General features: G+C 68.6%; 50 protein-coding genes (2 of these 50 only partly in view). 27 read left to right on the forward strand and 23 right to left on the reverse strand.

What is annotated here, in order from left to right:
* A protein-coding gene (gene argS / locus BM345_RS16885; RefSeq protein ID WP_093381308.1) for an arginine--tRNA ligase crosses the window boundary here: on the reverse strand, positions 1-815 show its 5' portion. It extends 868 nt beyond the left edge of the window; 815 of the gene's 1,683 nt are visible here — the first part of the coding sequence; the start codon lies at positions 813-815; the stop codon falls past the left edge of the window.
* A gap of 133 nt (positions 816-948) precedes the next feature.
* On the opposite strand from argS, the gene BM345_RS16890 reads away from it, so the two are divergent.
* Entirely contained in the window at positions 949-1,215 is a 267-nt protein-coding gene (locus BM345_RS16890) for a hypothetical protein (RefSeq protein ID WP_093381310.1), read from the forward strand.
* A 57-nt stretch (positions 1,216-1,272) separates the two neighbouring features.
* Here BM345_RS16890 and BM345_RS16895 read toward each other — a convergent pair whose 3' ends face one another.
* The 4 genes from BM345_RS16895 to BM345_RS16910 are packed head-to-tail and all read right to left on the reverse strand — an operon-like array spanning position 1,273 to position 4,992.
* Positions 1,273-1,725, reverse strand: coding sequence for a DUF2214 family protein (locus BM345_RS16895; protein WP_093381311.1), 453 nt, complete (start codon positions 1,723-1,725; stop codon positions 1,273-1,275).
* A complete protein-coding gene (locus tag BM345_RS16900; RefSeq protein ID WP_093381313.1) occupies positions 1,722-2,816 on the reverse strand; it encodes a LysR family transcriptional regulator in 1,095 nt (364 codons plus the stop codon). The genes BM345_RS16895 and BM345_RS16900 overlap by 4 nt, the downstream gene beginning before the upstream one ends.
* 41 nt (positions 2,817-2,857) lie before the next feature.
* Positions 2,858-4,060 (reverse strand): CaiB/BaiF CoA transferase family protein, encoded by a 1,203-nt coding sequence (locus BM345_RS16905; RefSeq protein WP_093381315.1) that lies wholly within the window; start codon positions 4,058-4,060, stop codon positions 2,858-2,860.
* On the reverse strand, positions 4,057-4,992 hold the full coding sequence (locus BM345_RS16910; protein ID WP_093381316.1) for a hydroxymethylglutaryl-CoA lyase: 936 nt from the start codon (positions 4,990-4,992) through the stop codon (positions 4,057-4,059). Before BM345_RS16910 ends, BM345_RS16905 begins: the two co-directional genes overlap by 4 nt.
* Before the next feature lie 118 nt (positions 4,993-5,110).
* Here BM345_RS16910 and BM345_RS16915 point away from each other — a divergent pair, with 118 nt between their 5' ends.
* The 3 genes from BM345_RS16915 to BM345_RS16925 all read left to right on the forward strand — a co-directional run bounded on the left by BM345_RS16915 (position 5,111) and on the right by BM345_RS16925 (position 11,771).
* Positions 5,111-5,863 (forward strand): IclR family transcriptional regulator, encoded by a 753-nt coding sequence (locus BM345_RS16915; protein ID WP_093381318.1) that lies wholly within the window; start codon positions 5,111-5,113, stop codon positions 5,861-5,863.
* A 175-nt stretch (positions 5,864-6,038) separates the two neighbouring features.
* Entirely contained in the window at positions 6,039-8,237 is a 2,199-nt protein-coding gene (locus BM345_RS16920) for a malate synthase G (RefSeq protein ID WP_093381320.1), read from the forward strand.
* A 192-nt stretch (positions 8,238-8,429) separates the two neighbouring features.
* The gene (locus BM345_RS16925; RefSeq protein WP_093381321.1) at positions 8,430-11,771 is read left to right on the forward strand and encodes an AAA family ATPase; all 3,342 of its coding nucleotides are present in this window, start codon (positions 8,430-8,432) and stop codon (positions 11,769-11,771) included.
* On the opposite strand, the gene BM345_RS16930 is transcribed toward BM345_RS16925, so the two are convergent.
* A complete protein-coding gene (locus BM345_RS16930; protein ID WP_139237540.1) occupies positions 11,693-12,217 on the reverse strand; it encodes a hypothetical protein in 525 nt (174 codons plus the stop codon). The genes BM345_RS16925 and BM345_RS16930 overlap by 79 nt on opposite strands.
* Positions 12,218-12,313: 96 nt before the next feature.
* Between BM345_RS16930 and BM345_RS16935 the strand changes: the two genes are divergently transcribed.
* From BM345_RS16935 to BM345_RS16965, 7 genes are all read left to right on the forward strand, one after another.
* Positions 12,314-13,492 (forward strand): patatin-like phospholipase family protein, encoded by a 1,179-nt coding sequence (locus BM345_RS16935; protein ID WP_093381324.1) that lies wholly within the window; start codon positions 12,314-12,316, stop codon positions 13,490-13,492.
* 191 nt (positions 13,493-13,683) lie between these two features.
* Positions 13,684-15,381, forward strand: a complete 1,698-nt coding sequence (locus BM345_RS16940) for a DUF1302 domain-containing protein (RefSeq protein WP_254789777.1) — start codon at positions 13,684-13,686, stop codon at positions 15,379-15,381.
* 9 nt (positions 15,382-15,390) lie between these two features.
* Complete coding sequence (locus BM345_RS16945; protein ID WP_093381326.1) at positions 15,391-16,749, forward strand: DUF1329 domain-containing protein; 1,359 nt, start codon at positions 15,391-15,393, stop codon at positions 16,747-16,749.
* 32 nt (positions 16,750-16,781) lie between these two features.
* The gene (locus BM345_RS16950; protein WP_254789778.1) at positions 16,782-17,876 is read left to right on the forward strand and encodes a WD40/YVTN/BNR-like repeat-containing protein; all 1,095 of its coding nucleotides are present in this window, start codon (positions 16,782-16,784) and stop codon (positions 17,874-17,876) included.
* A gap of 23 nt (positions 17,877-17,899) precedes the next feature.
* On the forward strand, positions 17,900-20,386 hold the full coding sequence (locus tag BM345_RS16955) for an efflux RND transporter permease subunit (protein ID WP_093381327.1): 2,487 nt from the start codon (positions 17,900-17,902) through the stop codon (positions 20,384-20,386).
* A 279-nt stretch (positions 20,387-20,665) separates the two neighbouring features.
* The gene (locus BM345_RS16960; protein WP_254789787.1) at positions 20,666-22,111 is read left to right on the forward strand and encodes a DUF3300 domain-containing protein; all 1,446 of its coding nucleotides are present in this window, start codon (positions 20,666-20,668) and stop codon (positions 22,109-22,111) included.
* Between the two features lie 63 nt (positions 22,112-22,174).
* Positions 22,175-23,071: a DUF2950 domain-containing protein gene (locus BM345_RS16965; protein WP_093381330.1), complete on the forward strand. Its 897-nt coding sequence runs from the start codon at positions 22,175-22,177 to the stop codon at positions 23,069-23,071.
* 18 nt (positions 23,072-23,089) lie between these two features.
* Here the strand turns inward: BM345_RS16965 and BM345_RS16970 are convergent, their stop codons facing one another.
* From BM345_RS16970 to BM345_RS17005, 8 genes are all read right to left on the reverse strand, one after another.
* The gene (locus tag BM345_RS16970; protein ID WP_093381332.1) at positions 23,090-24,091 is read right to left on the reverse strand and encodes a Bug family tripartite tricarboxylate transporter substrate binding protein; all 1,002 of its coding nucleotides are present in this window, start codon (positions 24,089-24,091) and stop codon (positions 23,090-23,092) included.
* Between the two features lie 23 nt (positions 24,092-24,114).
* A complete protein-coding gene (locus BM345_RS16975; protein ID WP_217653997.1) occupies positions 24,115-25,128 on the reverse strand; it encodes a YeiH family protein in 1,014 nt (337 codons plus the stop codon).
* 4 nt (positions 25,129-25,132) lie between these two features.
* A complete protein-coding gene (locus BM345_RS16980) occupies positions 25,133-26,761 on the reverse strand; it encodes a 3-(methylthio)propionyl-CoA ligase (RefSeq protein WP_093381333.1) in 1,629 nt (542 codons plus the stop codon).
* 47 nt (positions 26,762-26,808) lie between these two features.
* Positions 26,809-28,170 (reverse strand): MFS transporter, encoded by a 1,362-nt coding sequence (locus BM345_RS16985; protein ID WP_093381335.1) that lies wholly within the window; start codon positions 28,168-28,170, stop codon positions 26,809-26,811.
* Between the two features lie 18 nt (positions 28,171-28,188).
* Positions 28,189-29,160, reverse strand: a complete 972-nt coding sequence (locus tag BM345_RS16990) for a quinone oxidoreductase family protein (RefSeq protein ID WP_093381337.1) — start codon at positions 29,158-29,160, stop codon at positions 28,189-28,191.
* A gap of 75 nt (positions 29,161-29,235) precedes the next feature.
* Positions 29,236-29,790, reverse strand: coding sequence for an RBBP9/YdeN family alpha/beta hydrolase (locus tag BM345_RS16995; protein WP_093381465.1), 555 nt, complete (start codon positions 29,788-29,790; stop codon positions 29,236-29,238).
* A gap of 13 nt (positions 29,791-29,803) precedes the next feature.
* Positions 29,804-30,862, reverse strand: a complete 1,059-nt coding sequence (locus BM345_RS17000) for a beta-keto acid cleavage family enzyme (RefSeq protein WP_093381338.1) — start codon at positions 30,860-30,862, stop codon at positions 29,804-29,806.
* Positions 30,863-30,902: 40 nt separating this feature from the next.
* Complete coding sequence (locus tag BM345_RS17005; RefSeq protein WP_093381467.1) at positions 30,903-31,751, reverse strand: TauD/TfdA dioxygenase family protein; 849 nt, start codon at positions 31,749-31,751, stop codon at positions 30,903-30,905.
* Positions 31,752-32,122: 371 nt separating this feature from the next.
* Here BM345_RS17005 and BM345_RS17010 point away from each other — a divergent pair, with 371 nt between their 5' ends.
* Together BM345_RS17010 and BM345_RS17015 are read left to right on the forward strand one after the other, a co-directional pair.
* The gene (locus tag BM345_RS17010) at positions 32,123-32,587 is read left to right on the forward strand and encodes a mobile mystery protein A (protein ID WP_093381340.1); all 465 of its coding nucleotides are present in this window, start codon (positions 32,123-32,125) and stop codon (positions 32,585-32,587) included.
* On the forward strand, positions 32,575-33,168 hold the full coding sequence (locus BM345_RS17015) for a mobile mystery protein B (RefSeq protein ID WP_093381342.1): 594 nt from the start codon (positions 32,575-32,577) through the stop codon (positions 33,166-33,168). The genes BM345_RS17010 and BM345_RS17015 overlap by 13 nt, the downstream gene beginning before the upstream one ends.
* Positions 33,169-33,210: 42 nt before the next feature.
* Here the strand turns inward: BM345_RS17015 and BM345_RS17020 are convergent, their stop codons facing one another.
* A complete protein-coding gene (locus BM345_RS17020; protein WP_254789779.1) occupies positions 33,211-35,817 on the reverse strand; it encodes a winged helix-turn-helix domain-containing protein in 2,607 nt (868 codons plus the stop codon).
* A gap of 237 nt (positions 35,818-36,054) precedes the next feature.
* Between BM345_RS17020 and ppk2 the strand changes: the two genes are divergently transcribed.
* From ppk2 to BM345_RS17040, 4 genes are read left to right on the forward strand one after another with little or no spacing between them, the layout of a single operon-like run.
* On the forward strand, positions 36,055-36,927 hold the full coding sequence (ppk2, locus tag BM345_RS17025) for a polyphosphate kinase 2 (RefSeq protein ID WP_093381345.1): 873 nt from the start codon (positions 36,055-36,057) through the stop codon (positions 36,925-36,927).
* Between the two features lie 55 nt (positions 36,928-36,982).
* The gene (locus BM345_RS17030) at positions 36,983-38,674 is read left to right on the forward strand and encodes a SulP family inorganic anion transporter (RefSeq protein WP_093381469.1); all 1,692 of its coding nucleotides are present in this window, start codon (positions 36,983-36,985) and stop codon (positions 38,672-38,674) included.
* 56 nt (positions 38,675-38,730) lie between these two features.
* Positions 38,731-38,985, forward strand: a complete 255-nt coding sequence (locus BM345_RS17035; RefSeq protein WP_093381346.1) for an RNA recognition motif domain-containing protein — start codon at positions 38,731-38,733, stop codon at positions 38,983-38,985.
* A gap of 13 nt (positions 38,986-38,998) precedes the next feature.
* Positions 38,999-40,027 (forward strand): hypothetical protein, encoded by a 1,029-nt coding sequence (locus BM345_RS17040; RefSeq protein ID WP_093381348.1) that lies wholly within the window; start codon positions 38,999-39,001, stop codon positions 40,025-40,027.
* Positions 40,028-40,039: 12 nt separating this feature from the next.
* On the opposite strand, the gene BM345_RS17045 is transcribed toward BM345_RS17040, so the two are convergent.
* Positions 40,040-40,561, reverse strand: coding sequence for a GNAT family N-acetyltransferase (locus BM345_RS17045; protein ID WP_093381350.1), 522 nt, complete (start codon positions 40,559-40,561; stop codon positions 40,040-40,042).
* 40 nt (positions 40,562-40,601) lie between these two features.
* Entirely contained in the window at positions 40,602-41,537 is a 936-nt protein-coding gene (locus BM345_RS17050; RefSeq protein ID WP_093381352.1) for a LysR substrate-binding domain-containing protein, read from the reverse strand.
* 85 nt (positions 41,538-41,622) lie between these two features.
* Between BM345_RS17050 and BM345_RS17055 the strand changes: the two genes are divergently transcribed.
* From BM345_RS17055 to BM345_RS17085, 7 genes are all read left to right on the forward strand, one after another.
* Positions 41,623-41,946, forward strand: a complete 324-nt coding sequence (locus BM345_RS17055) for a DUF2917 domain-containing protein (RefSeq protein ID WP_093381354.1) — start codon at positions 41,623-41,625, stop codon at positions 41,944-41,946.
* A gap of 88 nt (positions 41,947-42,034) precedes the next feature.
* A complete protein-coding gene (locus BM345_RS17060; protein ID WP_093381356.1) occupies positions 42,035-43,213 on the forward strand; it encodes an acetyl-CoA C-acetyltransferase in 1,179 nt (392 codons plus the stop codon).
* A gap of 69 nt (positions 43,214-43,282) precedes the next feature.
* Positions 43,283-44,074, forward strand: coding sequence for an enoyl-CoA hydratase-related protein (locus BM345_RS17065; RefSeq protein WP_093381358.1), 792 nt, complete (start codon positions 43,283-43,285; stop codon positions 44,072-44,074).
* 6 nt (positions 44,075-44,080) lie between these two features.
* Positions 44,081-45,250, forward strand: coding sequence for an acyl-CoA dehydrogenase family protein (locus BM345_RS17070; protein ID WP_093381360.1), 1,170 nt, complete (start codon positions 44,081-44,083; stop codon positions 45,248-45,250).
* 39 nt (positions 45,251-45,289) lie between these two features.
* Positions 45,290-45,895, forward strand: a complete 606-nt coding sequence (locus BM345_RS17075) for a class I SAM-dependent methyltransferase (protein WP_093381362.1) — start codon at positions 45,290-45,292, stop codon at positions 45,893-45,895.
* Between the two features lie 72 nt (positions 45,896-45,967).
* The gene (locus BM345_RS17080) at positions 45,968-46,216 is read left to right on the forward strand and encodes a cysteine-rich CWC family protein (RefSeq protein WP_093381364.1); all 249 of its coding nucleotides are present in this window, start codon (positions 45,968-45,970) and stop codon (positions 46,214-46,216) included.
* On the forward strand, positions 46,213-47,469 hold the full coding sequence (locus tag BM345_RS17085; RefSeq protein ID WP_093381366.1) for a 6-phosphofructokinase: 1,257 nt from the start codon (positions 46,213-46,215) through the stop codon (positions 47,467-47,469). The genes BM345_RS17080 and BM345_RS17085 overlap by 4 nt, the downstream gene beginning before the upstream one ends.
* Before the next feature lie 342 nt (positions 47,470-47,811).
* On the opposite strand, the gene BM345_RS17090 is transcribed toward BM345_RS17085, so the two are convergent.
* From BM345_RS17090 to BM345_RS17105, 4 genes are all read right to left on the reverse strand, one after another.
* Positions 47,812-48,282 carry a hypothetical protein gene (locus tag BM345_RS17090; protein ID WP_254789780.1) on the reverse strand — a complete coding sequence of 157 codons (471 nt, stop codon included), beginning with the start codon at positions 48,280-48,282 and terminating at the stop codon, positions 47,812-47,814.
* Between the two features lie 91 nt (positions 48,283-48,373).
* Complete coding sequence (locus BM345_RS17095) at positions 48,374-48,937, reverse strand: PAAR domain-containing protein (RefSeq protein ID WP_093381368.1); 564 nt, start codon at positions 48,935-48,937, stop codon at positions 48,374-48,376.
* Positions 48,938-48,947: 10 nt separating this feature from the next.
* Entirely contained in the window at positions 48,948-49,307 is a 360-nt protein-coding gene (locus BM345_RS30860) for a PAAR domain-containing protein (RefSeq protein ID WP_368086485.1), read from the reverse strand.
* A 350-nt stretch (positions 49,308-49,657) separates the two neighbouring features.
* On the reverse strand, positions 49,658-50,851 hold the full coding sequence (locus BM345_RS17105; RefSeq protein WP_093381372.1) for a zinc-binding metallopeptidase family protein: 1,194 nt from the start codon (positions 50,849-50,851) through the stop codon (positions 49,658-49,660).
* Between the two features lie 112 nt (positions 50,852-50,963).
* Here BM345_RS17105 and BM345_RS17110 point away from each other — a divergent pair, with 112 nt between their 5' ends.
* The 3 genes from BM345_RS17110 to BM345_RS17120 all read left to right on the forward strand — a co-directional run bounded on the left by BM345_RS17110 (position 50,964) and on the right by BM345_RS17120 (position 55,649).
* On the forward strand, positions 50,964-52,460 hold the full coding sequence (locus tag BM345_RS17110) for an MFS transporter (protein ID WP_093381374.1): 1,497 nt from the start codon (positions 50,964-50,966) through the stop codon (positions 52,458-52,460).
* A gap of 36 nt (positions 52,461-52,496) precedes the next feature.
* Entirely contained in the window at positions 52,497-53,264 is a 768-nt protein-coding gene (locus BM345_RS17115) for a class II glutamine amidotransferase (RefSeq protein WP_093381376.1), read from the forward strand.
* 147 nt (positions 53,265-53,411) lie between these two features.
* Positions 53,412-55,649 carry a TonB-dependent receptor gene (locus BM345_RS17120; RefSeq protein ID WP_254789781.1) on the forward strand — a complete coding sequence of 746 codons (2,238 nt, stop codon included), beginning with the start codon at positions 53,412-53,414 and terminating at the stop codon, positions 55,647-55,649.
* A gap of 84 nt (positions 55,650-55,733) precedes the next feature.
* Here BM345_RS17120 and gshB read toward each other — a convergent pair whose 3' ends face one another.
* A complete protein-coding gene (gshB, locus tag BM345_RS17125) occupies positions 55,734-56,687 on the reverse strand; it encodes a glutathione synthase (RefSeq protein WP_093381380.1) in 954 nt (317 codons plus the stop codon).
* Positions 56,684-57,671: the 3' portion of a benzoate/H(+) symporter BenE family transporter gene (locus tag BM345_RS17130; protein ID WP_093381382.1), read on the reverse strand. 251 nt of this gene lie beyond the right edge of the window; only the last 988 of its 1,239 coding nucleotides appear in the window; its start codon lies beyond the right edge, outside the window; the stop codon is at positions 56,684-56,686. Before BM345_RS17130 ends, gshB begins: the two co-directional genes overlap by 4 nt.

A 57,671-nucleotide genomic window follows, 5' to 3' on the forward strand; every position in this document is an offset into this window, starting at 1 on the left:
GTGTAGAGGCTGGACTCGAGGTAGTAGTTGTCGAAGCGGACGTTGAAGGCCTTGAGGTCCAGGTCCTGCTCGTGGCGCAGATAGGCCACGGCGAACTGGCGGATGGAATCCAGGTCCTCGATGTCGCCGCTGGCGGTGTACTCGCGGTCGTCCGAACTCACGGTGGCCTTGACCACGAAGTCCTTGGCGATGTCGTCGATGTAGTCGCCGTTGTAGGCCTGCTCGGGCCAGCCGGCGTCGCCAGGCTTGAGGCCCTTGGCGCGCAGCTGCGTGCTGTTGGCCAGGGTCTGGATCTGCACGCCCGCGTCGTTGTAATAGAACTCGCGATACACCGACTTGCCCTGCGTCTCCAGCAGGTTGCAGATGGCGTCCCCCAGCGCTGCCTGGCGGCCGTGGCCCACGTGCAGCGGGCCGGTGGGGTTGGCCGAGACGAACTCGACCAGCACGCGCTCGGCGCCTTCGGCCGGAGCGCCCTGGCGCCCGAAGGCCGCGCCGGCCTGCAGCACCTCGCGCACCACCTGCTGCTTGGCGGCGGTCTTCAGGCGGATGTTGAGAAAGCCCGGGCCGGCGATCTCGATGGCGTCGACCCACTGGCGGTAGGCCGGCGTCTGCATCAGGGCATCGCTGATGTCCTGGGCCAGCTCGCGCGGCTTGCGCCCCAGCGGCTTGGCCAGTTGCATGGCAGCCGTGCTGGCGTAGTCGCCATGTGCGGCCACCTTGGGCGATTCGAAGGCCGCCTTGGCGCCGGCGCCAGGCGAGAGGGATTCGAGCGTGTCCGCCAGTGCGGCGAGCAGCTCCTGTTTGACCAATAGCATCCGCCGATTTTATCGGGGGGTGGGTCTGGGCATCCATCCGGGCGTCATCCGGGTGCGCCCCTGCCCCGTTAGGATGGGCAGCCCCTGCCCGGGGGCCGGCTTTTTTCCAACCCACCCTTCGAGGACACAACTGATGAAAAAGCTTCTCCCCCTCTTCGCGATGGCGGCCTTCCTGGCCATGGGCAGCGCCCACGCCGCCGACAGTTGCGACACCAAGGCGATCGACAAGAACGGCAAGCCGCTGGCCGGCGCCGCCAAGACCAGCTTCATGAAGAAATGCCAGAAGGAAACGGCCGCCGCAGCCTGCGAGCCCAAGGCCGTGGACAAGAACGGCAAGGCCCTGGCCGGCGCGGCCAAGAACAGCTTCATGAAGAAGTGCGAGGCCGACACCAAGGGCTGATCGGCCTTCCGCCGCAGATCAAGAACGAGGCCCGCCCAGTGCGGGCCCTTTTTTTGCCTACTTGCCGAAGCCGCGCGCCAGGAACACGGCGAAGAGCGGGATCACGACCAGGATGTGCGCCTGGATCATCACCAGCTTGCGCGTCTTGCGCACCTCGGCCTCGGCCGGCAGCGTGCCGCTCTCGCGCACCTGGCGGCGCCAGCGGATGTAGGTCAGCGTCGGGAAGATCGAGATCAGCCCGACGATGATGAAAAGCGTGAGCTTCACGTGCAGCAGCGGGTTGGTCCAGTACCAGGACGAGCCCTTCACGCCCCAGATGGTGCGCGCGATGCCGCTGGCCAGCACCAGGATCGCCGCCATGCCGTAGATGGCGTCCACGCGCGCCAGCCGCTCCACCACCGCCTTGTTGAGCCACTCCACGCGGCACAGCGCCGCCTCGCTGGAAATGAAGACCACCATGGTGAGGATGGCCAGGAAGTGAACGTACGCCAGGATTGCTTCTAGAGTCATCGTGCTCGCTTTCTTGTGGAAGTCTGGGTCGATGCCGAGGCGGCGGGCGCGATTGTGCCCGTGCGGCCCCAGTACTCGGGCCGGCCATATTCGCTCTTGAGGAAGTCCAGCCAGAGGCGCACCCGCAGCGGCAGGTGCTTGCGCTGCGGGAACACCGCGTAGATGCCGTTGGGCGGCGCGGCGAATTCGTCCAGCACCGGCACCAGCAGGCCAGCGTCGATCTCCGCCTCCACCTCCCAGGTGCTGCGCCAGGCGATGCCGTGGCCCGCCAGGCACCAGTCGTGCAGCACCTGGCCATCGGAGCAGTCCAGCGGGCCGGTGGGCTTGAGGTGGATCACCTCGTACTCCGCAGAGTCGCCATCGGGAGCGCGCGCGGCCGCCAGGCCGCTTTCGTAGTCCGCCCCTTGGGCGGTCCGCGGAACGCGCGCGGCCGCCAGGCCGCTTTCGTAGTCCGCCCCTTGGGCGGTCCGCGGAACGCGGAACGCCCAGCCACGGGTCTGCGAGGCGTCGCTGGATAAGGTCAGGCAGGCAAAGCGCGAGAGGTCGCTGGGATGCCGCGGGGTGCCGTGGCGGCGCAGGAAGGCCGGCGTGGCCACGCAGCGGCGCCTGTTGTCGGCCAGGCGCATGCTCACCAGCGAGGAATCGGGCAGGTCGCCCACGCGCACGGCGCAGTCGAAGTTCTCGCCGGCCATGTCGATCACGCGGTCGCTCAGGTTCAGCGAAATGGTCACTTCGGGATGCATGGCGTGGAAGCGCGGCACCAGCGGCGCCACATGGCGGCGGCCGAAGCCCGCGGGCGCCGTGATGCGCAGGTGGCCGCTGGCCTTGACGCCGCCGGCGCTCACGCTGGCCTCGGCATTGGCCAGTTCCACCAGCACGCGCTGGCAGTCTTCCAGAAAGGCGCTGCCTTCATGCGTGAGCGTGATGCGCCGCGTAGTGCGCAGCAGCAGCTTCACACCCAGCCGCTCCTCCAGCGCATCGAGCCGCCGGCCCATGATGGCCGGCGCCACGCCCTCGGCCTTGGCAGCCGCGGTGAGGCTGCCGCGGGTGGCAATGGCGACAAAGGATTCGAGCTGCTTGAGGCGGTCCATCGGCCGCGATTATCCCGAGCCGCCGGACGGCCCGGTCCCGCTCAGGGCGCGGGCGCGGTGATGCCCTTGTCGACCAGCGCCGCGATCTCCTCATCGCTGTAGCCGGCCTCGCGCAGCAGCTCGGTGCCCTGCTCGTTCAGCCGCGGCGGCTGCAGGCGGATGCCGGGGCGCTCGCCGCCCAGGGTGAAGGGCATCAGCGGCACCTTCGATTCGCTGCCGTCGTTCATGCGCACCGGCGCCAGCCCGCCGGTGGCGTTGAGGTGCGGGTCGTCGAAGAGCGCCTGCGGCTGGGTGATGGGCGCGAAGGGCAGCTCGTTGGCCTCGAAGGCGGCGGCCAGCTCGGCGGCACTTCGGTCCGCCAGGCGCGAGCGCAGCTGCGGCATCAGCCAGTCGCGTGCGCGCACCCGGTCGTTGTTGGTGGCCAGGCGCGGGTCGGCGTGCAGGTCCATCAGTTCGAAGGCCTGGCAGAACACGGCCCACTGCTTGTCGCTGACCACCGCCAGGAAGATCTGCTCGCCGTCCTTGACGGTGAACACGTCGTAGATGCCCCAGGCCGAGATGCGGCTGGGCATGGGGTCGGCGGCCTTGCCGGTCGCGGCGAACTGCATCATGTGCTGCGCCACCAGGAACACGTTGTTCTCGAACAGCGCCGATTGCACCTCGCAGCCCTTGCCGGTGAGTTCGCGCTGGCGCAGCGCCGCCATGGAACCGATGGCGCCGAACATGCCGCCCATGATGTCGTTCACGCTGGTGCCCGCGCGCAGCGGGTCGCCCTGGCGGCCGGTCATGTAGGCCAGGCCGCCCATCATCTGCACCACCTCGTCCAGCGCGGTGCGGTGGTCGTAGGGGCCGGGCAGGAAGCCCTTGTGGCTGACGTAGATGAGACGCGGGTGGATGCGGCTGAGCGTCTCGTAGTCCAGGCCCAACTTCTTCATGGTGCCGGGCTTGAAGTTCTCGCTGACGATGTCCGCGCTGGCGATGAGGCGCAGCGCGGCCTCGATGCCCTCGGGCTTCTTCAGGTCCAGCGCGATGCTCTTCTTGTTGCGGTTGAAGGTGGGGAAGAAGCCTGCGCCCGAGCCCAGCAGGCGGCGCGTGCTGTCGCCCTCGATGGGCTCGACCTTGATGACCTCGGCGCCCAGGTCGCCCAGCAGCAGGCCGCAGGTGGGGCCCATGACCATGTGGGTGAACTCGACGACGCGGATGCCCGCGTAGGGCAGGGGTGCGGGGGATGCGTCCTGGCTCATGCTTGTTGCTGTGTCGAAGTGGTGGGCGCGAAGCCCTTGGGAAGGCCGGCCTCGGCCGTCATGCCGTAGACCGGCTCGCCGGGAAGTCCTGCGGCCAACGGCGCGCGAGCGGCCAGCAGCTTGTCGAGGTCGATGCCGGTTGAAACGCCCATCGCCTCGAACATGAAGACCAGGTCTTCAGTAACCACGTTGCCCGAGGCGCCCGGTGCATAGGGGCAGCCGCCCAGGCCCCCCAGGGATGCATCGAAGGTGCGCACGCCTTCGTCGAAGGCGGCCAGGCAGTTGGCGATGCCCAGGCCGCGCGTGTTGTGCATGTGGGCCGCACCCGCATGAACGCCGATCTCGGCGCGCAGGCGGCGGAACAGCCGCCGCACCTGCGCCGGGTTGGCATAGCCCACGGTGTCCGACAGGCCCACGTCGTCGGCGCCGGCCTCCACGCACTGCACCGCGAGACGGATAACGTCGTCCTCGGCCACCAGGCCCTGCAGGGTGCAGCCGAAGGCAGTGGAGATGCCGGCTTCCAGCCGCACCTGGGGCGCGAGTTCACGGCGCAACTCGGAGATGGCACGCACTTCCTCCACCATCTCGGTGGGTGTCTTGCGCACGTTGGCCAGCGAATGGGCCGGGCTCGCCGACACCGGCATGGTGAGCTTGTGCACGCCTGCATCGAGCGCGGCCTGAGCGCCCTTGCGGTTGGGCACCAAGGCCATCACGACCAGGCCGGGCAGCGTGATGGCATGGCGCACCACCTCGGCGGCATCAGCCATCTGCGGCAGCAGCCGGGCGGGCACGAAGGAGGCGACCTCGATCTCGCGCAGGCCGGCCGCGTGCAGCGCGTCGATCCAGCGCAGCTTGTGTTCGGTGGGCATGGTGGCCTTGACCGATTGCAGGCCGTCGCGCGGGCCGACTTCGCTGATCAGCACCTGGGGCATGGATTTCCTGGAAGGGTGAAAAAGGAGTTGCCCAGAACGTTCTGTCTCATAGAATGACGTTCTGATAGTTGGAATTCTCTGTCCCGCCCGACTCCCTGTCAAGGCAAGGCCCCTCCGCATGCCCCGCAAAGCCCGAATCGAATCCGCCTCCGACCGCGATGCCGCCCCGGGTGGCGCCGCCGCCGTGGACCGCGCCCTGAGCCTGCTCGCCGCCTACAGGCCCGGCGACGACGGGCTCTCGCTGGCCGAGTTCGCGCAGCGCACGCAGCTGTACAAGAGCACGGTCCTGCGCCTGCTGGCCTCGCTGGAACATGCCGGCCTGGTGCAGCGACGGGAAGACGGGCGCTACACGCTGGGCCCCCAGGTGGTACGACTGCATTCGCTCTACACGGAGAGCGCCTCGCTCGAGTCCGTGGTCATGCCCGTGCTGCACGCCCTGGTCGCCGCCACCGGCGAAAGCGCGGCCTATCACGTGCGCCAGCCGCGGCCCGGCCAGTTGCCCGACTGGGCGCGCCTGTGCCTGTACCGGGTCGATTCGCCGCAGGTGCTGCGCGACCACGTGCGGCCCGGCGACCTGCTGCCGGCCGACCGCGGCGCGGGCGCACGGGTGCTGATCGCCTTTGGCCCCGAGCCGCTGCCGCCGGACCTCTCTGCGCAGGATCGCGCGCTCTATGAAGCCATCCGCGCCCAGGGCTGCTGCGCCCTGGTGGGCGACCGCAGCCCGGACCTCGCCGGCATCTCCGCCCCCGCTTTCCACGCGGACGGATCGCTGGCCGGTGCCGTCACGCTCACCATGCCGGCCCACCGCTACGACCCGGCCGCCATCCCGGCCGTGCGCGAAGCAGCAGCAAAACTGGCCGGGCGCGTCTGATTACCCGCATATTTGTCATCAATCATTGACTTCATGGGCTCTTAATGCCCGGCCCGGTATCAAATAAAGTACCGGTACACAGACAAAGCCGTGGCAGTCCGCCTTTCAGCGTGGGCAGCACACCGAGCGATTCCGCCTTCATCTCCCGCCTACCTACAGTCAGGAAGCCCGTCCCATGACCCAACGCACCAACGTCCACGGCCTGCAAGTGGCCACCGAACTGCACCGCTTCATCGAGGAGAAGGTGCTCCCCGGCGCAGGCCTCTCCAGCGAGAAGTTCTGGAAGGGCTTCGACGCCATCGTCGCCGACCTGGCGCCCAAGAACGCCGCCCTGCTGGCCGAGCGCGACCGCCTCCAGGCCGAGATGGATGCCTGGCACAAGGCCAACCCCGGCCCGATCGGCGCCGAGGCGATGCCCGCCTACCGCGCCTTCCTGGAAAAGATCGGCTACCTGCAGCCGCATCCCAAGGGCGCCAAGGCCACCACCGAGAACGTGGACGCCGAACTCGCCCTGCAGGCTGGCCCGCAGCTGGTGGTGCCCATCCTGAATGCCCGCTATGCGCTCAACGCCGCCAACGCGCGCTGGGGATCGCTGTACGACGCGCTCTACGGCACCGACGCCATTTCCGAAGAAGGCGGCGCCGAGAAGGGCAAGGGCTACAACCCGGTGCGCGGCGCCAAGGTCATCGCCTTCGCGCGCGAGGTGCTCGACCAGGCCGCCCCGCTGGTCAACGGCTCGCACAAGGACGCCACCGGCTACAGCGTGAAGGACGGCCAGCTGGTCGTCGCCCTGCACAGCAGCAGCACGCACCTGCAGGACCCGGCCACCTTCGCCGGCTACCAGGGCGATGCAGCCAACCCGACGTCGGTGCTGCTCAAGCACAACGGCATCCACCTGGACATCCAGATCGATCGCAGCACCCCCATCGGCAAGACCGACCCCGCGGGCGTGAGCGACGTGGTGCTGGAAGCGGCCCTCTCCACCATCCTCGACCTGGAAGACTCGGTGGCCGTGGTGGACGCGCAAGACAAGGTGCTCGCGTACAGCAACTGGCTCGGCATCCAGCAAGGCACGCTGACCGAGGAAGTGGCCAAGGGCGGCAGCACCTTCACCCGCCGCCTGAACGCCGACCGCGTCTACACCGCGCCCAGCGGCCAGGGCGAGGTCAAGCTGCACGGCCGCTCGCTCATGTTCGTGCGCAACGTGGGCCACCTGATGACCAACCCGGCCATCCTCTGGGACGGCGGCAAGGAGATTCCCGAAGGCATCATGGACGCGGTCATCACCACCGCCATCGCCATGTACGACCTGCAGGGCCAGGGCGCCAACGGCATCCGCAACTCGCGCACCGGCAGCATCTACATCGTCAAGCCGAAGATGCACGGCCCCGCCGAAGTGGCCTTTGCCAACGAGCTGTTCGGCCGCGTCGAGCAGGTGCTGGGCCTGCCGGCCAACACCGTGAAGCTGGGCATCATGGACGAGGAGCGCCGCACCAGCGTGAACCTGCAAGCCTGCATCGCCGCCGCGCCCTCGCGCGTGGCCTTCATCAACACCGGCTTCCTGGACCGCACCGGCGACGAGATGCACACCGCCATGCAGGGCGGCCCGATGCTGCGCAAGGGCGACATCAAGGGCACCAAGTGGATCGCTGCCTACGAGCGCAGCAACGTGCTCACCGGCCTGAACTGCGGCCTGCGCGGCAAGGCGCAGATCGGCAAGGGCATGTGGGCCATGCCCGACCTGATGGCCGACATGCTCAAGCAGAAGATCGCCCACCCCAAGGCCGGCGCCAACACCGCCTGGGTGCCCTCGCCCACCGCCGCCACGCTGCATGCGCTGCACTACCACCAGGTCAACGTGGCCGAAGTGCAGAAGGAGCTGGAAAAGATCGACGCCGACACCGAGCGCGACGCGATCCTCGCCGACCTGCTGCAGCCGCCGATCGCCGCCACTGCCAACTGGAGCGATGCCGACAAGCAGGCCGAGCTGGACAACAACGTGCAGGGCATCCTGGGCTACGTGGTGCGCTGGATCGACCAGGGCGTGGGCTGCTCCAAGGTGCCCGACATCCACAACGTGGGCCTGATGGAAGACCGCGCCACGCTGCGCATCTCCAGCCAGCACATCGCCAACTGGCTGCTGCACGGCGTCGTCACGAAGGAACAGGTCAACGCCACCTTCGAGCGCATGGCCGCGGTGGTTGACCAGCAGAACGCAGGCGACCCTCTGTACAAGAACATGGCCGGCAACTTCCAGACCAGCGCGGCCTATCAGGCTGCGCAGGACCTGGTGTTCAAGGGCATCGAGCAGCCCAGCGGCTACACCGAGCCGCTGCTGCACGCCTGGCGCCTGAAGGTGAAGGCCGGCGCCTGAGCCGCCTGTTCGCCCACTGAATGAAAGCGCCCCGCGGGGCGCTTTTTTTTCTTCTCTTGCCATCGCGCCTCGGGCAGGGTTCGCACGATCGACGCCGCGCACTGGCATGCTGTACATTTTTCGACGGCCCTCACGATCGGACACGGTTGGCACTCGTGGTGGTGCGGGCTCCACGAGTGCCGGGAGTCTGATGTGGCCCCCGAAAGGGATCTTGCGCAATGGCTGCAATCGCTCGGACTGGGCGCGCATGCCGAAAGCTTTCGCCAGAACGATGTCGGCTTCGACGTGCTGCGGCACCTCTCGGATGCGGACCTGAAGGAGCTCGGCCTGTCGCTGGGACAGCGCCGGCTGCTGATGGCCGCGCTGCACGAGCTGCACGTCAACGAGGCGCTCTCGCCCGCCTATGCCGGGGCCCCCAAGCCCGCGCATGGCGAGCGCCGGCAGATCACCGTGATGTTCTGCGACCTGGTGGGCTCCACCGAGATGTCGGCCCGGCTGGACCTGGACGACCTGCGCAAGGTCCTGCACGACTACTACACGGCCTGCTCGCGCATCATCGAGGAGTCGGGCGGCTTCATCGCCCGCATCGTCGGCGACGGGGTGCTGGCCTACTTCGGCTACCCGAAGGCGCAGGAAGATGCGGCCGAGCGCGCCGTGCGCGCCAGCCTGAAGATCGTCGAGACCTTCGCCAGCGAGGATGAGCGCTTCAAGGTGCGCATCGGCCTGGCCACGGGGCTCTCGGTGATCAGCGACATGGTGGGAAGCGGCTTCTCGGAGCGGCACACGGCCACCGGGCTCACGCCCAACCTCGCAGCCCGCATCCAGTCGCTGGCCGCACCCGGCTGCGTCGCGATCGCCGACGAGACGCGGCGCCTGGCAGGCGGCGTGTTCACCTATGCCGACATGGGCACGCACCTGCTGCAGGGCCTGGACAAGCCCGTGCAGGTGTGGCGCGTGCTGCGCGAGGCACCTTCGGGCATGCGCTTCGAGGCACACCGCACCGAGATCCGTGAATGCCTGGGCCGCGATGCCGAGCTCGATGCCATCGGGCGTGCGTGGCACTCGGCGCGCGCAGGCCGGGGCGGCATCGTCATGCTGGTGGGCGAAGCGGGCATCGGCAAGTCGCGGCTGCTGCGAACCGCGGCCGAGCGCTTCGCGCCGCACGCGGCCCTGGAGGTGCTGCTGCAATGCGCGCCCAACCAGACCACCGCGCCGCTGCACCCGCTCATCGCCTGGCTGCGTCGCGAGATCCATTCGGCCACGGGCGACCCGTCGGCAACGCCATTCGCGCGCCTGGGCGCCTGGCTGGGCGAAGGGGCCGGCGCGCTGGACCTGCCGCTGGTGGCCGACCTGCTGGACCTGCCCCTGCCCGAAGGCGTGCAGTTGCCGGCGATGCCGCCGGACCGCAAGCACCGCCTCACGCGCGAAGCCCTGCTGCGGCACTTCGAGCGCCACTGCAACACCGGCGCCGTGCTGTTCATGCTGGAGGACGCGCACTGGATGGACGGCGCCACCGAGGCCTTCCTGCGCGCCCTGTTCGAGCACATGCAGGCCCGGCCCTTCCTGGCGTTGATCACCTCCCGCCCGCCGGTGACGCAGGACTTCAGGAGCACCACGACGGTGACCGAGGTCCGGCTGGATCCGCTCAAGCGCGAGGACGCGCAGCAACTGGTGCACAACGTATGCCACGGCAAGCTGCTGCCTGCCGCAGTGCTGGATCAGATCCTGGCGAGGACGGACGGCGTGCCGCTGTTCATCGAGGAACTCACGGCCACGGTGCTCGAATCGGGCCTGCTTCGCCCCCAGGGCGAGTCGCTGGTCATCGACGGTCCGCTGCCGGCGCTGGACATTCCCACCACGCAACGCGACAGCCTGATGGCGCGCCTGGACCGACTCAACGATGCGAAGGAAGTCGCACGCATCGCCAGCGCGCTGGGGCGCGAATTCAGCTTCACGCTGCTGCACCAGGTCACCGGGCATCCACCGGGCCGGCTGATCGTCGCGCTCGACCGCCTGGTGGAGGCGCAGCTGCTGTTCCGCCGCGGCGTGCCGCCGCATGCCGACTACGTCTTCAAGCATGCGCTGGTGCAGCAGGCGGCCTACGGCGGGCAGATGCGCGGCGAGCGGCAGGCGCTGCACACACGCATCATCGAGGCCATCGAGCTCCACGAGCCCGGCATGGCCAGCCGCGAGCCGGGCCTGATGGCGCATCACTGCCAGGAGGCAAACCTGCCGGACCGGGAGGCCGACTACCTCTATGCGGCCGGCGTGGCCTCCACCCGCATCGTGGCCATCGCACAGGCGCTGTCGTACTTCACGCGCGCTGAACGGATCGTGGCGGAACTGCCCCGCACGCCCCGCAACGCGCGGCGTCACATCGACGTGATCCTGGGCCTGATGGAAGTGGGCCGCTTCGCCGTGCTGCCCAAGCGCCTGGTCGAACTGGGGACGCTGGCGCGCAACCTGGCGCCGATCGCGGGCGCGGATGCCGACCCGGCCACGATGTCATCCATCCTGTTCCAGGAAGGCCGCGCGCACCTCTATTCGAGCCGATACGCGCGGGCGCGGCAGATCTTCACCGAGGTCCGCGAACTGGGCCGCGCCGATGGCTCGCCGCTCATCGAACTACGACCCGGCGCTGCGCTGGCCATGGCGCTGTGCTGCCAGGGGCGCTTCAGCGAGACGCTCGCCTTCGTCGACGAACGAAGCGTGGAGCACTACAAGTCCAGCGGCAGCTTCATCGACTACATCTCCTGCCTGGGCTGGATCGCCTATGCGCGCTGCCAGGTCGGCGGGGGCGACGAGGGGTTGCAACTGGGGCACCAGTCATTGCAGGAAGCCGAGCTGGTGCAGTCCCCGGTGTACGTGGGCGGCGCGGCCATCTGGCGCAGCCACGCCTTCATGGCCTTGCGCCGCCACGACGAGGCCATTGCGGACGCGCGCCGCTGCCTGGACCTGAGCCAGCAGCACGCGGTGCCCTACCTGGGCTGGCATGCGCTGATCTTCCTCGCGCTGTGCCTGTGCCGCTCGGGGCGGCTGGACGAGGCCGAGCGGGCCTTGACCGAGGCACGCACGCTGCTGGCAGCCGTGTCACAGGGCGAATGGTCGCTGCTCGACTACCTGCCGGCCATCGAGGCGGAACTGGCCTGCATGCGCGGCGACCACGCGCGGGCGCTGGCCGCGGCCGAACAGGCCATCGCGCTGGCCGGCACGCTGGGAGGCGAGTTCTCCGCCGTCATCGCCTGGCGGGTGAAGGCGATGAGCAGCCTGGCGACAGGACTCGATCCGGCACGCGCGCAGGCGATGTTCGACGAGGCGGTGCGCCTTTGCGAGGCGGGCGGCGCGCATGCGGAGCTGTGCTTCGGCACGCTGGTCTGGGCGCAGGCCCTGCAGCGCCAGGGCCATGACGAGCCGGCGCGTGCTGCGGCCGATGCGGCACGCGCGCTTGCCGGGCGCTATGGCTTCGACCTGCGCCGCTGCGAGTTCGGCGCCGCCGGCCTGCTGGCGCTCGACGAGGCCACGGCGCGCGCCTGACGCGCCGGGCGGCCGGCCTGGCCGCCGCGGCCCCAGGCACCTTGCACCTGTTTCAGGGGCACGCCGTAGAAGCTGGGCGGAAGCCCTTCCGATTCGGCATCGCCCCGCTCCAGGAAGAAGAGCATGTCGTGCGGCCGCAGCGCGTGGAAGTACAGCGGCGAGGACTCGGCACTGCCCAGGCTCGCTTCGATCGCCTCGCCCACGTCCAGCATCGCCGAGGGCGTGAGTGGCGTCTCGCCCGCGAAGCCCACGCGGATCCAGCGAAAGCCCTCGCCCAGGTAGTAGTGCACCGCGCTGGGCGACTCCGCCAGCTTTTCCAGCCGCTCGTAGATGCGCGCCTGCAGCGGGTCGCGGGCGCCGGCACTGCGGGCCACGCCGCCCGGCGCGGATCGATGCGCCTCCCCACTGTTGGGGAATAAAGGTGTCCACTCGTCAATTAGGCTCATGCGGCACTCCTGGCATGTCCAAAACGATAAGCGGGAAATGCCGTGGCGCCTATGGCGCGCGCCCTTCTATCTCCCCCACATGGATGAGGCAGGCCAATGTCCGACGACCCGAAGAAGCGCAAGGGCAGGAAGAAAAAGCGCGCCATCGCGCTGGCAGGCGGCGGCCCCGCCGCCGGGCTGCACATCGGCGCGCTGCAGGCGCTGGAGGATGCGGGCATCGAGTTCGATGTGTTCACGCTGTCGTGCATCGGCGCGTGGGTGGGCATCGTCTATAACACCCGCACGCCGGGAAAGCGCGCGAAGAAGACGCTCGACTTCTTCAGCGAATACTGCTTTCGGGACGACGCCTCCTTCTCCTGGTTTCCGGTCAACCGCGGCTTTGCTGCCGACATGCAGGCCCAGTGGAAGGCCTGGGCCGGCTTCCCGTTCTCGAACAAGCGCGAGTGGCACAACCTGGTGCAGCCGCAGGAAATCCTCAAGAGCATGCGCAACTCGATGCAGCTGGCGGCCGACCCGGGACGCTGGAGCGCGCAGCACCTGAACTACTGGATGCTCAACGACGTGCTCGCGGTGCATCCCTTCACGCGCTACATGACCTCGCTGGTCTACAGCTCCGAGATCAACGGCCTGTCGAAGATCTACTACGACGACAGCCCGGTGCTCAAGGACGTGTTCAGCGAAGACCGGCTGTTCGCTGCCGGTGCGCCGGAGGTCTATCACAACGCCTGGCGCCTGCCCAAGGACGGCCAGCCGGGCTTCATGCAGATCTTCCACAACCGCCCCGACCAGGTGGGTGACGGAAAGCGCGGCTACCTGCCCATCGAGCCCCGCTCCCTGTGCGCCTGCTCGGCCCTTCCCTACATCGAGGAAAGCGTCACCATCGGCGAGCACGAGTACACCGAGGGCGCGCTGGTCGACACGGTGAACTTCAAGAACCTGCTGCGCGACCACCCGGACCTGGACGAGGTGTGGGTGAACCGCATCGTGGACGACAGCCAGGTGCGCCCGGCGCGCAGCCTGGCCGATTCGCTGGCCAATCTGCCGATGCAGTTCGCCGCCGAGGTGGGGGAGAACGACATCAAGCTGTTTCGCCAGCACCTGCTCAACCAGACGCGCATGCGTCCGCGCGTGGTGGAGGTGCCGATCGTGCCCCGCACCCAGGTCACTTTCGAGTGGAAGCGCTCGAACCTGATGCAGGGCTACGAGGAAGGCCAGCGCGCCATCGCGGCCCTGCTGGCCTCCGACGAGCACCTGCGCAACCCGCAAACCGCCTAACCGGCGCCCGGCCCGGCTGACCGCCACCCGCGCGGCAGGGCGGTCGCGCGGGCGCGCCCTCCCCAGGCTTTCCCACCCCCCGCCCCCCTCCACCAAGGAGGGGGCTCGGCGGGGGTCCGGATTCCAGAATTCCTGCTGTCCCCCTTCGCCCGCAGGCGGGGGATGTCCAACCAACCACAAGCAGGAAACCTGTGCACCATCCCCACCGCCAGACGGCCGCCGCAAGCGTTCGTCCGACCTTCCAAGTTGCCGCCATCGCCGGCGCCGCCATGTTGTTCGCGCTGTCCTGCGGCAGCGCGCATGCCTTCGAGTTCGACACGGGCAACCCCGATCTGGCGGTGCGCTGGGACAACACCGTGCGCTACAACTTCGGCAGCCGCGTCGAGAACCGCGACTCGAAGATCGGCAACTCCCCCATCTCCGACGAAGGCACCTACAGCTTCAACAAGGGCCAGACGGTGGCCAACCGCCTGGACCTGCTGACCGAGCTGGACCTGACCTGGCGCAAGCGCTGGGGCGCGCGCGTGAGCGCGGCCGGCTGGTACGACGATGCCTACAGCAGCGTGAGCCGCAGCAACCCCAACCTGCCGCTGTCGGCCATCCCGAGCTACGTCAACCACACCTACAGCGACTACACGCAGCGCTTCTATCACGGCCCCTCCGGCGAAGTGCTGGATGCGTTCGTGTTCGGCGGCATGGACCTGGGCGATGTGCCGGTCAACGCCAAGCTGGGCCGCCACTCGATCTACTGGGGCGAGTCGCTCTTCCTGGGCGGCAACATGCACAGCGTGGCCTACGCGCAGAACCCGCTGGACCTGCAGAAGGGCTTCGCCACGCCGGGCGTGGAAGCCAAGGAACTCTTCCGGCCGCTGAACCAGGTCTCGGGCCAGGCCCAGGTCACCGACACGCTGTCGCTGGCGGCGCAGTACCTCTTCGAATGGGAGTCCTACCGCTTCCCCGAAGGCGGCACCTACCTGGGCCCGGTGGACTTCGCCTTCAACGGACCCGACCGGCAGTTCCTGTCGCAGCAGCTGGGCTTCGCGACGCGCGGCAACCCCTCCGAGCCCAAGCAGCGCGGCGAGGCGGGCCTGTCGGCACGCTGGAGCCCCGACTGGCTGGACGGCACGATGGGCTTCTACTACCGCAACTTCGCCGACAAGCTGCCCCAGACCTTCCTGACGCAGGCCGGCCGCAACATCAGCCGCTACAACCTCATCTACGCCGACAACATCGACCTGTTCGGCATGAGCCTGGCGAAGAACATCGCGGGCATCAGCTTCGGCAGCGAACTCTCTTACCGCCACAACACGCCGCTCAACAGCACGGTGCTGGGCATCTCCCCGGGCCTGCCGGCGCCGGGCGACACCAAGGGCCCGCGCGGCAACACCTTCCACGGCCTGCTCAATGCCGTGGGCGTGGTGAACAAGACGCCGCTGTTCGACACCGCGGCCTGGGCAGCGGAACTCACCTGGTCGCGCTGGGACAAGGTCACCAGCGGCCAGAACCTGTTCTACGCCGAAGGCTTCGCCGCCTGCGCCGGCCGCGACAAGTGGGACGGCTGCACCACCAAGGACTACCTGGGCGCCGGCTTTTCCTTCACGCCCACCTGGTTCCAGGTGTGGCCCGGCATCGACCTGTATGCGCCGCTCAGCTACGCGATCGGCCTGAAGGGCAATGCCCCCACGATCTTCGGCGGCAACCAGGGCAACGGCAACTACAGCGTCGGCCTGGGCATGGACGTGCGCCAGAAGTACCGCTTCGACCTCAAGTACATCGACTACCTCGGCCACTACCGTGACAACGGCACAGCGGTCACCACCCAGAACGGTTTCACGACGCTGCTCAAGGACCGCGGCTTCGTCAGCCTGACCGTCAAGACCACCTTCTAAGGATTCATCATGAAGACGAGATTCATCACCTCATCCATCGCCACGGCCATCCTGGCCGCGTGCGCCAACATCGCGGCGCAGGCCGCCGTCACCGCCGACGAAGCCAAGGCACTGGGCAGCACGCTCACGCCGGTCGGCGCCGAGAAAGCTGGCAACAAGGACGGCACCATTCCCGCCTACAACGGCGGCATCAAGAGCGGCCCGGCGGGCTACAAGGCCGGCGACGGCATCCGCCCCGACCCCTTCGCCGGCGAGAAGCCGCGCGTGTCGGTCAACGCCGCCAACATGGCGCAGTACAGCGAGCAGCTCACCGACGGCGCCAAGGCGCTGCTGCAGAAGTACCCGAGCTTCCGCGTGGACGTGTACCCCACGCACCGCAGCGTGGCCTTTCCCAAGTTCGTGACCGACAACACCGCGGCCGCGGCCGTGAGCGCCAAGACCACCAACGGCGGCCGCTCGATCGAAGGCGTGCACGCGGGCTTCCCCTTCCCGATTCCCAAGGACGGCTACGAAGCCATGTGGAACCACCTGGTTCGCTTCAACGGCCAGAGCTACGAGGCCAAGTACCGCAACCTGAACGTGGACGCCAGCGGCCGCCCGGCCCTGGCCACGGAGGGCACCAGCGTGCAGGACTTCCCCTTCTGGGACACCGCGCGCAAGGACGCCGACACCTACTGGCGCATCAAGCTGACCTACACCGGCCCGGCCCGCCGCGCCGGCGAGGCGCTGATGATCGTGGACCCGCTGGACGTGGGGAACAAGGACCGCCGCGCCTGGGCCTACCTGCCCGGCCAGCGCCGCGTGAAGGTCGCGCCCGACCTGTCCTTCGACACGCCCAACCCCGGCACCGCCGGCGCCACCACCTTCGACGACACCTTCATCTTCAACGGCTCGATGGACCGCTTCGACTTCAAGCTGGTGGGTAAGAAGGAAATGATCGTGCCCTACAACGCCTACGGCGCCGTGTACCAGTCCAAGCAGGACGACCTGCTGCAGGCGCATCACCTGAACCCGGACCTGGTGCGCTGGGAGCTGCACCGCGTGTGGGTGGTCGATGCCCAGCTCCGCGACGGCAAGCGCCACGTCTACAGCAAGCGCCGCTTCTACCTGGACGAAGACTCGTGGGCGGCCCTGGCCTCCGACAACTACGACGCACGCGGCCAGCTGTACCGCGCGGGCTTCGCCTACATGGCGCCCAGCTACGACCTGCCCGCGCCCTACACCGACATGTTCGGCCACTACGACTTCGTCTCGGGCGTGTACTCGCTGACCGGCTACATCGCCGAGACCGGCGGCCTGCGCCACACCAAGGCCCTGTCCGACCGCGAGTGGACCGCCGACTCGCTGGCCGGCTCCGGCGTGCGCTGAGCTCCAGAAAAAGAAGAACAGGGAGGCATCGCATGACATCGAAGCAGCAGGCCTGGCGCAGCCGAATGGACGCGGTCGCCATCACCCTGGCCTCGGCCCTGGTGCTGTGGGGCGGCGCATGGGCCGCGACCTCTTCCGACGGATGGCGCGACGTGCTGGACACGCCGGCGCGCCAGAGCCCGCTGGCCCCGCAGGCCCTGGTCAATGGCATGGCCAGCCAGGGCGCCCGCACGCTGGCGGCGGGCCAGCGCGGCCACATCCTGTGGTCCGACGACGCCGGCAAGAGCTGGAAGCAGGCCGAGGTGCCGGTGAGTTCCGACCTGGTGGCCGTGAGTTTTCCCGACGCGCGCCATGCCTGGGCCGTGGGCCACGACGGCGTGATCCTGCACAGCGGCGACGCCGGCCAGAGCTGGCGCGTGCAGTACGAAGGCCGCCAGGCCGGCGCGGTGATCCAGGCTTGGTACGAGCGCGAGGCCGCCGCCTTGCCCGAAGGCGCGAAGCTGGCCGACGAGGCCCGCCGCATCGCCGAGCAGGGCGCGCAGAACCCCTGGCTCGACGTCTGGTTCGCCAACGAGCGCGAAGGATGGGTGGTCGGCGCCTTCGGACTGGTGCTGCACACCACCGACGGCGGCGCGCACTGGACGCCCGCGCTGCATCAGGTGGACAACCCCAAGGCCCTGCACCTGTACGCGGTGCGTGGCATCGGCGCAGACCTGTACATGGCCGGCGAGCAGGGAATGCTGCTCAAGCGCACGGCCGGTGACACGCGCTTTCGCGCCATCGAAGTTCCCTACCAGGGCACGCTCTTCGGCCTGACCGGCAACGAGCGTTCGCTGCTGGCCTACGGCCTGCGCGGCACGGTGCTGCGCAGCACCGACGGCGGCCGCAGCTGGAAGCAGATTCCCACCGGCGTGCAGGCGGGCCTCACCGCCGGCGCGCAGACGAAGGATGGCCGCATCGTGCTGGCCAGCCAGGCCGGCCACGTACTGGCCAGCCGCGACGAAGGCGCCAGCTTCGAGCTGCTGCCGCTCAAGGGCAGCCTGCCTGCCGCCGCCGTGACGGCGCCGGAGGCCGGCACGCTCATCGTCGGCGGACCCCGCGGCACCCGAACACTTCAACTGCCCTGAAGACCTCGGGCAGAAGGACCACCATGACCCCCATTTCCAACGCGCGCGGCGACGCGTCCGCGCCGCACTCGCTCGAACATTTCGACCCGCATTCCGGCTCCTGGCTGGAGCGCCTGACCTTCAACAACCGGCGCGTGGTGATCGCGCTGTGCCTGCTGGCCACGCTGGCGCTGGGCTGGCTGGCCGTGACGCGGCTGGCCTTCAACGCCAGCTTCGAGAAGATGATTCCGAAGAGCCACCCCTACATCCAGAACTACCTGGAGCACCGCGCCGACCTGCGCGGCATGGGTGACGTGCTGCGCATCGTGGTGGAGAACAGGAAGGGCGACATCAGCGACCCGGCCTACCTGGCCACGCTCAAGAAGATCCAGGACGAGCTCTTCCTCACGCCCGGCGTGGACCGCGCCTGGGTGAAGTCGCTGTGGGCACCCGCGGTGCGCTGGACCGAAGTCACCGAGGAAGGCTTTCGCGGCGGCCCGGTGATGCCCGACAACTACGACGGCTCGCCCGCCGCCATCGAGCAGTTGCGCGCCAACATCGCGCGCGCCGGCCTGGTGGGCAGCCTGGTGGGCAAGGACGAGAAGTCCAGCATGATCGTCGTGCCCCTCTTGAACCAGGACGCGGCCACCGGCCAGCGCGTGGACTACCGACAGCTCTCGCGCACGGTCGAGCAGATGCGCGAGCGCTACGAGAGCGACAGCGTCGGCATCCACGCCGTGGGCTTCGCCAAGCTGGTGGGCGATTTGATCGAGGGCCTGCACCAGGTGGCGCTGTACTTCGCGCTGGCCGCCGCGGTGGCCACGCTCATCATCTACCTGTACACCCGCTGCATCCGCAGCACGGCGCTGGTGGTGGGCTGCTCGCTGGTGGCGGTGGTGTGGCAGCTGGGCCTGGTGGCCGCGGGTGGCGCGGAGCTGGACCCGTACTCCATCCTCGTGCCCTTCCTGGTGTTCGCCATCGGCGTGAGCCACGGCGCGCAGAAGATGAACGGCATCATGCAGGACATCGGCCGCGGCGCGCACCGGCTGGTGGCCGCGCGCCTGACCTTCAGGCGCCTGTTCCTCGCCGGCCTCACCGCGCTGGTGGCCGACGCGGTGGGCTTCGCGGTGCTGATGGTGATCGACATCCCGGTGATCCAGCAGCTGGCGCTCACGGCCAGCGTGGGCGTGGCGGTGCTCATCGTCACCAACCTGATCCTGCTGCCGGTGCTGCTGTCCTACCTGGGCGTGAGCGAGCGGGCCGCCAAACGCAGCCTGCATGCCGAGCATGACACCCAAGGGCTCACGAGCCGCGTCTACGCCGCGCTGGCCGGCTTCACCGCGCGCCGCCCGGCCCTGCTCACCGTGTGCGCTGCCGCCCTGCTGCTGGCCGGTGGCCTGGCCGCGAGCACGCGCCTGCAGATCGGCGACCTGGACCCCGGCGCGCCCGAGCTGCGCGCCGACTCGCGCTACAACCGCGACAACGCCTACATCACCTCGCACTACGCGCTGTCCAGCGACGTGTTCGCGGTCATCGTCAAGACTGCCAAGGAAGGCTGCCTGCAGTACCCCACGCTGGTGGAAGCCGACCGGCTGGCCTGGTCGCTGCAGCAGCTGCCGGGCGTGCAGACCACCGTGTCGCTGGCCAACGCGGTGCGGCAGATCACCGCGGGCAGCAACGACGGCAGCCCCAAGTGGCTGACCATCGCGCGCAACCAGGACGTGCTGAACTACGGCGCCCAGCAGGCCAGCGTGAACAACCCGGAGCTGTTCAACACCGACTGCTCGGTGATGCCGGTGATCGCCTACCTGTCGGACCACCGCGCCGCCACGCTGGACCGCGTGGTGCAGGCCAGCGCCGGGTTCGCCGCAGCACACGGCAGCGAGCAGCACCGCTTCCTGCTGGCCGCGGGCAGCGCCGGCATCGAGGCTGCCACCAACATCGTGGTGCGCCAGGCCTGGACGCAGATGCTGTGGCTGGTCTATGCGGCGGTGGTGCTGCTGTGCTTCATCACCTTCCGCTCCTGGCGCGCGGTGGTGGTGGCGGTGGTGCCGCTGGTCATCACCTCGGTGCTGTGCGAGGCGCTGATGGTGGGCCTGGGCATCGGCGTGAAGGTGGCGACGCTGCCGGTGATCGCGCTGGGCGTGGGTATCGGCGTGGACTACGCGCTGTACCTCCTGAGCGTGCAGCTGGCCAGCCAGCGTGCCGGCGACTCGCTGGCCGATGCTTATCGCAACGCGCTGAAGTTCACCGGCAAGGTGGTGGTGCTGGTGGGCGTGACGCTGGCGGCCGGCGTGCTGACCTGGGCGCTCTCGCCCATCAAGTTCCAGGCCGACATGGGCGTGCTGCTGGCCTTCATGTTCCTGTGGAACATGGTGGGCGCGGTACTGCTGATCCCGGCCCTGTCGCACTTCCTGCTCCAGCCGCGCCCGAAGGCCGCGCCCCTCGAGGCGCGCTCCGAAGACAGCGCCGGTGGCGACGCGCCCGCCCACTCTGGCCTGGCAGGCCAGGCCCCACCCGCCCTGGGCTGAGGAAGATGACGAACGAATGAAAAAGGCCACGGTTTGCGGCTGCACACATCGGTGAAGACGGCCGCGACTGCGGCCGCGCACCGGTAGGACCGGCCACGATTGCGGCCGCGCATCAGTAGGAACGGCCGCGATTGCGGCCGTTGTTGCGCCCCGCTATGCTCCATGCGCAAACTGCGCGACAGGGACGCGCCCGGCCAGCCGCATCGTGCGGCGAGCCGAGACAACAAAGGAGCTTTCATGCATCGATTGGCTTCCCGGTTCATGCGATTGCTGCTGGCGATGCTGGCCTTGAGTTCGTCGCTCGCCATGGCGCAGCAGACCTTCAGCAAGGAACAGATCGACCAGATGGTGGCGCCCATCGCGCTCTACCCCGATTCCCTCTTGTCCCAGGTGCTGATGGCCGCCACCTACCCGGCCGACGTGGCGGACGCGGCCAAGTGGTCCAAGGCCAACCCCAACCAGAAGGGCGATGCGGCCGTGAAGGCGGTGCAAAGCCAGACCTGGGACCCCAGCGTGATGTCCCTGGTGGCCTTCCCGCAGGTCATCGGGATGATGGGCGACCAGCCCGACTGGGTGCAGAACCTGGGCGATGCCTTCCTCGCCTCGTCCAAGGACGTGCTCGATTCCGCGCAACGCCTGCGCACCAAGGCGCAGCAGACGGGCAACCTCAAGAGCAACGCGCAGCAGACGGTGTCGGTCGAGCAGGAGCCGCAGACGCAGCAGACCGTCATCAAGATCGAGCCCACCAACCCGCAGACGGTCTACGTGCCGGCCTACAACCCGACGGTGGTCTACGGCACCTGGCCCTACCCCGCCTACCCGCCCCCCTACTACCCGCCCTATCCGGGCTACTACCCCGGCGCCGCGCTGGCCACCGGCATCGCCTTCGGCGTGGGCGTGGCGGCGGTGGGCGCCCTCTGGGGCGGCTGCAACTGGGGCGGCGGCGACGTCAACATCAACACCAACCGCTACAACAGCATCAACACCAACCGCCAGATCTCGGCCAACCAGAACAAGTTCCAGCACAACGCGGACAACCGGCGCGGCGTGCCCTACCGCGACCAGGCCAGCAAGCAGCAGTTCGGCAACCGCGCCGGCGGCGACCCGTCGCAGCGCTCTGACTTCCGCGGCCGTGACAACGCAGGCCGCGACGGCCAGCGCCAGCAAGCCGAAGGGGCGCTGCGCGACCGCGGCATGGACCCGGGCCAGGAGCGTGACCGGCTGCGCAACGACCCCGGCACGCGCGACCGGGCCAACCAGGCGGCCGACCGCACCGGCCAGCGTGGCGGAGACCGGGCCGGCGATCGCGCGGGTGACCGCGCAGGCGACCGGGCCGGTGATCGCGCCGGTGGCGGCGGCTTGGACCGCGGCGGCGCCGGAGGTGACCGTGGCGGCGCCGGCGGAAATCGCGCCGGCGCCGGCGGTGACCGGGGCGGTGCCGGTGGCGGCGGCTTCGACCGCGGCGGCGGCGCGCACCAAGTGCAGAACCGCAGCAGCGACAACGCCTTCCGTGGAGCCGGCAACGGCGCCTCGGAGCGCCAGAGCTTCGACCGCGGCAGTTCCAGCCGACAGTCGATGGGTGGAGGAGGAGGACGTGCGTCCGGCGGTGGAGGCGGCTTCCATGGCAGTGGTGGTGGTGGCGGCGGCGCCCGCATGGGCGGCGGCGGGGGCGGTGGTCGTGGCGGTGGCGGCGGTGGTGGTGGCCGCGGAGGCGGACGGCGCTGAGGGGCCGAGGCTCCGCAGATCGGTCCACTTCAAAAGCAAACCAACACGCGAGGTTCACGCACCATGCAGAACACCCAGCAACGCTTCCGCGCCCTGGTCGGCGCCACCCTGGTGGCGCTCGCCCTGGGCTTCTCCTCAGCCGCTTCGGCGCAGCAGAACTACCCCAGCGCCGAGGCCGCGTCGCAGGCCTTCTTCAACGCCATCGTCAATAGCGACGAAGCTGCGCTTCGAACCGTACTCGGCGCGGACTGGAAGCGCTTCGTGCCCACCAGCGAGATCGACAAGGAGGACGTCTACGCCTTCCTCGAGGACTGGTCCAAGGGCCACAGCATCGTGGCGGATGGCAACGACCGCGCCTACCTGGGTGCGGGGAAGGACGGCTGGACGCTGCCCATCCCGATCGTGAAGGGGCCGGCCGGCTGGCATTTCGATGCGCGCGCCGGCCAGGACCTGATGGAGACGCGGCGCATCGGCCGCAACGAGCTGGCGGCCATGCGGGCCGTGATGGCCTACTACGACGCCCAGCGCGAATACGCCTCGGTCGATCGCGACAACAACGGCGTGCTGGAGTACGCCGACAAGTTCGGCAGCGCGCCAGGCAAGCACGACGGCCTGTACTGGGCCACCAAGCCGGGCGAGCCCGAGAGCCCGCTGGGGCCGCTGTACGCCAGCGTGCGCCCTGGCGAGGGCTACCACGGCTACCACTACAAGATCCTCAAGGCCCAGGGCCCGAGCGCCAAGGGCGGCGCCTACAGCTACGTGATCGGCAAGCGCATGCGCGCCGGCTTCGCGCTGATCGCCTGGCCGCTGCAGTACGGCGAGACCGGCGTCATGAGCTTCATGGTGAGCCACGACGGCCAGCTCTACCAGAAGAACCTGGGCCCCCGCACCGATGCGATCGCGCGCGAGACGACGCGCTTCGATCCGGGCGAGGGTTGGCAGAAGGTGGACGCGCCCTGAGGAAGGGCGCGCGCCGGGTCACTCCGGCTTGAAGTCGATGGACTTGAGCACCTCGCCCATGCGCCGGTAGTCGGCCTGCAGCGAGCGGCTCAGTTCTTCCTGGCTGCGCGGCTGGCCGGGCTCGAAGCCCAGCTCCGTCAGCTTCGCGCGCAGCGCCGGCTGGCCCATCAGCTTGAGCACCGTCTCGCGCAGGCGCGCCTGCTGGGCGGCCGGCACGTCGGGCTTGACCCACAGGCCCATCCAGCCGGTGGCCTGCAGCTGCGGATAGCCCAGCTCGGTGAAGGTGGGCACGTCGGGCAGCAGCGGCGAGCGCTGCGCCGAGCTCACGGCGAAGGCGCGCACCTTGCCGGCGCGGATCAGCGGCAGCGAACTGGGGATGCCGTCGAACATCAGCGGCACGTGGCCGCCCATCACGTCCGTCAGCGCCGGCGTCGAGCCCTTGTAGCCCACGTGCGTCATGTCCAGGCCGGCCGCCTTGTTCAGCTGCAGGCCCAGCACGTGCGAGAGCGTGCCCGCGCTGTACGAGGCATAGCTGACCGTGCCGGGCTGGCTCTTGATCCAGCTGCGCAGCTGCGCGAAGTCGCGCGCGGGCACGTTCGGGTTGCCCACCAGCACCAGGCCGCCGCGGCCCAGCTCGGCCACCGGTGCGATCTCCTTGGCCATGTCGAACTTGAGCTTGACGATGTGCGGGATCTCGCTGACCAGCGAGTTCACGCCCACCAGCAGCGTGTAGCCGTCATGCGGTGCCTGCGACAGTTCGTTGACCGCCAGTGCGCCACCGGCGCCGGGTCGCGGATCGACGATGACCGGCTGTCCGCCTTCCTTGCCCAGCGCATCGGCCAGCAGGCGCGCGACCATGTCGGCCGTGGCGCCCGCGGGGCCGGCCGCGACGATGCGCACCGGCTTGTCGGGCCAGGCCTGTGCCTGCGCTTGCGCGGGAAGGGCCAGCCCGGCGCTTGCCGCGCCGCAAGCCAGGAGGGCGGCGCGAAGCACGCGCCGGCGGGTGAAATCGAAGGACATCTGGAACTCCTGTACAGGAAAAGTCAGGGTGCCCAGCGCAGCAGCACGAGCACCAGTATGGCGAGGAACACGGTTTCGCCAAGCATCAGCGCCACCGGCTTGAAGCCGACGGTCGCCAGCTCGCGAATGCGGGTCTTCATCCCGATGGCGGCGATGGCCCCCACCAGGAACCAGCGCGAGAGGTCGCTGCCCAGGTCGGCCACGGGCTTGGCGATCCAGCCGGCGCTGTTGACCAGCACCAGCAGCGCGAAGGCCACGGCGAACCAGGGCAGCAGCGGCGGACGCTTGCCGCCGGCCGCGCCGCCGCGTGCACGGGTGCAGGCCACGGCGAACACGATCACCGGCAGCAGCATGGCCACGCGCATCAGCTTGACGAAGGTGGCGATGTCGCCGGTCTCGCGCGACATGCCGTAGCCCGCGCCCACCACCTGCGCCACGTCGTGGATGGTGGCACCCAAAAACACGCCGGCGGTGCGGGCGTCCAGGCCCAGCCACTGCGCGACCATGGGGTAGGCGATCATCGCCACGGTCGAAAGAGAAGACACCACCACCACGGTGAACAGCGTGGCGCGTTCCTTCTGCGGATGCGAGGGCAGCGCCGCCGCCAAAGCCATCGCGGCCGAGGCGCCGCAGATCGCGGTGGCACCGCCCGAGAGCAGGCCGAACAGGCTCTGGAAGCCCATCATCCGCGCCACCACCATCGACACCGCGATGGTCAGTGTCACCGACAGCAGCACCAGCACCACCGGATGCCAGCCCAGCGCGACGATCTGCCCCACCGTGATGCGCAGGCCCAGCAGCGCCACGCCCCAGCGAAGCACCGCGCGCGCCGCGAACTCGATGCCCGGACCGCAGCGGCTTTCTTCCGAGAGGAAGTTCATCGCCAGGCCCAGCAGCAGCGCGAACAGCATCACCGGCGCGCCGTAGTGCTGCGACAGGAAGGTGGCGGCCGCGGCCACCACCGCGCAGGCGCACAGGCCCGGGAACAGCAGCCGGCCGCGCGCGGGCCAGGCCGTGATGGAGAGGGTGTTGATCATGGTCTCAGGCCACGGCCAGCAGGTGGTCCTGGAACAGGTCGCGCAGGCGGTTCTTCAGCATCTTCCCGGTGGCGCCCAGCGGGATGCTGTCGACGAAGACCACGTCGTCCGGTGTCCACCACTTGGCGATGCGTCCTTCGTAGAAGCCCAGCAGTTCGCTGCGCGTGGCCGACTTGCCCGGCTTGAGCGCCACCACCAGCAGCGGCCGCTCGCCCCACTTGGCATGGCGCGCCGCGATGCAGGCGGCCATGGCCACGGCGGGGTGCGCCATCGCGATGTTCTCCAGGTCGATGGAGCCGATCCATTCGCCGCCGGACTTGATCACGTCCTTGCTGCGGTCGGTGATCTGCATGAAGCCTTCGGCGTCGATGGTGGCCACGTCGCCGGTGGGGAACCAGCCGTCCACCAGCGGGTTGCCGCCGTCGCCCTTGAAGTAGCTGCCGATGATCCAGGGGCCGCACACCATCAGCTCGCCGGCTGCCGCGCCGTCGTGCGGCAGCTCCTTGCCTTCGGCGTCGACGATCTTCATGTCCACGCCGAAGACCGCGCGGCCCTGCTTGGCCTGGATGGCCAGGCGGGCCTCGTCGCCGAGCGCGAGCTGCGCGGGCTTGAGCGCGCACACGGTGCCCAGCGGGCTCATCTCGGTCATGCCCCAGGCGTGCAGCACGTGCACGCCATATTGCTCCTGGAAGCTGCGCGTCATGGCCGGCGGGCAGGCCGAGCCGCCGATGATGGTGCGGCGCATGCTCTTGAAGCCCTGGCCCTGGCTCTCGGCATGGGCCAGCAGGCCCTGCCACACGGTGGGCACGCCGGCCGACAGCGTCACGCCCTCGGACTCGATCAGCTCGTGCAGCGACTTGCCGTCCAGCCAGGGGCCGGGGAACACCAGCTTGGCGCCCACCATGCACGCGACGTAGGGCAGGCCCCAGGCGTTGACGTGGAACATGGGCACCACCGGCAGGATCACGTCGGCGGCCGAGCAGTTCAGGGCATCGGGCAGCGCCGCCGCGTAGGTGTGCAGCATGGTCGAGCGGTGGCTGTAGAGCGCGCCCTTGGGGTTGCCCGTGGTGCCCGAGGTGTAGCAGAGCGAGGAGGCGCGCTGCTCGTCGAAACGCGGCCAGTGGAACTCGCTCGAGTGGTCTTCCACCAGTTCCTCGTAGCACAGCAGGCCGCGGATCTTGCTGGTGGCCGGCATGTGCGCGCGGTCGGTCATGGCCACGAACGCCTTCACCGTGGGCACGCGGTCGACAATCGCTTCCACCAGCGGCAGGAAGCTCAGGTCGAAGAACAGGATGCGGTCTTCGGCGTGGTTGACGATCCAGGCCACCTGGTCCGGATGCAGGCGCGGGTTGAGCGTGTGCAGCACCGCGCCCGAGCCGGAGACCGCGTAATACAGCTCCATGTGGCGGTAGCCGTTCCAGGCCAGCGTGGCGATGCGATCGCCCATGTCGATGCCGTGCGCGTCCAGCGCGTTGGCCATTCGGCGGGCGCGTGCGCCCAGCTCGCGGAAGGTGCAGCGGTGCACGTCGCCCTCGACGCGGCGCGAGACGATCTGCTGGTCGCCATGGTGGCGCTCGGCATGGGTGAGCAGGGCGGAGATCAGCAGGGGCTGATCCATCATCAGTCCGTTCATGATGTGTGTGATTCGTTCGTTGATTGAGGGAAGGACCGCGGGCGGGCTCAGGCCGGCACGCCGCGGGCTGCGCCCAGGGGCGCGGAATGGAGGTCGGCTTGGACCGTCTCGGCCACCAGCTTCAGGTCCGATTCGTAGCTGCGCGAGGCGACGACGAAGCCCCAGGCCGCCAGCAGGCCGAACACCGGCATCGCGACCAGCGCGTGCTGCAGCGTCCAGGCGTCCGACAGCAGGCCGGCGATAAAGGGGCCGGCGGCCAGGCCCAGCAGGTTCTGGAACAGCGAGAGCACCGAGGCGCCGGTGGCGCGGATGCCCGGGTGCACCACGTCGATGACCACGGCCGCCACCACGCCCACGCTGCAGGTCATGAGGAAGCCGCCCAGGGCCAGCAGCGCAAACTGCATCTGCGCCGTCAGCGCGATGCCGATGTGCGAGGCGCCGAAGCCCAGCGCCAGCACTGCGGCCGACGCCACGCACACCAGCGCGGTGACACGCAGCTTGGCAGCCGGGCGGCGGCGGCCGGCACGGTCGGCGACCGCGCCCCACACCACGCTGCCCAGCGCGCCGCACAGCACCACCAGGGCAGCGCGCATCGCGGCCTGCTCGGGCGCCATGCCGTGCTCGCGGTTGAGGTAGCTCGGCAGCCAGGCCCAGATGGCCGACACCAGGATGAGCTGCGCAGGCGCCGCGATGCACACCCACAGCAGGGTGCGGCAGCGCATCAGGCGGCCCACGATGGCACCCACCGTGCCGCGCGTGGAGCGCGTGGCCTCCTCGATGCGCGGCGTGAGCTCGACCGTGCGGTAGTCGCGCACCGCGAGGTACAGCAGCGCCAGCACCAGGCCGGGCACGCCCACGATGCCGAAGGCGGCACGCCAGCCAAACTTCGCGGAGATGACACCACCCAGCAGCACGCCCAGCACCGAGCCGATCGACGCGGCCGAGAAGAAGGCAGCCATCAGCGCACCGCGCATGCGGGCCGGGAAGTGGCTGGCGATGAGCGCCGCGCCCACCGAGCCGTAGCCCGCCTCGCCCAGGCCCACCACCGCGCGTGCGGCCAGCAGCTGGCCGTAGTTGCGGGTGAACATGCAGGAGATCGAGGCCAGGCTCCACACCGTGGCCATCGCCACGATGCTCTTCACACGGCTGAAGCGGTCGGCCACCAGCGCGATGGGCACCGCGCCCAGCGCCACCGTCACCGAGACGGCCGACACCAGCGCGCCCAGCTGCTTGTCCGACAGGCCCCAGGCGGCCTTCAGGTGCGGGAACAGCGACACGATCACCTGGCGATCGATGTAGTCGACCATCATCAGCCCGATGGTCATGGCGAAGGCGAACCAGGCCTGGCGGCGGCCGAACAGGTAGCTGTCGGCGTCACCCTGCCGCGGGGCGTGCGTATGAAGGTCCATGGGGATGCTCCCGCAGGCTCAGGGCACCAGCACGGTGGCGCCGGTGGTGGCGCGCGACTCGAGCGCGCGGTGCGCCTCGCGTGCATCGGCCAGCGCGAACTGCTGGCGCGGTTCGCTCACGATGCGCCCGGCCAGCACATGGCCGAAGAGCTCGTCGGCCATGGCCAGCATGTGGGCGCGCGGCTGGATGTAATGCATCATCGCCGGCCGCGTGACCCACAGCGACCCCTTGGCCGCCAGCTGCATGGTGTCGATGACCACCGGCCCGGAGGAGGTGCCGTTGCTCACCAGCACGCCGCGCGGCTGCAGGCTGTCCAGGGACGCCTGCAGCGTGTCCTTGCCCACCGAGTCGTACACCACGGGGACGCCCTTGCCATCCGTCAGCTCGCGCACGCGCTGGGCGATGTTCTCGCGCGAGGTCACGATGGTGTGGGTGCAGCCGTTGGCCTTGGCGATCTCGGCCTTCTCGTCGGAGCTGACGGTGCCGATCATGGTCACGCCCATGGCACGCGCCCACTGGCAGGCCACCAGGCCCACGCCGCCGGCGGCCGCGTGGTACAGGATGGTCTCGCCGCCGTTGAGCGGATGGACCTGGCGGAACAGGTACTGCGCCGTCATGCCCTTCATCATCAGCGTGGCGGCCGTGCGGTCGGACACGCCATCGGGCAGCGGGATCAGCACCTCGGCCGGCATCACGCGCGCTTCGGAGTACGCGCCCTGCGGGCCGATCAGGTAGCCCACGCGGTCACCGACCTGGATGTCGGTCACGCCGGGGCCCACCGCCTCCACCACGCCCACCGCGTCCGAGCCCAGGCCGTTGGGCAGGGGCAGCGGATACACGCCGGTGCGGAAGTAGATGTCGATGAAGTTCACCGCGATGTAGCTGTGGCGCACGCGCGCCTGTCCGGGGCCGGGATCGCCGACGTCCACCTGTTCCAGTTCCAGCACCTCGGGACCACCGGTCTGGTGCAGTCGAATGGCTTTGACCATGTCTCTCTCCTTCTCTCTCGTGTAGCGGGGAGGTGGCGCAACAAGGGCGCGCCACCGGGATGGGATGGCGGCGGCTCAGGCCGCTGCCAGTTCCTCGATGAATTCGTGGGCCCTCGGCCAGGGGCCGAAGCCGGAAGCGGGGTTGAGGTGCCCCACTTCGCCCAGGTCGGCCAGGCGGCTGCCCCAGCCCTGTGCCAGTTGAACCACGCGCATCGCGTCGCCCAGCGGGTCGTTGCGGCTGAAGGCCACGATGCTGCGAAAGGGCAGCGGACACCGCGGCACCGGCAGCCAGCCGGCGGCGTCGAGCTCGGCCAGCGTGGGGTAGCCCGCCGGCATCGGCTTCTCGAAGTCCGGCGGCGCGGCCAGCAGCGCGCCCTGCACGGGCCGCGTCGTCCGCTGCGCCCAGTGCGCAAGGGTGATGCAGCCGCCGCTGTGCGCCACGATGACGATCGGCCCGTCGACGGCCTGGGCCTCCCGCTCGATGGCGGCCACGCGGCCGGCCAGCTCGAGGTTTTCGCGGCCCATGGCCGGCACCGTACGCACCCGAGTCAGCTGCGCTACCAGGAGCGTCTGCCAGTGCTGCGGGACGTGGTCGCGCAGGCCCGGGACTACGAGGATCGTCGGCGCCATGGTCTTCACCGGATCAGGCCACGCGGCGCAGGAAGCCCTGCTGCCGGCCCTTGGGGTTGGGCGCGAAGCCGTTGGCGGCCAGCGACTCTTCCACGGTTTCGTAGAACACGCCGATCTTCAGGATCTCGCGCGCTTCCTTGCCGTTGGCCACTTCGCGGCCGAACTCCTTGGCCATGCGCACCAGCTGCTCGACCTGCTGCACGGTCGTCATCTTCTCGGTGCGCGACTGGTTCCAGAGGTTGTCCTCGATGCCGCAGCGCACGTGCAGGCCCATGGCCATGCCCATCATGTTGATCGGCAGCACGTTGCGCATGCTGCTCTCCACCGTGAGCATGGAGCCGTCGGGGATGGCGCGCAGGAAGTTGGCCAGGCTGTAGACGTTGGGCGCGTCCATGCCGCCGCTGATGGCCACCCAGTTCATCACCAGCGGGCCCTTGTAGATGCCGCGGCGCATCAGGCGCTCGACCGTCTCGTAGCTGTTGATGTTGTAGAACTGGAAGGCGCTCTGGATGCCCGCGGCGCTGAGGCGGCGCACGTGCTCCTCGATGAAGCCCGGGCCCGAGGGCACGATCATCTCGCGGTAGGCGGCGTTGTTCTGCGGGTCGGCCAGCGAGGTGCCGGCGATGTCTTCCGCCTCCATGTGCTCCAGCACGTTCATCTGCGTGGTGTTGACCGTCACCGTCACCTGGTCGGGCTTGGGGTCCAGTTCGGCCAGCATGTGGCGGGTGTCGTCCTTGAGCCACTTGGCCGAGGCGCCGTCGTTCTCGGGGGCGAAGGAGATCGAGCCGCCGACCTGGATGATCATGTCCGGCACGGCCTTGCGCACGCCGGCGATCAGCTCGTTGAACATCGACAGGCGCTTGGAGCCCTTGCCGTCCAGCTCGCGCACATGCAGGTGCAGCACGCTGGCGCCGGCGTTGTAGCAGTCCACGGCCTTCTGCACCTGTTCATCCATCGTGACCGGGATGTCTTGCGGGAAGTCCGAGGGAATCCACTCCGGGCCGTAGGGGGCAGCGGTGATGACCAGCTTGTCCTGGTTCTCGGGGAAGAGGTGTCCGTCGAGGAAGTTCATGATGTGGCGTCCTGTGTGTGTTGGGCTGGGTTCGGGTCGATCAGTACGTGGCCTCGCCGACGATTCCGGCGCGTTCCATCTTTCGGTGGCAGGGCGGGTAGTCCATGACCGCGTAGTGCTGGGTGCTGCGGTTGTCCCAGAAGGCCACGCTGTTCTTCTTCCAGCGCCAGCGCACCTGGAACTCGGGGATCGCGGCCTGGCTGATCAGGTAGTGCAGCAGCTGGCTGGCGGCCGGCGCGTAGTCCTGGCCAAAGCGCACGTTGGCGGCGGTGTGGAAGTTGGTGAAGTGCGTGGTGAAGGCGTTGACGAAGAGCACCTTCTCGCGCGTTTCCGGATGGGTGCGCACCACCGGATGCTCGGCATCGGGGAACTGGGCGTGCAGGGCCAAGCGCTTCTCGATCGGCATGGCGGCGCCGAAGCTGGCCTCGATGCTGTGGCGGGCGCGCAGGCCCTCGATCTGCTTCTTGACCGTCGCGGGCAGGCGGTCGTAGGCCGCGACCATGTTCACCCAGATGGTGTCGCCGCCCACCTCGGGCGTCTCCACGCAGCGCAGCACGCAGCCGAAGGGCGGCTTCTCGCGCCAGGTGGCGTCGCAGTGGAAGGAGTTCTCGTAGCGGTCGTTGGGGACCTCGGGCGACTTGTAGATCTGCACCAGGCCCGGATGCTCCGGGTCGCTGCCGGCCACCGGGTGGTCCTCCAGCTCGCCGAAGCGGCGGGCGAAGGCCACGTGGTCGGCGCGGGAGATGTCCTGGTCGCGGAAGAAGAGCACGCGGTGCTTGAGCAGCAGGATGCGGATCTCGCGCGTCAGCGCTTCGTCCCGGGCGGCAACGCCCAGGTCGACGTTGAACACTTCTGCGCCGATGGTGCAGGTGAGGGGCTCGGCCCGCAGCGCGTCGCCGAGTACGGCGGCCGGGACGATGGCGGGGCTGCCGGCCTTCTGCGGGCGGATGGGGCTGGTGGTGGTTGTGGTCATGCCTGTTGTCTCCTTCGCGAGGCCGGCGCTGGGGCTGGCCTCTGGTGGTTCCATCGAACCGCAGGGGCGGCTCTCATGGATACGAAGAATAGGCAGCGGGGGGTGTTTCCACCCCCTTCTCGCGGCAGGGGGGAGGGACAGCTGGCTGCCAGGTCATGGGGGGTGCCGTGCCGTTGAAGCACGACGTAGGAACAATTTCTTGCTTCCATACAATGAAGCAAAAACCGTTTAAATTGCTTCACTAAAAGCTATCAGAAAGCGCTATAGTGCTTGCCCAAAGGCTAGCAATGAAGCCGGAATTTCAACTCCTCAAACTCGAGCAACTCCAGAGCGCGACCCAGGCGTTTGCCGCTCTGCTGAACAATCGGCCACCAAAGCGCGGGTGGCTGAAGGAAATCCGCGAGGCCTTGGGCCGCACGGAGCGGCAGCAGGCCCAGCTTCTGGGAATCACCGGGCCCACGCTTCACAAGTCGGAGGCGGCAGAAGCCGAAGGGCGGATCACGCTCGCGCAGTTGCGCAAGCTGGGGGATGGCCTCGATTGCGAACTCGTCTATGCCCTGGTGCCCCGCAAGCCCCTGGGCGACATGGTGAATGAACGCGCACTGGAACTTGCGAAGAAGGAAGTCATGGGGGTGGCCCACACCATGAGCCTGGAAGACCAGCGGCCCTCCGATGCACGACTGCAGAAGCAGCTGGAAAGACGCAAGGACGAACTGCTGCGCGGAAAGTGGTCCAAGTTGTGGCGACCCTAGATTTCGATGAACAGGACGGCCAGACGCGGCTGGACCCCGACGAGAAGGCCGGCTTGATTCCCGACTACCTCGAGACGCGCGGCCAGCTCAACGACTGGGAGCAGGAGAACATCCTTCAGGCCACTCGATGGCTGTCGAGGCTGAGAGCGCCCGACGTGCTGAGCGAAGGCTTCTGCCGGCTTCTACACCAGCGCATGTTCGACGAGACATGGGCATGGGCGGGCACCTTCCGCAAGTCCGACAAGAACATCGGCGCCGATTGGCGCCAGATCGCCACGCGGCTGAACCAGCTTCTGGGCAATGTGCGCCATCAGGTCGACAGCATGGCCTTCCCGCCGGACGAACTGGTCGCGCGTTTCCACCGCGACCTGGTGTGGCTCCACCCTTTTCCCAACGGAAACGGCCGGCACTCGCGGATGATGGCCGACGCCTTGCTCACGCAAATGGGTGGCAGACCCTTCAGCTGGGGGCGTGGCGCCACCGCGGTCGGCGCGAGCGAGCTTCGTGCGCAATACCTCGCCGCGCTGCGCGCTGCCGACGACAACGACTTCGCAGCGTTGCTGGCCTTCGTGCGCAGCTGAGAAAAGCCTCGACGCTCGGGCAGCGTGCGTTGCGATCGCTCGTCAGCCCGTCGCGCCGATCAGCCCCAGGATCCGCGCCCGCTGCACCACCTGCTTGCGCGAGCCCGCATCCAGCTTGGCGAACAGGTTCTTCACATGCCACTTGATGGTGGTCTCGCCCACCTGCATGGCGTTGCCGATTTCCTTGTTCGACAGGTTGCGCGCGAGCAGTTCCAGCACCTCGCGCTCCTTGGGCGTCAGCACCATGCCCGGGCCGACGACCGGTGGGCGTGGGACCACCGGCGGCGCGGCGGCAGGGGGTGGGTTCGCGGCGGCCGCCGGCTGCGAGAGTTGCTCGATCTGCGCCTGCACCCAGGCGCCCAGGTCCGGATGCGCATCCACGAAGACCCGGCGCAGCCCGTGCGCCTGGGCCAGGTCGGTGGCCTCGCGCAGCAGGGCGCGGGCGTCCTCGCCGCAGCGGTCCAGCGCGAAGGCGCGCAGGCCCAGCATTTCGATGTGCAGGCGGCCCTGCTTGAGCTGCAGCGCTGCCTCGTCGGCGCGCGCCAGCGGGGGCAGCGCGCCGCGCCAGTCCTGCGCCGCGATGGCGGCATAGGCCCTCGCCTGGTCGGCCAGCAGGTCGACCCGGCGGCGCCACAGCACGCCGACGGGCAGGTCCGGGTCGTCCAGGCGTGCGTCGATCTGCGCGACCAGCTCCCGGCAGCTCTGCGCGCGGTAGCGCCGCGCATGCAGGATCACCTGCTCGCTGAGACTGGCGATGCCCAGGCGCGGCAACTGGCGCGCCGCGCCGGCTGCGTCCAGCGCGCCCAGCAATTCCAGCGCGCGGTGCTCCGCGCCTTCGGACAAGGCCAGCCGCGCCAAGGTCCGGTAAGCCAGCAGCAGGCATTCGGGGAGGCCGCCGCGCTCCAGCACGTCGAGGCGGTCGGCCAGCAGCGCGGCGGCATCGGCCGGCCGGTCGCATTCCCACGCCGCCGCCGCGAGCAGCGCCGCCAGCATGCAGGCCAGCCCGTTGCGCCGGCCCAGTTCGGCCTCGGCGCGGGCCACGGACGGGCGCAGCAGCGGGTCGGCCAGCAGCGCCTGGCCCTCCCACAGGTAGCTCAGGCCGATGATCAGCTCGCCCCAGCGCCCCAGGAAGCCCACGCCATGACCGAACTCGCCGCGCGGCGCCTGCTGCTGGCGCAGGCGGGCCAGCGCCGGCTCGCCTTCCAGCAGCGCACGGTAGGCCGTGCGGTTGGCCTGCACCTGCTGCAGCATCGGGTCGTCGTTGAGGGGGTAATCCGCCCAGGGCGCGTGCAGCTCGACAAAACGGTCGGGCAGGTCGGCGAAGACGGCTGCGCTGCCCAGGATCAGCGCGCATTCGCAGTGCAGCCGCTCGTCCACCTGCGGCTGCGCGAGGATGCGCGCGACCAGGCGCTGGGCCTCCTCGTGCCGCTCGCTGATGGCCAGCGTCCAGGCGGCGGCCAGCAGCAGGCGGGGGCGGCGGTCCAGCTCGGCGGCCGGCAGCTGCGCCAGCCACTCCAGCACGGTGCCGTGCCGGCCGTGGCGCATCAGCGACTCGTACAGGCTGCGCTCGGCCAGCTCGTAGGCGCGCTGGGTCTGGCCCGCGGTGAGCGCATGGCGCGCCGCCGGCTCGAGCAGCCCGTGCTCGGCCAGCCATTCGGCGGCACGCGCATGCGCCTGCGACTGTTCCGCAGCCGGCATCTCGGCGAAGCGCTGGCGCAGCACGTCGCGCGCCAGGGTGTGCATGCGCAGCCAGTCGCCCCGCTCGGCGGCGGCGAACACGGGCGTGTCGCGGGACAGGCGCGCCAGCCGCTCGCTCGAATCTGCGTGGCCACTCACCGCGCGGCACAGCTCGGGATGCAGGTCGTCCAGGATGGCGATGCGCGCCAGGAAGTCGCGGTCGGCGGCGTCGAGCTTGTCCACCAGCAGCTTCACGAAGTGGTCGTGCAGCGCGCCGTCCAGGGCCGCCATGCCCGCCACGTCGCCGCCGCGGCCCAGGATGGTGAGCGCCAGCTGCAGCCCGAGCGGCCAGCCTTCGGTGAGAGCGTGCAGCCGCGCGGCGCTGTCGTGGTCGAAGCGGCTGCCCAGGCGGGCGCGCACCAGTTCCAGCGTTTCCTCCAGGCGGAAACGCAGCTCGCCGGCACCCAGCTCGGCGCACTGGCCGTAGGCGATGAGGTCGTCGATGTCGAAGCGGATGTCGGGCCGCGCCGCCACGATGGTGCGCAGGTTGGGCGGCGCGTTGCGCAGCAGGTAGGCCAGGGCCTCGCGCGAGGCCTTGGGCAGGCGCTCGGCCTCGTCGACGACCAGCACCATGTCGATGGCCGACTGCGCCATCTCCGCCAGCCACACGGTGATGCCGCCCAGGCCATCCGCGCCGCCGGGACCGCCGGGGCCGCCACCCTCGAGCAGGGTGTGGGCGAAGGTCTGGCGCCCGGAGCCCTGGCGCACCGCCAGGGCCAGGCTCTGGGCCAGGCGCTGCGGGTCGTCCTGCGCCTGCGCCGACAGCCAGGCCACCACCGAGCCATGCGCCAGGTGCTCGAGGCGCCACTGGGCCAGCAGGGAGGTCTTGCCGAAGCCCGGCGGGGCCTGCACCAGGATGGCGGGAAAGCGCCGCAGCCCCTCGTCATCCGCCAGTAGCCGGGAGCGGGGCACCAGATGGCGCGGCACCCTCGGCGGCAGGACCCGAAGGAGCAAATCGTCTTGAGCGTCGAGCGTTCCGCGCGTCACCTGTTCTGTCTCCTCCGGCGCATGGGTTCGGGGAAATTCTAGTTCCGCCCCGCCTTGACAAGCGATCGGGGGCGGCGGAACACTGGCCCCGGGATCGAGGAAAGGGAGCCAGGGCGCAACAAGTCCAAGCAGAGACGCGCAGGGTCGAACCAGGAGTTCTCAATGACAAAAGGCAAGAAGGCCGGCAGGCAGGACACGGCCTCCGAAGTGGATCGCCCATCGGCGCCCGAGGACAGCGCCGTGCCGGCCAAGGGCGACAAGCAGGAGCCGCTTTCGAGCAAGGCCTACGACAAGGCCATGAAGGAACTGCACATCGAGCTGGTCAAGCTGCAGGAATGGGTCAAGCACGCGGGCCTGAAGGTCTGCATCGTGTTCGAGGGCCGCGACGGCGCGGGCAAGGGCGGCAGCATCAAGGCCATCTCCGAGCGTGTCAGTCCGCGGGTGTTCCGCGTCATCGCGCTGCCGGCGCCCACCGAGCGCCAGAAATCGCAGATGTACTTCCAGCGCTACATGGGCCACCTGCCCGCGGCCGGCGAAATCGTCATCTTCGACCGCAGCTGGTACAACCGCGCCGGCGTGGAACGGGTCATGGGTTTCTGCACCGAGGAGCAGTCCAAGGCCTTCCTGCAGGGCGTGCCGCTGGTGGAGCGCGCCATCGTCGACTCGGGCGTGATCCTGCTCAAGTACTGGCTGGAGGTGAGCCCCGACGAGCAGACGCGCCGCCTCAACGGCCGCATCGAGGACGGCCGCAAGATCTGGAAGCTCTCGCCCATGGACATCAAGTCGTACACGCGCTGGGACGACTACTCGCGTGCCCGCGACGACATGTTCAAGGCCAGCGACTCGGCCTGGGCGCCGTGGTACGTGGTGCGCTCGGACGACAAGAAGCGCATGCGCCTGAACCTGATCCGCCACCTGCTCAGCCAGATCCCCTACGAGGACGTGCCGCGCGAGAAGATCAAGCTGCCCAAGCGGCAGATCAAGTCGGCCGCGCAGCCGAATTACGTGCGCAAGTTCGTACCCGAGGTCTATTGAGTTGACCACTCCCGCAGGCGCGGGCAGCATCGGCACGCCGGCGCCCAACGCCTTCATGCGCTGGCTGCCCGGCCTGCGCACCCTGCGCAGCTACGACCCCGCCTGGCTGCGCCACGACATCGTGGCCGGGCTGGTGCTGACCACCATGCTGGTGCCGGCGGGCATCGCCTATGCCGAAGCCTCGGGCATCGGCGGCATCTACGGGCTGTACGCCACCATCATCCCGCTGCTGGCCTACGCGCTGTTCGGACCCAGCCGCATCCTGGTGCTGGGGCCGGACTCGGCGCTGGCGGCGATCATCATCGCGGTGGTGGCGCCGCTGGCCGCGGGCGACCCCCAGCGCGCGGTGGCGCTGGCCAGCGCGATGGCGGTGGTGTCGGGCCTGGTGTGCATCGTCGCGGGGCTGGCGAAGCTGGGCTTCATCACCGAGCTGCTGTCCAAGCCGATCCGCTACGGCTACATGAACGGCATCGCCTTCACGGTGCTGCTGAGCCAGCTGCCCAAGCTCTTCGGCTTCTCGGTCGATGCCGACGGGCCGCTGCGCCACATCCAGGCCTTCGTACTGGCGGTGATGGACGGCAGGACGGCGCCCGCCACGCTGGCCGTGGGCGTGGGCACGCTCGTCCTGATCCTTCTTGCGAAGCGCATTCCGCGCGTGCCCTCTGTGCTGGTGGCGGTGGTGGGTGCCACGCTGGTGTCGGCCTTCTTCGACCTGCACGAGCGGGTGGGCCTGCCGGTGCTGGGCCCGCTGCCGCAGGGGCTGCCGGCGCCGGCCTTGCCGCTGATCGGCTGGGCCGACCTGCAGCCCGTGCTGATGGGCGGCGTGGCGGTGGCGCTGGTGTCCTTTGCCGACACCAGCGTGCTCTCGCGCGTGTTCGCCGCGCGCACCCGCACGCAGGTCGACCCCAACCAGGAGATGGTGGGCCTGGGCGCGGCCAATCTCGCGACGGGCTTCTTCCAGGGCATGCCCATCAGCAGCAGTTCCTCGCGCACACCGGTGGCCGAGGCCGCGGGCGCACGCACGCAGCTCACCGGCGTGGTGGGCGCCATCGCCATCGCGGTGCTGCTGATCGCCGCGCCCAACCTGCTGAAGAACCTGCCCAGCGCGGCGCTCGCGGCGGTGGTGATCGCGGCGGCGATCGGGCTGTTCGAGTTCAAGGACCTGGGGCGGCTCTACCGCATCCAGCGCTGGGAGTTCTGGCTCTCGGTGGCCTGCTTCGCCGGCGTGGCGGTGTTCGGCGCCATCCCCGGCATCGCCATCGCGGTGCTGATCGCGGTGATCGAGTTCCTGTGGGACGGCTGGCGCCCGCACTACGCGGTGATGGGCCGCGTGCAGGGCGTCGGCGGCTTCCACGACATCACGCGCTACCCCGATGCGCAGCGCATCGACGGGCTGGTGCTGTTCCGCTGGGACGCGCCGCTGTTCTTCGCCAATGCCGAGCTCTTTCGCGAGAAGGTGCTGGCGGCGGTGTCCGAATCGCCCACGCCGGTGCGCTGGATCGTGGTGGCGGCCGAGCCGGTGACCAGCGTGGATGTCACTTCCTCCGACATGCTGGCCGAGCTGGACGAAGAGCTGCAGGCGCGCGGCATCGAACTGTGTTTCGCCGAGATGAAAGACCCGGTCAAGGACAAGCTCAAGCGCTTCGGCGTGTTCGACCGCTTCGGCGCATCGACCTTCCATCCCACCCTGGAAGAGGCGGTGTCGGCCTACTTGCTGCAAGCGCCCGCGAAAGCGCCTGTTCCGTAACGCCCGCGCCCTATCATGGCGAGGCACCCAGATTTCAAGCAACCGAGGAGAACCGCATGGCACGCCTTTGGATTGGAAACATCGAGGACAAGACCACCGACGAGGAACTGCAGGAGCTGCTCACCAAGTACGGCTTCCCCAAGTTCGACGCGATCGAGCGGGTGGCGGGCGACGGCTCGCGGCCGGCCGCCATCTTCACCTTCGAGGCGGCGTCGCCCGAGGGCCTGCAGCTGCTGGTGCCGCGCATCCACGACCTGTTCTGGAAGCATCGCAAGATCACCGTGCAGGTGATGCGCGACAACTTCGCCTGAACGGAGGCGCGGCATGGGCCTGCTCGGCCGGATTTTCGGCGGCAAGGACGCGGACCACGCGCCGCAGGATCCGCGCGTGCCGCAGACGGTCGCCCGGGTGCTGGAGATGCATGCGCGGCTGCGCCTGGCCCCGCGTTGCGAGGCCCGGCTGGCCGACGCGCTGGCGCCCGCGCTCGCCCACATCAGCGCGCTGGTGGCGGGCGTGCCGCGTGCGCACGAGGCCACCACCGCGGCCTGGTCCGGCGACCCCTACATGCGGGCCTATTTCGCCGCGGCCGACGACATCGGCCAGGTGCTGGCCCGCTCGCGCACGCTGCGCGCTTTCTTCGACGAGAACGCCGGCGCCGACACGGCCTTCGCGGTGATGGGCATGGCAATGAACGAGCGCCGCACCCTGGGCGTGGCCCAGGTGGGCGAGCAGACGCGATCGGACGTGCGGCAGACCACGCTGGGCTTCTCGGACCACCACATCCGCCTGTGCGGCGCTGACGAGGACGAACTGCGAGAAGAAGTGACGCGCCGCATGATCGACCAGCTGGCCATCGAAGGTTTGGCCAAGGTGGCAGCCGACACCTCGATGCGCGAGGACCTGGAGCACGACCGGGCCCTGCTCGCGACCCGGCTGCGCCTGCTCGAGCGCCAGGGCGCGGGCCTGCGCGGCATGGTGGGCGCCGAGGACGAGGCCGCCGACCCGGGCGAGATGGCCCGCGTACGCGCCGAGGTGGAAGAAAACGAGCAGCGCCTCAAGGACCTGGGCCCGCGCTCCGAGGTACTGTCTCGCCAGCTCGACACGCTGTGCGAGACCTTCGCCAACGCCCCCACGCTGCTGCAGGTCTCGACCGAGAAACGCCGCCTGGACCGCATGAACGTCGTCGTGGAACACGGCGTGGGCGACGAAGCCGGGAGCCAGGTGCTGGAATTCAGGCTGGCGCGCGTGCCCGGCAACCCACCGCAGCAGCGCGCGCTGGCGCTGCTGAAGATCGCGCGGGCCGACGTGCCGCGCGCCGTGAACCCGCTCGACAACGCCGAGCGCCTGCTCTGAGCCTGACGCGCCTCAGTCCTTCGCCAGTGCCAGCTTGACGATGCGCGTGCTCGCATCGTCGGGGCAGGCCGATTCCGAAAATCCCAGCCGCTTCGCCAGCCGCCGCATCGGCGCGTTGGCGGAGAGCACGTAGCCCTCCATGGTGCGAAAGCCATGCGCCCGCGCGGCGTCGATCAGCGTGTTCATCAAGGGCGTCGACAGGCCCTGCCCCTGCCAGTCGTCCAGGATGGTGATGGCGAACTCGCAGCAGTCGCTGCCGGCCGCCGACGCGTAGCGCGCGCCGGCCACGATGGGCCGCGCCTCGCCTTCCTCGGGCAGCACCACCAGCGCGAACTCGCGCTGCGGCTCGGGGTGCGTGGCCGCCTCGTAGGTGTGCTCCGGCAGGTCGCGCACTGCCGTCATGAAGCGGGTGTAGCGCGCGTCGGGCGAGAGGCTGAGCACGGCCGCGTGCAAGCCCTCGCGGTCTTCGGGCCGGATCTCGCGCACGGTGACGCGGCGGGCATCGCGCAGGGTCAGCGAAAGAGGCAGCGGCATGGCGGGCCTTGGTGGAGTGGCCGCGCCAGCATACGGGCGATCAGCTGCGCTGCGCCAGCTCCGCCTCGGCGCGCAGCCAGCGGATGAAGTCCTGCGCATCGGCGTTGGCGTGGCCGCGCCGCGAGGTCTCGATGTAGTAGCCGCGGCTGGAGATGGCACCCGCGCCGAATGGCGCCACCAGCCGGCCCTCGCGCAGCATCTCGGCGAGCAGGGGCATGCGGCCGATCACCACGCCCTGCCCCGCCACGGCGGCCGCCACCGCGTCGGTGTAATGGGTGAAGCGCACCGTGCTCTTCATGCGCAGGTCCTTCAGCCGCATGATCTCCAGCCACGGGTCCCAGTCCATCGTGGGCGCCAAGCCCATGCCGGGCGCGTCGATGGTCAGCAGGGTCTGCTGCGCCAGGTCGGCGGGCTCGCGCAGCGCGGCGGCGATGGCGGGTGCGCACAGCGGCATCACCGATTCCTCGAACAGGGCCGGCCCGGTGCCGCGGGCGATGGGCACGAAGCGCACCGCCAGGTCGAGCCGGGCGCGGTCCAGGTCGTCCACCACTTCGAGGGAGGCGGACACCCGCACGTCCACCTGAGGATGGCTGGCGGTGAAGTGCGCCAGGCGCGGAATGAGCCACAGCGAGGCGAAGCCCGGCGTGCAGGTCATGGCCAGCTGGCGCGGCGCCTGCACCGCGCGGATGCGGGCCGTGGCGTCGCGCAGGCGCTCCAGGCATTCCACCGCGGCGCGCTGCAGGATGCGGCCGGGGTCGGTGAGCACGATCGCGCGGTGGCGGCGCTCGAAGAGCAGCACGCCCAGGCCCTCCTCCAGCTGCGCGATCTGGCGGCTGACGGCGGACTGGGTCAGGTGCAGCGCCTCGGCGGCCTTGGTGAAGCTCAGGGTGCGGGCCGCGGCGTCGAAGCTGACCAGCAATTCCAGCGGCGGGAGGTCGTGCCCGGGTGAAAGGGGCTTCACATTCTCTGGACGCATGCAATGAGTTCCGAATGATCGTGTGACGTACGGGAATCGGCTCACTATATTCATTCTCATGATGAATGCGAAGGAGTGTTTTCCCATGCGCACCGAAGCTGTCTCCACCTTCAAGATCGAGTTGCCGCGCCATGCCATCTTCACGGTGGCGGACATCGCCGGCGTGGACATCGAATGCCAGAGCGGCTGCGTCTGGCTGACCCTGGACGACGACACGCGCGACCTGGTGCTGGAACCGGGCGAGCGATTCGTCGGCGACATCCACCGGCGCGTGCTGGTGTCCGCCTTCGAGCCCTCGAGCATCCGCGTGTCGCACGCGCTGCCCGCCGCCATGCCGCTGCCTGCCACGCCACGCGGGACCTCGGCGTCGCACGTGCGACTCGTGCCGCGCGGGTTGTCCCCGGCTTGACCCGGGGCGGGCTGCCGCCGAACCATCGACCCTTTCGTCCCGTGCCGCCCCGCAGGCGGCATTCGCGTTTTTCTCGAAGGAGTCGAACATGGCAGAGGCATATATCGTCGCCATCGCGCGCACCGCCGGTGGCCGGCGCGGCGGCAAGCTGGCCGGATGGCATCCGGTGGACCTGGCGGCCCAGGTCATCGATGCGCTGGTGACGCGCAGCGGCATCGACCCGGCGGCCGTGGAGGACGTGATCCTCGGCTGCGTGAGCCAGGTGGGCGAGCAGGCCACCAACGTGGCGCGCAACGCGGTGTTGGCATCGAAGCTGCCCGAGTCGGTTCCCGGCACCTCGGTGGACCGGCAGTGCGGCTCCTCGCAGCAGGCGCTGCACTTCGCGGCGCAGGCCGTAATGTCCGGCAGCATGGACGCGGTGATCGCCGGCGGCGTGGAAAGCATGACGCGCGTGCCCATGTTCACCCCCAACGCGCTGCCGCAGAAGGCAGGCCTGGGCATCTACATGAGCCCGGGCATGCAGGCGCGCTACCCCGGCGTGGAGTTCAGCCAGTTCACCGGCGCCGAGATGATCGCGGTGAAGTACGGCCTCGAGAAGGTCGCGCTGGACCGCTATGCGCTGCAAAGCCACGAGCGCGCCATCGCCGCCGTGAAGGCCGGCGCCTTCGACGGGGAGATCATTTCCATCGAGGTGCTCACCGCCGAGGGCCAGGGCAGCGGCCAGATGCATGCGCAGGACGAAGGCATCCGCTTCGAAGCCAGCCTGGAGGGCATCGCCGGGGTGAAGCTGATCCGCGAGGGCGGCCGCTGCACGGCTGCCAGCGCCAGCCAGATCTGCGACGGCGCCAGCGGCGTGCTGGTGGTCAACGAGCGCGGCCTGAAGGCGCTGGGCGTGAAGCCGCTGGCGCGCATCCACCACATGAGCATGCTGGGGCACGACCCGGTGATCATGCTGGAGGCGCCCATCCCCGCCACGGCGCGTGCGCTGCAGAAGGCGGGCATGAAGATCCAGGACATCGACCTGTACGAGGTCAACGAGGCCTTCGCACCGGTGCCGCTGGCCTGGCTGCAGACGCTGGACGCCGACCCCGCGCGCATCAACGTGAACGGCGGCGCCATCGCGCTGGGCCATCCGCTGGGCGCCTCGGGCACCAAGCTGATGACCACGCTGGTCAACGCGCTGCACAAGCGCGGCAAGCGCTACGGACTGCAGACCATGTGCGAAGGCGGCGGCATGGCGAACGTGACCATCGTCGAGCGGCTTTGATCATGAGCCCCCACGCTCATCACTTCGTGTATCGAGGCCGCCCGAGCGGGCGGCCGGGCTGACGCTGACATGTCGACGGTACTCTGCGACGTCGAGGATGGCATCGCCACCCTCAGCCTGAACCTGCCGCACAAGCTCAACCCCATCGCCGCCGAACTGCAGCAGGAGTTGCGCGCGCAACTGGCCCGCGTCCGTGACGACAAGAGCGTGCGCGCGCTGGTGCTCACCGGCAGCGGCAAGGCCTTCTGCGTGGGCGCCGACCTGGGCACCATGCGCAACACCGGCGGCCAGAGCCTGGGCGACGCCACCGCCGAATGGATGCAGACGCTGAGCCACCCGCTGATCCAGGACCTGCGCACGATGCCGGTGCCGGTGCTGTGCGCGGTCAACGGCCCGGCTGCCGGCGCGGGCGTGGGCCTGGCGCTGGCCTGCGACGTCGTGATCGCGGCGAAGAGCGCCTACTTCTACCTGCCCTTCTTGCCCAAGCTGGGCATCGTGCCGGACCTGGGCTGCACCTGGGCCATCCCGCGCCTGGTGGGGCCGGCGCGCGCCATGGGCATGGCGCTGCTCGACGAGCGGCTGGATGCGGAGAAAGCGGTGCAATGGGGCCTGATCTGGGCCGCCTTCGACGACGAGCTTCTGTTGCTGGAAGCGCAGAAGATCGCGCAGCGCCTGGCCCGCCTGCCGGCGCACGCAGTGCTCGAGGCGCGCCAGGCCCTGGAAGCCTCGGCCCGCCACACGCTGCCCGAGCAGCTTCACTACGAGAGCGAGCGCCAGCGCGAACTCATCGATCAGCCCAGCTTCGCCGAGGGCGTGGCCGCCTTCCTGCAAAAACGCGCGCCGGTGTTCCCCGGCCGCTGAAACGCCATGACCATCGAACGCACCCTCTTCTCGCCCGAGCACCTGGCCTTCCGCGACAGCCTGCGCCGCTTCATGGCCAAGGAGATCGCGCCCTTCCACGAGGAATGGGAAGACCAGGGCTACGTGGCCCGCGAGGTCTGGAACAAGGCCGGCGAGAACGGCTTCCTGTGCATGTCGCTGCCCGAGGAATACGGCGGCGCGGGTGCCGACCTGCTGTATTCGGTGATCCAGTTCGAGGAGCTGTGGGCTGCCGGCCAGACCGGCATCGGATGGGGGCTGCACAGCGAGATCGTAGCGCCCTACATCCTGCGCTACGGCACGCCCGAGCAGAAGAGTAACTACCTGCCCAGGCTGGCCAGCGGCGAGATGATCGGCGCCATCGCCATGAGCGAACCCTCGGCCGGCTCCGACCTGCAGGCGGTGCGCAGCAGCGCGGTGAAGCAGTCCGACGGCAGCTTCGTGCTCAACGGCAGCAAGACCTTCATCACCAATGGCTGGCACGCCGATCTGGTGATCGTGGTGGCCAAGACCGACCCCGCGGCCGGCGCCAAGGGCACCAGCCTTTTCCTGGTCGAGCGCGGCATGCCGGGCTTCGAGAAGGGCAAGCGCCTGAAGAAGTTGGGCCTGAAGGCGCAGGACACCTCGGAGCTTTTCTTCAACGACGTGCGCCTGTCGGCCGACCAGCTGCTGGGCGGCGCGGCCATGGAGGGCAAGGGCTTCATCTGCCTGATGGAGCAGCTGCCCTGGGAGCGCCTGCAGATCGCCATCAGCGCGGTGGCGGCTTCGCAGGCAGCCATCGAGCAGACCGTGGCCTACGTGAAGGAACGCCACGTGTTCGGCCAGCCGGTGGCCGCCTTCCAGAACACGCGCTACACCCTGGCCGAGCTGCAGACCGAGGTGCAGGTGGCACAGGTCTTCGTCGACAAGTGCATCGAGCTGCTGATGGTCGAGAAGCTGGACACCGCGACCGCCAGCATGGCCAAGTACTGGTGCTCGGACCTGCAGTGCAAGGTGATGGACGAGTGCGTGCAGCTCTTCGGCGGCTACGGCTACATATGGGAGTACCCGGTGACCCGCGCCTACGCCGATGCGCGCGTGCAGCGCATCTACGGCGGCACCAACGAGATCATGAAGGAAGTGATCACGCGGGCGATGGGCCTGGGCGCGCCGCGCTAAAGCAGCCGCGACGGCGGGCCGGGGTAGGATGGCTCCATCATGCAATCAGCCGATGCCGCCACCTTCGGCGAGTCCTACTACCAGCGCTACTACTTCGACAAGAAGACCAGCGTGGCCGACCCCCAGCACATCGAGCGGCTGGGCGACTTCGTGTGCAACTACCTCAAGTACCTGCGCGTGCCGGTGGAGCGCGTGCTGGACGTGGGCTGCGGCATCGGGCTGTGGCGCGACATCGTGGCGCGGCACTTTCCGCAGGCCAGCTTCCAGGGCGTGGAGATCAGCCAGTACCTGTGCGAGCGCTACGGCTGGGAGCGCGGCTCGGTGGTGGACTACCAGGCCAAGGCGCCCTTCGACCTCGTCATCTGCCAGGGCGTGCTGGCCTACCTGAACCCGCAGGACCTCAAGCGTGCGCTGCGCAACCTGGGCACGCTCTGCCGGGGCGCGCTCTACATGGAAGTGGTGACGCGCGAGGACTACGAGCGCGACATCGTCGACGAGGACCTCACCGACCCGCAGCTGTTCCGCCACCGCGCCGACACCTACCGGCACGGCCTGGCGCGGCACTTCAAGGAGATGGGCGGCGGCGTGTGGCTGAGCCGGCAATCGGACGTGCCGGTCTTCGCGCTGGAAAGCGCGACGGACTGAGTTGACGACGAGGCCGGCAGGGGCGGCACCCGGCCATTGGGCGCACCGGCGCAATTGCGGAACAATGGGGCCATGAGCGCCACGAACGGCCAGCCTTTGCCAGCCATCGACCCCGCGCGCTGCCCCGTCTGCGGGCAGCTCAACCGCTGCGCGATGGAAGTCGCGCGCGAAACCGGCGTGGCGCAGCCGCCCTGCTGGTGCATGGGCGCCAACTTCACGCCCGAACTGCTGGGCGCCCTGCCCCAGCACGCGCGCAACGTCGCCTGCATCTGCGCCGACTGCAGCGCCAAGGCGCTCGCTGCCAAGGAGAACACCCCATGAGCCAGACCAATGCCTTCTACGCCCAGTCCGGAGGCGTGACCTCCGTCATCAACGCCTCGGCCTGCGGCGTGATCCAGGCCGCGCGGCGGCATCCCGACCGCATCGGCAAGGTCTACGCCGGGCGCAACGGCATCCTGGGCGCGCTGGACGAGGACCTGATCGACACCGGCCTGGAATCCGACGAGGCCATCGCCGCGCTGCGCAGCACGCCGGCCGGCGCCTTCGGCTCCTGCCGCTACAAGCTCAAGTCGCTGGAGAAGAACCGGCGCGAGTACGAGCGGCTCATCGAGGTCTTCAAGGCGCACGGCATCGGCTATTTCTTCTACAACGGCGGCGGCGACTCGGCCGACACCTGCTTCAAGATGAGCCAGCTCTCGCAGTCGATGGGCTATGCGCTGCAGGCCATCCACGTGCCCAAGACCATCGACAACGACTTGCCGCTGACCGACTGCTGCCCCGGCTTCGGCTCGGTGGCCAAGTACGTGGCGGTGTCCACGCTGGAAGCGTCATTCGACGTGCGCTCCATGGCCGCCAGTTCCACCAAGGTCTTCGTGCTGGAGGTCATGGGCCGCCATGCCGGCTGGATCGCCGCGGCCGGCGCGCTGGCGGCGGACCACGGCATTCCGGTGGTGGTGCTCTTTCCCGAGATCGAGTTCGACCAGGCGGGCTTCCTCGCGCGCGTCGATGCGCTGGTGAAGCACCACGGCTACTGCACGGTGGTGGTGTCCGAGGGCTGCCATCACGCGGACGGCAGCTTCCTGGCCGAGCAGGGCTCGCGCGATGCCTTCGGCCACGCGCAGCTCGGCGGCGCGGCGCCGGTGGTGGCGCAGATGGTGAAGGACGCGCTGGACTACAAGTTCCACTGGGCCGTGGCCGACTACCTGCAGCGCTCGGCGCGGCACATCGCCTCGGCCACCGACGTGGAGCAGGCCTACGCCGTGGGCCAGCGCGCGGTGGAACTGGCATTGGAGGGGAAGAACGCGGTCATGCCCTGCATCGAGCGCACTTCCGACTCGCCCTACGCCTGGCGCATCGGCAGCGCGCCGCTGGACCAGGTGGCCAACACCGAGAAGAAGATGCCGCGCGACTTCATCTCGCCCGACGGCTACGGCATCACCGAGGCCTGCCGCCGCTACCTGCTGCCGCTGATCGAGGGCGAGGACTATCCGGCGTACCGCAATGGGATGCCGGTGTACGCGACCCTCGCGCTGAAATCGGTGCAGAAGAAGCTAGCGCCCTTCGAGCGGAGCTGACTTGAGCACCTGCATCAGCTAATGCGGCTACGCCATGAGCGAGTGCGGCGCATGACACCCTGTCATTCATTGATTTTTGTGTAACTTCCGAGCCGTTCGGCGGCCGCTCTTGTACCCCGGTACTTCGCTTTTAGATTTTCAAGAATCTCGTCAAGCCCTTTGCAAGCGTCATTGACCGAGCTTACCCACCTCTTCGATTCCTGAACATCTTCAGGCGGCTCCTCCCCACGCAAGGTGTCGCATGTACTTCGCCGTGCGATGAAGCTTTCGATTTCGTCCGGCGGTGTCGATCCAGAACAACTCGCCTGAACAAGGACGAGTGCGACCCAAAAGAGAGTCCTTCTAGTGCCCATTGTCAGACCAATGCGGCCTATCTGCCGCTCCACCGGAGAATTTCAGGACGCCGTAAGTTGCGCCGACCTTGTGCAACTCGGCATTCATTCCGGTTCGAGGGGTGGATTCAATGGTTTGTGCGGAACCATCGCTGCTCCTGATCTCCAAACCATCGCTCCAACTGATGTTCATATCAATCGCCGCGCCCTCCGTATGCCTCGACTGAAGCGCCGGCGCGACCTGCAATCCATTCATTTGAAAGGCAGTCACCATTTCTTCGGCAGCCTTCCTCGACGCCGCATCCGTTGGGTGAACCCATTCAATATTCACTCCGTTCATGCTCGCCGCAGACTCCGGTTTGGCTCCATTTGCAATTCTCCATGACCAATGCATCAAATACGCACGCTCTGGAGGCCTGAAGGTTGCCGAAATTATTACAGTCGCACCAGCGGCATCCAAGGCGGTTTTGAACGAACTCATGTTTGACTTGAAAGGCTGATGCAGATCATCTATTTGCCTACTACCGGGAAAACGGGCGCACCACTGCGGGCCACTTAACTCTCTCGCTATGCTAACGACAGCAGGTGCTCGATCCGCTGTCGGAGTCAGTCGTGCTTGTCTTGTCGCCATAAAAAGGAACCTCGATTGTTGCAACCTGCGGTGCATCCGCGTAAATTGAATTGGTCATTCCGAAGATATCCGTAACGCCGTGATACTCGCGACCATCGTCGAGGGTGACCTTATAGGGCAAAAATGCGAACGCCTTCTGGGAAGATTCAACGATTACTTTGAATTGGAGATCGTGAGTTCCACCCTCAGCGAACTCAAGCGTTCTTTTTGCCACAAGGAGCGTGCGAGCGGGGGCCTGTTCTGCAATTAATTGCGAGCCGCATTCCGTTTTGCATCCATCATAGCAAAGCGGAATTCCATTCCACGTATTGCTTGGAAGACCCTCAATGATCTTGTTCACCCCGTGCACTGGACAAAAAACGAGATCACCCAACTTCAATACTGGGAGGTCGTTCCAGCTTTGGGCATCGGTGCCGGAAATGGCCACACCACCGTGTGTCGTCTTATCTCCGACGACGGACTGGCTCTTGCCATTGCTAAAAGTCAATCGGCCGAATGAAGCCATGCGATGCCTCCTATTTCGATTGACGAAAGCCTTCAATCAGAAACCCGGAAACTGGCAACTCCTCGTAGATGCAAATTCGAGCGACTTGGACGGGTGTGCTCACAATTCGATCACCGCCACTGACGTGACTACCCACGACGGCAGCCGATCGCCCCTCCACAACTGCTCCAATGCCGGCACCTGAAGTGATGCTTTCCTCTCTCCCATCAGGATAGTTAACGACGTCGCCCACAAGCGCAACTTCCCGTCCGTCCATATTCATTTTGCTCGAAGCGCTGACGACTGCGCCCCCTCGTGGGTCTCTGCGCCAACAGTTGCGATCCAGTGACAACTTATTAAAGTGAGGCTCGCCAGGTATTCTGCATGACACTTTTTATAACGAATTGCATATTCTCCCCATGATTCGTCATTTGACTTTTCAATAAAATTGAAACCTGACTGCATCACAAGCCCCCTTGCAAGTTGAAAATCAAAATTCTAGATATGCCGCCCCTTTTTTGGCAAGCCGCTTCAGTCAAAAAAAACTGGCGAAAGCTTTTTTTGCAAAAGCAAATTAATCGGGGAGCCTGTCAAATACTCAAAATTCGACGGTCCCGCGTAGCACTTGATAGGGGGCCAGGAGTGGTGTACTTCGCGAAGCGAGCCAGGCACACCGCGAACGATCGGTCGGCCCCGGCTCCAGAGCATGCCCGGGGCCGTTCTTCTATTCTTGGAACCACTTCAGGGTTCGCGCCGCTGCGTCACGAGCTGGTGCACGAACTGCAGCTTGCGCACCACGGCATGCGGCAGCGCGAAGGGGTAGGTGTCGTGCTGCCCCATGCTGCGGGCGAACTCGTTGAGCACGTGCGTGAGCCGCACCCAGCCGTTGAGGAAATCCAGGAAGTGGCCGGCATCGGGATCGTCCGGCTGCCACAGGTCGGCCGAGTGGAAGAGGTCGTCGTCCGCAATTTCCACCTTCAGCGCATTGACACCGAAGCTCAGTGCCGTGTCGGCCGTGTCGGCCATGTGCAGGTAGTGCGCCCAGGTCTCGGCCCAGTCCTCCCAGGGATGGGCGGCGGCGTAGGAGCTGATGTAGCTGGAGGCCCAGTCGGGCTTCGGACCCTCCTGGTAATGCTGCTGCAGCGCCTGCGCATAGTCTTCGCGCTCGTCGCCGAAGAGCTCGCGGAAGGCCGTCAGCCAGTCCTCGCGCGGGGCCACCAGCAGGTCCCAGTAGTAGTGGCCGATCTCGTGGCGGAAGTGGCCCAGCAGGGTGCGGTAGGGCTCGCCCATCTGCGCGCGCACCTGCTCGCGCACGGCGTCGTCGGCCTCGGCCACGTTCAGCGTGATGGTGCCGCCGGCGTGGCCGGTGAGCACCGGCAGGCCGGGCATCTCCGAGAGGAAGTCGAAGGCCAGGCCATGCACCGGGTCGCTCACCCGCGTGGTCACCGGCAGGCCCAGCGCCAGCAGTTGCGAGATCAGGCGCCGCTTGGCCTGCTCCAGCAGGTTCCAGCGCTGCGGGTTCTCGGGCACCGACAGGTCCGGAATGGTGCGGGTGGTGCTGCACGCCAGGCACATGCCCGGCAAAAGGCCGTGGGCCGCGGGGTCGGGCGCCTCGCCCTCCACCGCCTCGGCCGGCACCATCCAGTTGCAGCCCGAGGCGCTCAGGAAATTGGCGCAGCGCAGGTACTGCGGTCCCTGCGGATCGCCGAACACGGTGAAGCGCTCGCTGCCTTCCACCGGCGCCAGCGGCAGCACACCGAACTGCTCGGTCACGAAGCCCAAGGGCGTGGCGCAGGCCAGGCAGCGGCTGTTGCGCAGGAACACCGGCCGCCCGCACTGGCATTGGTAGGCGCGGCTCACGGTGGGCGCGACCAGCGGTTCAGCGGGAGTGTCGGCGGGCGCGGCGCCCGGTACGGTCGAGGCAAGTTCTGACATGGGGGCCCTTGTTTTCCGCGGACATTGTGCGGGCGCCAACGCGACTGCCTTGTCAGCGCAAAGGCCGATATCCTCGGGGTGAAGTGCCCCGAGCGGCACGCCCGCCTCCTCGATGAAACCCGACATCCCCCCTCCCGCCGCCGCGCCGGCCATGCCCACCCTGCGCGAGCGCTACGGCGAGCGCTACCGCTGGTACCTGCTGCTCTCGGTCATGGTGGGGACGATGGCGTCCATCATGTCCTCCACCATCGTCAACGTGGCGATCCCGGGCATGAGCCACCACTTCTCGCTCGGGCAGGAGCGCGCGCAGTGGGTCACCTCGGGCTTCATGGTGTCGATGACAGTGGCGATGCTCACCACGCCCTGGCTGCTGGGGCGCTTCGGCTACCGGCGCACCTACGTGGGCACCATGGTCCTGCTGCTGGCCGGCGGCATCGTCGGCGGGCTGGCCACGCAGTTCTGGGTGGTGCTGGCCGCGCGGGTGGCCGAAGGTCTTGCGGCCGGGGTGGTGCAGCCCATTCCGGCCATCATCATCCTGCGCGCCTTCGAGCCGCACGAGCAGGGCCGCGCCAGCGGGCTGTTCGGCATGGGCGTGGTGCTGGCGCCGGCCATCGGGCCCAGCATCGGCGGCGTGCTGGTCGACCTGTTCGGCTGGCGCTCCATCTTCTTCATGGTGGTGCCCTTCTGCCTGGTGTCGCTGTGGGCGGCCTACAAGTTCGTGCCCACCACGGCGCCCGGCGGCATCACCGCCGAGCGCGGCGCGCGGCTGGACTGGGGCGGACTGGCGCTGGCCACGGTGGGCACGCTGTGCCTGCTCAACGGACTGGTGGAACTGCGCGGCGGCACGCCGCTGGAAAGCGTCGGGCTGCTGGTCGGGGCGGCGGTGTCGCTGGTGGCCTTCATCGCCTGGCAGAAGCGCATGGCGGCCAACGGCGGCGCGCCGCTGATGAACCTGGCGCTGTTCGGCTACCGGCAGTTCGCCATGGGCAGCGTGGTGGCCTTCATCTACGGCACCGCCCTGTTCGGCTCGACCTACCTGCTGCCGGTGTACATGCAGGTGGGGCTGCAGCTGTCGGCCTCGTACGTGGGCACCATCATGCTGCCGGCGGGCATCGTGCTGGCCGTGACCATCGCCTGGGTCGGGCGGCTGGCGGACCGGCAGCCCACCTGGCTGCTGGTGAGCATCGGCCTGGCACTGCTGACCGCTTCCTTCGCGCTGATGCTGGTGATCCACCTGGGCAGCGCGATCTGGCTGCTGGTGCTCTTTGCCGGCATCGGGCGGCTGGGGCTTGGCTTCATCCTGCCCTCGCTCAACCTGGGTTCGATGCGGCCGCTGGCCAAGCCGCTCATTCCCCAGGGCGCCAGCGCCATCAACTTCGTGCGCATGCTGGGCGGCGCGGCCGGCGTGAGCCTGTGCGCCATCGTGCTGGAGTGGCGGCTGGCCGCGCATGGCGACTCGCTGGCCAATGCCGCCACCAGCCCGGCGCGGCTGGCGGCCTTCGACGAGGTGTTCATGCTGCTGGCCGGCATCTGCGCGCTGGCCATCTGCGCCGCCTGGCAGCTGCGCGAACGGCCGCAGGCTCCGACGCCCACGCCCGAGGCGCGCTGAAAAAACCCGGGCGCGTTTTCGCGCTCTAATGACGCGATGTGCCAACTGCTGGGAATGAACTGCAACACGCCGACGGACGTGACCTTCAGCTTCACGGGCTTCGCCCAGCGCGGGGGCCGCACCGACCACCATGCCGACGGCTGGGGCATCGCCTTCTTCGAGGACCGCGGGCTGCGCCACTTCGTGGACCACCAGCCGGCCTGCGAGTCGCCGGTGGCCGAGCTGATCCGCCGCTACCCCATCCGCAGCCGCAACGTGGTGGCGCACATCCGCAAGGCCACGCAGGGCGAGATCAACCTGCAGAACTGCCACCCCTTCGTGCGCGAGCTGTGGGGCCGCTACTGGGTGTTCGCCCACAACGGCGACCTGAAGGACTTCCGCCCGCGCCTGCACGGCAACTTCCACCCCGTGGGCAACACCGACAGCGAGCATGCCTTCTGCTGGATCATGCAGGAGCTGGCCAAGTCGCATGCCGGCGTGCCTAGCGTGGACGAGCTGACGCTCACCCTCAAGGAGCTGGCCCCGCGCATCGCAAAGCACGGCACCTTCAACTTCATGCTGTCCAACGGGCAGGCGCTGTGGGCCCACGCCTCGACGCACCTGTGGCACGTCGAGCGCCGCCATCCCTTCGCGGCGGCGCAACTGGCGGACGAGGACCTGTCGATCGACTTCGCGCAGCACACCACACCCACCGACCGGGTGGCGGTGGTGGTCACGACGCCGCTCACGACCAACGAGGACTGGGTGGCCTTCACCCCGGGTGAATTGCGCGTTTTCGTCGACGGCCGCCTCCAGCCAGGCTGATTGGCATGCGCCTGCGCGGTGCTTCCGCGCAACACCTAGACGCGCTTCGGCGTCGAACGTCCTGCAAATGAAGACAAAGGCATGGGTGGCCGCGGCCGTACCCTCAATAATAGGCATTCTCATTTGCAAGAACTAAAAGGTCCCGCCGTGGCTGCTCCTCACACCTCCAGATTCACCCTGCGCGCCATTGCGCTGGCAGCCGCCGCGGCCACGCAGGTCTTCGGCGCCTACGCGCAGACCGGCACCGCCCCGGCGCCCGCGACGTCGGCAGGCACCCTGACCGCGATCACGGTGGAAGCCAGCGCAGACGCCTCGGCCGAAGGCCTGACCAAGCCCTTCGCGGGCGGCCAGGTGGCGCGCGGGGGCAAGGTGGGCATCCTGGGCAACCAGGACATCATGAGTACGCCCTTTACAACCACGAGCTTTACCAACGAGCTGATCCAAAACCAGCAGGCCAAGAGCGTGGCGGACGTGCTGCAGAACGACCCGTCGGTGCGCGTCGCGCGCGGCTTCGGCAATTTCCAGGAAACCTACTTCATCCGCGGTTTCCTGCTGAGTTCGGACTCGATCGCCTATAACGGCCTGTACGGCTTATTGCCGCGTCAATACATCTCGTCCAACTTGTTCGAGCGTGTTGAGGTGCTGCGCGGCCCGAGCGCGTTCCTCAATGGTGCAGCACCCGGTGGCGACGGCATTGGTGGTTCCGTCAACCTGCTGCCAAAGCGCGCCGGCAATGAACCGCTCACCGCGTTGACGCTAGGCGTGTCCAGCGGCTCGCAGTGGTACGGGGCTGCCGACATATCGCGCCGCTTCGGCCCCGACCAGAGTCTGGGTATCCGCGTTAATGCCGCACGCCGCGACGGCGGTACCGGCGTTGACAACGAGGATGTCGAGATGAGTGTGGCCTCAGTGGGCTTGGACTGGCGCAGTCGCAACGTGCGCCTGTCGGCCGACGTCGGCTATCAGGACCATCGCCTGAGCCAGACCCGTACCAACGTCGACATCGCCGCCGCCACTGTCGTGCCCTCGGCGCCGGACGCCTCAAAGAACTGGGCGCAGCCCTGGACCTACTCGAACGAGCGCGACACCTTCGGCACGGTGCGCGGCGAAGTGGACATCACCGACAACGTCACGGCCTGGTTCGCCGGCGGCATGCGCGATGGCTACGAGGCCAACAGCCTGGCCGGCCTGAGCGTGAACAACGGCACCACCGGCGACGGCAGCTTCTACCGCTTCGACAACGCTCGCCGCGACAAGATCCAGACTGGCGAGCTCGGCATCCGGGGCAAGTTCAACACCGGCTCGGTATCGCACCAGGTGGTGGGCGCGTACTCGTACTATGACGAGAACCGCAAGAACGCCTTCCGCTACGACTTCTTCAACCAGTTCTCCACCAACCTCTACAACCCGGTCATTTATCCGAAGCCCGCCTTCAGCGCAGGCAGCGATGTGTTCGGCTTCGGCAACGACCTGGACAACCCGGCCACCACAAACAAGAACCGTCTGATCAGCTATGCCATCGGCGACACGCTGGGCTTCCTGAACGACACGCTGCTGGTCACGGTAGGCGCGCGCTACCAGACCATGGACTTGGAAAGCTTCGCCTACAACACCGGCGCCCTGCAAAGCGGCTACGACCAGAACAAGACCAGCCCGATCGGCGGCGTGGTCTGGAAGGCCACCACGGAAATCTCGGTCTACGGCAACTACGTCGAGGCCCTGTCTCCAGGCGAGACGGCGCCCGCGACGATCGCCGGCCAGCCGGTGCTCAACGTCGGCGAGCAGCTCGCACCCTACGTGTCCAAGCAGAAGGAAGTGGGCGTGAAGTGGGACGGCGGCTCGCTGGGCGCCACTGCCTCCTACTTCACCATCGACAAGCCGCGCGCCCTGCGCAACAGCGCCGGCTACTTCGTCGCCGAGGGCAAGGACAATCACCAGGGCGCGGAATTCAATGTGTTCGGCGAACCGGTGCGCGGGTTCCGCGTGCTCGGCGGCGTCACCTTCCTGGATGCCAAGCAGAAGGACACCGGCGACGCGCTCACCGATGGCAAGCGCGTGATCGGCGTGCCGAACACGCAGGGCACCCTCGGCCTGGAGTGGGACGTGATCGGCGTACGCGGGCTGACGCTGGAAGGCCGCATGATCGCTAGTTCGAGCAGCTATTCCGATTCGGCCAACACGCTGCGCGTGCCGGGCTGGAGCCGCTTCGACCTCGGCGCGCGCTACGTCATGGACGTGAGCGGCAAACTGGTTACTTTGCGCGGCCGTGTCGAGAACGTCGCCGACCGCGATTACTGGGCATCGGTGGGTGGCTACCCTGGCGCGGGCTACTTGGTGCTGGGCAATCCGCGCACGTTTAGCCTGACGGCCACCATGGAGTTCTGATCGACCGGCGCGTCGCAGCGTCCTAAAGACTAAGGCCCGGCGCCGCAAGGCGGCCGAGCCTTTGTCTTTTTGTGGAGCGTGCGGCTACTTGCCCGAAGCCACCAGCTTCTCCAGCGCGTCGATGAACATCGCCGGCACGTCGAAGCCGGTCTGCTCGGTGATTTCCTGGAAGCAGGTGGGGCTGGTCACGTTGATCTCGGTGAGCGAGCCGCCGATCACGTCCAGGCCCACCAGCAGCAGGCCGCGCTTGGCCAGCACCGGGCCGATGGCCTCGGCGATCTTCAGGTCCTCGGGCGTGAGCGGCTGGGCCACGCCCAGGCCGCCGGCCGCCAGGTTGCCGCGCACTTCCGTGCCCTGCGGAATGCGCGCCAGGCTGTAGGGCACCGGCTTGCCGTCGATGACCAGCACGCGCTTGTCGCCCTTGACGATGTCGGGCACGAAGCGCTGCACCATGATCGTCTCGGCGCCGTCCTTGTTGAGCGTCTCGATGATGGAGCCCAGGTTCAGCGCATCGGCCTTCACGCGGAAGATGCCCATGCCGCCCATGCCGTCCAGGGGCTTGAGAATGATGTCCTGGTGCTCTGCATGGAAGGCGCGCACCGCCTGCGCATCGCGCGTCACCAGCGTGGGCGTCGTGTGCTCGGCGAACTCCATGATCGCCAGCTTCTCCGGGTGGTCGCGCAGCGAGCGCGGCTTGTTGACCACGCGCGCGCCCTCGCGCTCGGCCTGCTCCAGCAGGTGCGTGGCGTAGATGTACTCGGCGTCGAAGGGCGGGTCCTTGCGCATCAGCACCGCGTCGTATTCGTGCAGCGGCACTTCCCGCAAGGTCTCGACGCGGAACCACGCGTCCTTCTCTCCGGTGAGCACGATCTCGCGCACCTTGGCCGTCACCGGCCGGCCGCGCTGCCAGGCGAGGTCCTGCGGCACGCAGGCCGCGAGCTTGTGGCCGCGGCGCTGCGCCTCCCGCATCATCGAGAAGGTGGTGTCCTTGTAGATCTTGAAGAGTTCGAGGGGGTCGGCAACGATGAGGATGTTCATGGCGAGGCGGTCTTTCCTGCGGATTCGTTCTTGCTGCTGTTGCTGTTGCTGTCGTGGTGCGCGGTCCGCGTGCGCCGGCCCAGGCCCTGGATGGCCAGTGCCAGCGCACCGGCCACCACGCCCCAGAAGGCCGAGCCCACGCCGGCCACCGTGACGCCCGACAGGGTGACGAGGAAGGTGATGAGTGCGGCCTCGCGATGCGATTCGTCGCGCACCGCCAATGCCAGTCCACTGCCGATGGTGCCCAGCAGCGCCAGGCCGGCAATGGCCGCCACCAGTTCCTTGGGGAAGGCGGTGAGCAGCCCGGTCACGGCCGCGCCGAAGAAGCCGATCAGCACGTAGATGGCGCCGCAGGAGACGGCCGCGGTGTAGCGCCGCGCGGGATCTTCATGCGCCTCGCGGCCCATGCAGATGGCCGCGGTGATGGCGCTGAGGTTGAGCGCGAAGGCGCCGAAGGGCGCCAGCAGGAGGGTCATCACGCCGGTGAAGCTGATCAGCCTGGAGATCGGCATCTGGTAGCCCGCGGCACGGATCGCCGCCACGCCCGGCAGGTTCTGCGAGGCCATGGTCACCACGAAGAGCGGCAGCGCCAGGCTCACTGCCGCCTGCCAGGTGAAGGCGGGCAGGGTGAACACCGGCTTCGCAAGTTCGAAGTGCACCGCCGACCAGGCCAGCTCGCCGCGCGCCGCGACGAAGGCGATGGCCACCACCAGCGTGAGCGGCACCGCATAGCGCGGCAGCAGGCGCCGCGCGACCAGGTAGGTGGCCAGCATCAGCAGCACCAGCGGCAGCGCCGTCTGCGCCGCCAGGAAGGCCTGCAGCCCGAAGCGCGCCAGCACGCCGGCCAGCAGGGCCGAGGCGATCTCCATCGGGATGCGGTTCATCACCCGCTCGAACCAGCCGGTGGCGCCGGCCACGGTGATGAGCGCGGCGCTGAGCATGAAGGCGCCCACCGCCTCGTTCATCGAGAAGCCAGCGCCGGCC

The sequence above is a fragment of the Variovorax sp. OV329 genome (genome assembly GCF_900114785.1).
Classification (GTDB): domain Bacteria; phylum Pseudomonadota; class Gammaproteobacteria; order Burkholderiales; family Burkholderiaceae_C; genus Variovorax.

Coding starts and splice junctions, on each gene's coding strand:
- BM345_RS16890 (WP_093381310.1), top strand. CDS start 949: ATGAAAAAGCTTCTCCCCCTCTTCGCGATGGCGGCCTTCCTGGCCATG.
- BM345_RS16895 (WP_093381311.1), bottom strand. CDS start 1,725: ATGACTCTAGAAGCAATCCTGGCGTACGTTCACTTCCTGGCCATCCTC.
- BM345_RS16900 (WP_093381313.1), bottom strand. CDS start 2,816: ATGGACCGCCTCAAGCAGCTCGAATCCTTTGTCGCCATTGCCACCCGC.
- BM345_RS16905 (WP_093381315.1), bottom strand. CDS start 4,060: ATGAGCCAGGACGCATCCCCCGCACCCCTGCCCTACGCGGGCATCCGC.
- BM345_RS16910 (WP_093381316.1), bottom strand. CDS start 4,992: ATGCCCCAGGTGCTGATCAGCGAAGTCGGCCCGCGCGACGGCCTGCAA.
- BM345_RS16915 (WP_093381318.1), top strand. CDS start 5,111: ATGCCCCGCAAAGCCCGAATCGAATCCGCCTCCGACCGCGATGCCGCC.
- BM345_RS16920 (WP_093381320.1), top strand. CDS start 6,039: ATGACCCAACGCACCAACGTCCACGGCCTGCAAGTGGCCACCGAACTG.
- BM345_RS16930 (WP_139237540.1), bottom strand. CDS start 12,217: ATGAGCCTAATTGACGAGTGGACACCTTTATTCCCCAACAGTGGGGAG.
- BM345_RS16935 (WP_093381324.1), top strand. CDS start 12,314: ATGTCCGACGACCCGAAGAAGCGCAAGGGCAGGAAGAAAAAGCGCGCC.
- BM345_RS16945 (WP_093381326.1), top strand. CDS start 15,391: ATGAAGACGAGATTCATCACCTCATCCATCGCCACGGCCATCCTGGCC.
- BM345_RS16950 (WP_254789778.1), top strand. CDS start 16,782: ATGACATCGAAGCAGCAGGCCTGGCGCAGCCGAATGGACGCGGTCGCC.
- BM345_RS16955 (WP_093381327.1), top strand. CDS start 17,900: ATGACCCCCATTTCCAACGCGCGCGGCGACGCGTCCGCGCCGCACTCG.
- BM345_RS16960 (WP_254789787.1), top strand. CDS start 20,666: ATGCTGGCCTTGAGTTCGTCGCTCGCCATGGCGCAGCAGACCTTCAGC.
- BM345_RS16965 (WP_093381330.1), top strand. CDS start 22,175: ATGCAGAACACCCAGCAACGCTTCCGCGCCCTGGTCGGCGCCACCCTG.
- BM345_RS16970 (WP_093381332.1), bottom strand. CDS start 24,091: ATGTCCTTCGATTTCACCCGCCGGCGCGTGCTTCGCGCCGCCCTCCTG.
- BM345_RS16975 (WP_217653997.1), bottom strand. CDS start 25,128: ATGATCAACACCCTCTCCATCACGGCCTGGCCCGCGCGCGGCCGGCTG.
- BM345_RS16980 (WP_093381333.1), bottom strand. CDS start 26,761: ATGAACGGACTGATGATGGATCAGCCCCTGCTGATCTCCGCCCTGCTC.
- BM345_RS16985 (WP_093381335.1), bottom strand. CDS start 28,170: ATGGACCTTCATACGCACGCCCCGCGGCAGGGTGACGCCGACAGCTAC.
- BM345_RS16990 (WP_093381337.1), bottom strand. CDS start 29,160: ATGGTCAAAGCCATTCGACTGCACCAGACCGGTGGTCCCGAGGTGCTG.
- BM345_RS16995 (WP_093381465.1), bottom strand. CDS start 29,790: ATGGCGCCGACGATCCTCGTAGTCCCGGGCCTGCGCGACCACGTCCCG.
- BM345_RS17000 (WP_093381338.1), bottom strand. CDS start 30,862: ATGAACTTCCTCGACGGACACCTCTTCCCCGAGAACCAGGACAAGCTG.
- BM345_RS17010 (WP_093381340.1), top strand. CDS start 32,123: ATGAAGCCGGAATTTCAACTCCTCAAACTCGAGCAACTCCAGAGCGCG.
- ppk2 (WP_093381345.1), top strand. CDS start 36,055: ATGACAAAAGGCAAGAAGGCCGGCAGGCAGGACACGGCCTCCGAAGTG.
- BM345_RS17030 (WP_093381469.1), top strand. CDS start 36,983: ATGCGCTGGCTGCCCGGCCTGCGCACCCTGCGCAGCTACGACCCCGCC.
- BM345_RS17035 (WP_093381346.1), top strand. CDS start 38,731: ATGGCACGCCTTTGGATTGGAAACATCGAGGACAAGACCACCGACGAG.
- BM345_RS17040 (WP_093381348.1), top strand. CDS start 38,999: ATGGGCCTGCTCGGCCGGATTTTCGGCGGCAAGGACGCGGACCACGCG.
- BM345_RS17045 (WP_093381350.1), bottom strand. CDS start 40,561: ATGCCGCTGCCTCTTTCGCTGACCCTGCGCGATGCCCGCCGCGTCACC.
- BM345_RS17050 (WP_093381352.1), bottom strand. CDS start 41,537: ATGCGTCCAGAGAATGTGAAGCCCCTTTCACCCGGGCACGACCTCCCG.
- BM345_RS17055 (WP_093381354.1), top strand. CDS start 41,623: ATGCGCACCGAAGCTGTCTCCACCTTCAAGATCGAGTTGCCGCGCCAT.
- BM345_RS17060 (WP_093381356.1), top strand. CDS start 42,035: ATGGCAGAGGCATATATCGTCGCCATCGCGCGCACCGCCGGTGGCCGG.
- BM345_RS17065 (WP_093381358.1), top strand. CDS start 43,283: ATGTCGACGGTACTCTGCGACGTCGAGGATGGCATCGCCACCCTCAGC.
- BM345_RS17070 (WP_093381360.1), top strand. CDS start 44,081: ATGACCATCGAACGCACCCTCTTCTCGCCCGAGCACCTGGCCTTCCGC.
- BM345_RS17075 (WP_093381362.1), top strand. CDS start 45,290: ATGCAATCAGCCGATGCCGCCACCTTCGGCGAGTCCTACTACCAGCGC.
- BM345_RS17080 (WP_093381364.1), top strand. CDS start 45,968: ATGAGCGCCACGAACGGCCAGCCTTTGCCAGCCATCGACCCCGCGCGC.
- BM345_RS17085 (WP_093381366.1), top strand. CDS start 46,213: ATGAGCCAGACCAATGCCTTCTACGCCCAGTCCGGAGGCGTGACCTCC.
- BM345_RS17090 (WP_254789780.1), bottom strand. CDS start 48,282: ATGAGTTCGTTCAAAACCGCCTTGGATGCCGCTGGTGCGACTGTAATA.
- BM345_RS17095 (WP_093381368.1), bottom strand. CDS start 48,937: ATGGCTTCATTCGGCCGATTGACTTTTAGCAATGGCAAGAGCCAGTCC.
- BM345_RS17105 (WP_093381372.1), bottom strand. CDS start 50,851: ATGTCAGAACTTGCCTCGACCGTACCGGGCGCCGCGCCCGCCGACACT.
- BM345_RS17110 (WP_093381374.1), top strand. CDS start 50,964: ATGAAACCCGACATCCCCCCTCCCGCCGCCGCGCCGGCCATGCCCACC.
- BM345_RS17115 (WP_093381376.1), top strand. CDS start 52,497: ATGTGCCAACTGCTGGGAATGAACTGCAACACGCCGACGGACGTGACC.
- gshB (WP_093381380.1), bottom strand. CDS start 56,687: ATGAACATCCTCATCGTTGCCGACCCCCTCGAACTCTTCAAGATCTAC.